Genomic DNA, 56,806 nt, shown 5'->3' on the forward strand with positions numbered 1-56,806 from the left:
CCGAGCAGATCGCTCTGGAACTGCATCAGAAACCCGTTCATGACCGCGCCGCCGTCGACGCCGAGCGTCGTAAGACGCATGCCCGAATCTTCTTCCATCGCCGTCAGCACGTCTCTCGTCTGATACGCGAGCGACTCCAACGTCGCCCTCACGAGATGCGCCTTCGTCGTGCCGCGCGTTAGCCCGAATACCGAGCCGCGAGCTTCGCTGTCCCAATGCGGCGTCCCCAGTCCGACGAATGCCGGCACTACGTATACGCCGTCGCTGGAATCGACTTGCAACGCCAACGCTTCCGATTCCGCCGCGGTAGTTAGGATGCCTAGTCCATCGCGCAGCCACTGGATCGCCGAACCGCCCACGAATACGCTGCCTTCGAGCGCGTACTCTACCCGGTCTTCGAGCTGCCATGCGATCGTCGTTAACAATCCGTGCGCCGAAGCTTTGGCCTCCTCGCCGGTATTCATGAGCATGAAGCAGCCCGTGCCATACGTGTTTTTAGCTTCGCCCGGCCTATGGCAGCCTTGCCCGAATAGCGCGGCCTGTTGGTCGCCGACGACCGCCGCGATCGGGATCTCTCCGCCGAACAGCCCGGCATCGGTAACGCCGTATACTTCCGACGTCGAACGTACTTCAGGCAGCATCAAGCGCGGTATGCCTAGCAGCGCTAGCAAGCTTTCATCCCAACGCCGCTCGTGAATGTCGTAGAGCAAAGTCCGCGAAGCGTTCGTCGCATCGGTTACGTGTACTTTGCCGCCCGTCAGCTTCCATACGAGCCAGCTATCGATCGTCCCGAATAGCAGCTCCCCGTTCGCCGCCCTATTCGCCGCGCCCTCTGTGTGCCGCAGCATCCAGGCGATCTTCGTGCCGGAGAAGTAAGGGTCCAAGAGCAACCCCGTTTTCTCCCGGAACAACGGCTCATGCCCGGCCCGCTTCAGCTCGTCGCACAGCTCCGCCGTCTGCCGGGATTGCCAGACGATCGCGGGCCGGATGGGCTTCCCGGTAGCGCGATCCCATACGACCGCCGTCTCCCGCTGATTCGTGATCCCGATCGCCGATAGCGTATCCGCCGTCAACCCTGAGCTGCGAAGCGTCTCCTCGATCACGTTAACCGCCGATCGCCAGACGGCCTCCGCATCCACCTCTACCCAGCCCGGATGCTCGTATTGCAGCACCAGCTCCTCGCGAGAGAGATGCGAAATCTCTCCCGCCTTGTTAACAAGCAGCGCGCGCGTGCTCGTCGTCCCTTGATCGAGCGCCAAAATGTGCTTCCCCATCATGCGCCTCCTCTTTGCGTGCAACCGTTAATCGTAAAAACCTATTTCCTTCGCATAACGGCCCCAGTGCGGCCGGCCGCCGTCCACGTCGACGATCCCGTAATCGTCGGACAGCCCCCAGGAAGTAAACACTTTGCCCGATTTGCTCATCAGGTCGGGATCAGCCGCGAGGGCAGCGATGCCTTTGGCGACGAAGAACGGCGTTTCCGACTGAAGAAAATGCGGTTCCTGAGCAGCCGCGTCCCTCCAGTTGTCTTCCGTCACCTTAAAGTAATCGAGCATCTCCTCCGAACGGAGAAATCCCGGTGTTACGGCCACCGCCGCGACGCCATGCGGGCGAAGCTCCGCCGCTTGCGCTTCCGCGAGGTGAATGACCGATATTTTCGCCAGACTATACGGGAGGTTCCCTCTGTACCTGTAGTCAAAGCCGTCGGTTATTTCCATAATCACGCCTTTGCCGCGAGCAACTAGCAAAGGCGCCGCATAATAGCTTGTAATCATGTGGGTGTGAACCGCCCTTTGCTGCATCCGCAGCGCCTTTTCCAGCGAGCCTTCCCAGAACGGCGTCCCCCACTCGGACAGCTTCTCTCCGCCCCATATGTCGTTGACGACGATGTCGAGCCTGCCGTTTTGCTCCGCGGCAACCCGCTTGAACAACGCCTCTACCTGCTCAGGCACCGTATGATCGACCTGCACCGCGATGCCATACCCGCCTTGCGCGGTCACGAGCGACGCCGTCTCCTCGATCGTCTCCTTCCTTCCGATATCGGAAGGACTTTCTTGCACGCTGCGCCCCGTACCGTAGACGGTCGCGCCCGCCGCGCCCAGCATCATCGCGATCGCGCGACCCGCGCCTCGCGTCGCTCCGGCCACGACCGCGACTTGCCCCGCCAATGGCTTCATTCGTTATCCCGCCTCTACTCGCAATAGTTCCAACTCGAGCCTTTTAGTCGTCTCCAACTGACGGACTTCTCCCGCTGCGACGGCTACCGGTTGCTTGAACAACGGACCGTCGTAGACGAACGTGTGATATTCGCCGCCTTCGCCCATCGGACATACGCCTTCAAGCCAAGACAACGCTACTCTTTTACCCATATTTAATAACCCCACCCGCCAAATCGAATCCAAATACGTCGAACAGTCGGACAGGATTCCCGCCTGCCCCCGTCGAACAATTCCATATCCCAAACCTTGCCAGGAGGAACTCCAATGTCCGTCAACCCGATCGCTATAAGAGGCATCACCCAAATTTCCATCCCCGTGCACGACGTGCCGAGGGCCGTTCGTTTCTATGCCGAGACGTTAGGTTTGCCCTTGCTATTCTCGCAGTCCAATATGGCGTTGCTCGACTGCAACGGCATCCGCTTACTGCTAAGTATACCGGAAAAGCCAGAGTACGATCACCCCGGCTCAGTCGTATATTTCAAAGTGGAACGGATCGAAGAAGCTTATCAAGCGTTAATCGCCGCCGAAGTAGAATGCATGGGCAAACCCCATAAAGTTGCCGAGTTCGGCGGCTTCGCGGTGTGGATGGCGTTCTTCTACGATCCCGACCGCAACCAGCACGCGCTGACTAGCGAAGTGCCGATTTAAGTGCCCCATCTCGAAGTGCCGGAAACCGTCTGTTGGAAATACCCGATGAACTGCTCCGAAGACATCGGACGCCCCGTGTAATAGCCTTGGATGCGGTCGCAACCGAGCTGCTGCAAGTGGAAAATCTGTTCCTCGGTCTCGACCCCTTCCGCCGTGACGGATAAGCCGAGACCGTGGGACATGTCGATAATGCCTTTGGCGATCGCGGCGTCGGCGGCATCGTCGGTCATGTGGAAGATGAAGGACGGATCGATCTTCACCGTGTGCACCGGCAATCGCTTGAGCAGAATGAGCGACGATTGCCCGATACCGAAATCGTCGATCGCGATTTTAACCCCGATCTCGACCAGCTCGTTCAACACCTGAATGCTATGCTCCATATTCATGACCGCCATATGCTCGGTAATCTCCAGGCATAAATTATAAGGCTGTATGCCGGTATTCCGAAGCACTTGCCGGACCAACTCGGGGAAATCTCCGCGTTGGAATTGCTGCGACGATATATTGACCGAGATAACCGCCAAAAGCATGCCGTCGGCGATCCATTGCTTGCAGGCCACGCATGCTTGCTCGAGCACCCATTGGCCGATCGGAATAATGAGCCCCGACTCTTCGGCAAACGGGATAAACTCGTTCGGCTGCACGAGCCTTCCGCCCGGCATTTGCCAGCGGATGAGCGCCTCCGCTCCGAGTATTTTCCCGGTCGCCAGCGAGATTTGGGGTTGATAGTGCAAGACGAACTCGCCACGTTCCAACGCGTGCCGAAGGCCGTTCTCCAAGCTTACCCGCTCGACCTGCTGCGAGCTGAGGTTCTCCGTATAATACCCCAGGCGATTGCCGCCGTTTTTCTTCGATTGATACATCGCCAAATCCGCGAATTTAATGAGCGTCTCCGAGTCAACGCCTTGCGACGGATACATGCTCACGCCGATGCTTGCCGACAAGAAGAACCTTGTCCCTTCCAGCACGACCGGCTCCGATAGCTTCTCCAGCATAAGGTCTGCCACGCGCGCGACCTCTTCTTCGCTCTCGATCGACGAGAGCATCACGATGAATTCATCGCCCCCGAGGCGAGCTATTAAATCTTTGTCGCTTACGCACTCTTTCAGCAAGTTCGCGACTCTGACGAGCAGCGAATCCCCGACTTGATGGCCTAACGTGTCGTTCACGATTTTGAACCGGTCCAGGTCGATCATGAACACCGCCATCGTCCCGCCGCCAAGCTCCCGGTCGACCATCGTCTTGCGCAGCCTTTCTTGGAAAAACGTGCGGTTCGGCAGACCCGTTAACGCGTCGTGATAAGCCATTTGAATAATGCGCGCCTCGTTCGTCTTCTTCTCCGTGATGTCCGTAAGCGATCCGATAATGCGCACGGCCCCGGTCATCGTATCCCGGATGCAATCTCCGGCCAAGTACACCCAAATTTGCTGCCCGCCTGCGCCTACGACCCGGAATTCGCTTTGGATCGGCGCCTTTTGGGTTAACGTCTTGCGGAACGCCTCCCTCACCGCCGCCTGATCCTCCGGATGGATGTGGGCGAGGAACGATCGCGGAGCATCCGTGACCGTAACGGACGCGGCGCTCAGCAGCTTGTGTGCCCGGGCGTTCCACTCGATCTTGTTTGTCGCGAGATTCCAGTCCCAAATCCCGTCGTTCGTCGTTCGCGCCACCAGCTCCAGCTTCTCTGCGAAGGAGCGGATTTGGTGAACTAGCATATCACGTTCCATGGCGACCGCCAATATCGAGAAGCTGTGGCGCGTCAAGTCGTTCGCGACGAAGTTGTTGAGCGGGTCCAGCGGCGTGCATAACGCGATATAGCCCCAATCTTGCATTTCGGACATAACCCGATGAAGGATTACCATATCCTCGCCTCCGGGCTGCGCGGTAGGCGGCAAATAAGAGAGCGAAGGGAATTCCTCGAGCCGGTACGCTTCGCCGATCGGCGGAAGCGTATCCCCCCTCTTGCTGAACGTCTGCTTGACCACGAGACGCCTGCCTCCGCGCTTGTCCGTCTCCCATAACGCCAGACAGCCCCAATGGGCTAAGTTCCAGAACAGATTGGATATATGTATTTTCTCGGCCTTCGTAGCCATGATCAATGCGCGAGTCATCTGATAATTGTTCGTCGTGATTTGATGAAGGGACGTGCGCAGCTGAGATAGGCTTTGCGAGATTTTCCCGATTTCCTCGGGCGTAGTGGCCAAAGCCGGATCGACGCAACCGCACGAGGCGCGAGGCTTGAAGTGCGCCGGAACGTACGTCAAGTTGCTCTCATACGGCCTGCCTTCGAGCAGCGTGAACACCCGCTTGACGACTTCCTTCGCGAGCGCGTCGAACGACTGCAGCACGGTCGTAAGCGACGGATAATTGGTCGCGGCCTGCGGGATGTCATCGAACCCGATGATTGCCGCGTCGCCCGGAACAGAATACCCGCTCTCCCGCAGCGCGTTGATAGCGCCGATCGCGTTCAAGTCCGTTCCCCCCACGAGCGCGGTGAAGCCTAGTCCTCCGTGGCGCGAGAGCAGTAGCTCGGTAGCGCGCGCGCCTCCTTCGAGGAGGTTGTCGTCCGTCTTGATGACGAGCCGCTCGTCGAAGGAAATCCCGCGCTCCGACAGGGCGGCGCGATAGCCTAAATAGCGTTCATACAAATCGTACTGATCGAGGTTGCCGATAAACGCGATGCGCTCGTGCCCATGGGCATCGATCAGGTGGAGCACCGCTTGGCGCATGCTGTCATGGTTGCTGACGACGACCGAATGCGCATGCAGCGTCGGCGGCTGAAAGCCGACGCCCACGACGGGTTTGCCGCTTTTGTTGAGCAACTCCTGGAAAGACGAGCTCGCCGCGGGCAGCACGAGAATCCAAGCGTCGATTAGATGGAAAGCGACGGGGTCTTCAAGCCTCGTGATCCCCAAATTCTCGTCGGAGGATTGAATGGCGAATAGCCGCGAATTTTTCGAACGGACGTGCTGATGGATGTCGGGAATAATTCTTCCGTAATATTCGCCATCCAGATGAGTCGCGATAAGGCCGATTCGATACTCGGTAGCCATCATACTCCCTGCCTTCTATGGTAGTAAAAAATTCTCGGTTGCTATGCAAAGGATCAAATTCATCCAGTTAATGGATCAGCAAATATCGTTATTGTCAAATTTCAACATGGTACGTCAAAATCCTCTATTCTCGCAGCGAAAACGTTATAAAAAAGAAGCCCCTCCCTTAGTCCCCCGGACTTGCCATCGGGGATACTAAAGCAGGAGCTCTTTGGCGATGTCCGCATTGTCAGCGCAGCTTCATGCCGGGGTGGAACATTTTCTCTTCTACCGGCGCGTTTTCTTTGGCGGACATCCCGCTAGGCTCGATTCGGATAATCGCCGTCTTGCCGCCCAGCGAAGATCTATACTTCTCGACATGGCTGCTAGCGAGAGGTTGATCGTAGAAGCCGGGAACGTATTTGTCCAGCATATACTGCATCGCGCCTGTCGCTTCGTCCAAATCGGTTACGAACGAAGCGCGGCCGTAGACGATCACGCTCATATATGCTGTATCCGTATGGGCGGGAACCGGCGAAGTCATCGTTCCGTAGTGCTCGCTGACCGTGAAGCACGCTTGACCGTTAGTCCGCAAATAGTGCGCCCGCTTCCCTTCCTCCGCTCCGTGCAAGTAGATCGCGCCATTCCACCACGCGAAATTCATCGGGACGACGTACGGTTGATTGTCCGCGGACAATCCGAGATACCCGACCTGTGCCTGTTTAAGAAACCGCTCTATTTTGTCCTGATCCGTGCATTCCCTCTTAGCCAATCGAACCGTGAACATAGAAAATCTCCCCTCAACTTGACCTTCACCTTGTGTTACACTCAATATATTCGTATATTGACCCCGCCAAAAGTGACAGAAAATAAGTTTTTATTGAGGTCAGTTACATACATGCGCCTGATAAAGCGATGGAAACCGAGGAACCGACATGATCGCGTTAACCCCCATACTAGATAAAGCCGGCGAGTCACCGCTTTATTGGCAGCTCTATGCATTCATCCGAGGCGAGATCGAATCCGGCACGATCCAAGCCGGAACGAAGCTGCCTGCCATCCGCGAGCTATCCTTGCACCTGAAGGTGAGCAAGAACACGGTAGAGACGGCGTACCAGCAGCTCATTGCCGAAGGCTACGCGGAGAGCAGAAGCCGCAGCGGGCTATTTGCGTTAGCCGTCGAGGAACCCGTCGCCGTGCCGCCCCGCGACCCGCAGGATCTCACGCGCGAAACCCGCTCTCCCGCGCAACGGCAAACGGCAGCGACCCGGACGCGGGAGAACGCCGCCGAGGTTGCTTTCGATTTTCGCTACGGGGACGTGGAAATACGCCGCTTCCCTATGGCGGTTTGGAAAAAATGCCTGCTGGACGCCTTAAGCGAACCGAATCCACGTAAAACGCTCGACTATGGACATCCGCAAGGGGACGAGGAGCTGCGTTCCGAGATCGCAAGCTACTTATTCCAATCGCGCGGCGTACGCTGCAACGCGGAACAGATCGTGATGAGCGCGGGAACGCAGCATTCCGTCGGGATGCTCTGCCAGTTGCTACCGCTTCGGGACAAGCTTATCGCCATGGAGGATCCGGGTTATTCCGGCGTAAGGGCAGCCTTGGAGAGCCACGGATGCGAGATCGCGCCGATCCCTCTCGATGCGGACGGCCTTCAAGTCGACCTTCTGCCCGGGGTGCGCGCCGCGGCGGTGTACGTTACCCCCTCGCATCAGTTTCCGCTCGGCATGGTGCTCCCCATTCAGCGGCGGAACAAACTGCTGCAATGGGCGACCGAGCACGACGGCCTCATTATCGAAGACGATTACGATAGCGAATATCGGTACGTCGGCCAACCGATCCCCTCGCTGAAGGCGCTCGATTACCGAGATCGGGTCATCTATCTCGGAACGCTGTCGAAGTCGTTCCTTCCGGCCGCCAGACTGAGTTACGCCGTGCTGCCGGAGCCGCTCGCGGCACCGATGCGCGAGAAGCTCGGGATGTTCAGCCAATCCGCTTCCCCGCTTATTCAGCAGGCGATGCTTCGATTTATGCGGGAAGGCCACTTCGGCCGTCACGTCCGCAAGATGAAGCGGCTATACCAGATTAAACACCGGGCGTTGCTAGCCGCCTTGCAGCGGCATATGGGAGACAGAGTCGATATTATCGGACAAAAAGCAGGCCTCCACTTGTTGATCGACGTGAAGACCGGCGCCGGACAAGCCGACCTAATCGAACGAGCGCTTGCCGCGGGAATTCGCGTCTATTCGCCCGCTCAGCAATGGTTCAAGCCGGAGCGGTGTCCGCCGACGTACATTATGCTGGGTTTCGGCGGATTGGACGAGCATAGGATAGACGAAGCCATCCGAAGATTGGCAGCGGCATGGTTCTAGGGCTATGATGAATGTAAAATAACGTAACGGATTATTCCAGCGAAGGAGTTTTGGGAGGATGAAAATTTTAATCGTAGGCGCGGGGGCCGTTGGGGGGTTCATCGCGTCTCGCATGTTGGAGGACGGACTGGACGTAACTTTGCTCGTACGCGAAGGCAGAAGACGACAATTATTGAAGGACGGACTCGTCGTACATAGTCCGTTAGGGGAGTTTACGGGGCATCCGAAGCTTTTAGTAGCGGGAGAACCCAGCGAGCCCTTCGATCTTGTCCTTATCGCTTGCAAAGCTTACGGCTTACCGGAGGTGCTCGAGCAAATCAAACCTTACCTTCATCCGGACACGGCTCTGCTGCCGTTCTTGAACGGGTATAAGCATATGCACGACATTGCCGCCGCCTATCCGGGCCAACCGCTGCTTGGCGGCGTCGCCCGCATCGAATCGACGCTGGATGAGTCCGGGGCTATCGTACACTTGCGGCCTTATTTCTCTTTCGTATACGGCAATTTCGATAACATGACGGACGAAGCGTACGAGCGCATCAAGCTAACGCTTGCCGCTACACGGGTGTTGGCGGAGAGCCCGGATATAAGACGCGCCTTGTGGGAGAAGTATTCGCTAATTAGCGGTTTATCCGGATTGACGACATTATTCCAAGCGACCGTAGGTGAAATTCGCGACGCCGGCATCGGCATGGAGACGTTCAGACGCCTATTCGGGGAAATCGCGGATATTATCCGCGCATCGGGAGGCTCTATCCCCAGCGATATGGCGGACAACAACGCCAAGATCGTCGAGGGATTGTCGCACGGCAGCACCTCTTCGATGTTGCGCGATCTACAGAGCGGAACGCACACGGAGGCCGCGCATCTTCACAGCTATTTGCTTGCGCTCGCGAGGGAAAACGACGTATCCGCGCCGTTGCTCGAAATCGTCTATCAGCGCCTGGCCATCTACGAGAACAGACGAAGCTAGCGCTTATTTCGCGAGAGGAAGCTTGATCATCGCCTCCGTGCCCACGTTGAGCTTGCTTTCATAGTAAATCGTGCCGTTCAAATTGCGAATAATTTGCCACGATACCGTCGTGCCAAGGCCGGTACCTTTGTCTTTCGTCGAATAGAATAGCGTGCCGAGCCGATCGAGATGCTCCTTGCTCATCCCTCGGCCCGTATCCGATATTTTCACGTTAACCCACTCTTCGTCGTTCGTGAGCTGCAGCGTTACTTTTCCACCTCGGGGCGTCGCTTCTATCGCGTTCTTGGTAACGTTCATCAACGCCTGCTGCAATTGATTCCGGTCGCCGGTTATGGCGGGTTTCACGGAAAGACGACTGTCCAATTGCACGCCTTGTATGAGCGATAACGGCTCCAGCAAGACGACGATGTTCTCGATTACGGCGGCAACGTTGACGCGTTCCATAGACGCGAGATGGGGCTTCGCATAGCTCAAATATTCGTTCAGTATCCTCTCCGCACGGTCGAGCTCGCTAAGAACGAGAGGCAAGTATTGGCTATCCTGGCCCTTATTTCGCTCCTTCATCAGTTGCAAAAACCCTTTGACTACCGTTAGCGGGTTGCGTATTTCGTGGGCGATCGACGCCGCGATTTCCCCTAGCGCGTTCAATTTCTCAGAACGGGCGAATTCCAGCTTCATCTTCCTGCGCTCGATCATTCCCTCGTTGAGCAAATACACCACAAAGAATACTGCGCCATAGATCAACGGAGTGAAGATATAATTCTGTTTCTCTCCGGTATCGTACACCCCGGTAATGTCGGGAAAATACGTAAAAGCAATCAACACCAGAAGCTTGATCAAGCCTACCCAGACCGCAATCGCGATGATCCCCGTCAACCGTCGCTCTCTCTCTCTTTTGCGATTGTTAATAAAGCTGATCGCCAATGGCACCGCTGCAATAATGGCTCCGCTCACGAGATCGAATAGTAGCGCGTCTCCCCCTTGATAGATACGCGTAGCCGCAATAACCGCCCATACGAACCCCCCCGCATAAGGACCCCCATAGTGGCACGCGACGATGAAGGGCATAAAGCGCAAATCCCAATGAAGCCCGTAGGTCATGTAAGGGTACAGCACGCATAACGCGGAAGCCGCGCCATTAAGCCCGGCAATGAGGTACGGCGAAGCTCCCAGTTTGTCGTAAATAAGGCTGCATATAAGCGTTGGAGAGATGACAATTAGAACATGCAATAGAACGGTATCTAGCGACATGGCGATCCTCCGCGTGGCAGCCTTGTATTAGGTTTTGTTAATATATACGACGCTTCTTCGTAATCCCCTCCAATAATCGCCGTATTTTTACAAATTAATCTCAATTTAATGTAGTGTATTATGACATATAAATCGTAAAGATCGTTGATTCCTTAAAATCATTCCCATAAACCCCGTCTTTATGTTAACTTACATTACTTAATGGAAATTGGAGGGGCAAACCCATGATTACGATTAGGCGTTATTCCATTCGTTTAACGCAAGCAAAGGCCGCCATGCGAAAGTTCGCGCGGCGGCCTTATATTAACGTGCGGTTATGGCATAATGCCTAAGTCGTCGAGCATCACGCTTCCCGGTCCCCCGTCGAACGCGAGCGTCATCTCCGCCCATTCCGACGGAGTAAAATCCGGATCCGCGTCTTCGAAATCGCTAAGAGGTATTTCCACCGTCTGGTACACGTATTCCGATGCGTTCGCGAACTTGCCATCCGAAAGCTCGGATTCCATCCCCGGCAGCCACGTAAAGTCCGTCTTCGGCGGCGGCAACACATCCGCGAACCGATCAAGCGGCAACCGGACGACAACGCCGTTGCGATCCTTGACTTCCACTTGAATCCGACCGTTCATCGGGGAGGTGGACATATCCACGATGGAGAACATCAATTCTGCATTTTCGCTTAACACATAATCGAACGAAGGGACTTTAACGGAATAGGTTCCCGCGTTGTTCCATGCGAGCAGAACCCCTTTGTCCGCCTTGCTTGCATGCTCGCGATTTTGCGCTTCCACGTTCCGCCAATCCTTCATATCGAACGCTTCCGCCGTCACGCCTTGCGACGGCTTCGCGCGATCCGTTCCTTCGAACCCCGTAATCAATCGGAAGCCGCCCTCTTGATACTGGCTGTAGTAGTCGGACTCGGGAAGCAAATTCAGGCCTATCCGGTAATCCCGGAACAATGGGCGGTACTCCACAGCATCATGGAACACGTTCTCCAAAAACGCCGAGACGTACGTTTTGGCGATTTGCCGCTGCTCTTCCGCCGACAGCTTATCCTTCGGGCGTATGAATAATTGGCCCGGGTACGCGTTATCGAATTGTCCCCAAGTCGTGTTGAACTGACTATGGTTGGCGCCCCCGATATACAGCGAGGCTTTGAAAGCATCCGATGTCGCATCGAAATTCGTACGATCGTACTGACCGTCGCCGTTGAAGTTCACGAGATCAGCGTCCTTCGCGCCCTGCAGCGTCAAATACGAAATATTGCTCAAACGAGCCTGCTTGCCGTCGACGCTCGTGTCCGTCGGAGCGATCGCGACGACCGCGCGGACGGAATAAGACGTACGTCCCGGAAGCCCCTCGACCGCCTGAAACCATTCGTCCCTATCCGCCGCCATCGCGACGGCTTGCCCGCCCCGGGAGTGCCCGAGCAAGGCGACGTTGCGGAAATCGATTCTCCCGTAAAGACGCGAAGAAGCGTCCGCATTGAATTGCTCCAACTGGCCGATATGCTTAAGCAGCAGCCATGCGCGCAACTTCATGTCTTGATCGGGAATGCCGGACCACGCGGAGTAATTCAAAAAGTTCTCGTCCACGGATACCGCGATAATGCCTCTGCTCGCGAGCAATTCCCCGAGGTAGCCATACCCCTCGTCGGAGAAATCCTCCATCAGATGGTTGCCATGCACCATAAGGACGAGCGGGAACGGCCCCGCCCCTTCCGGCATCCATACGCGACCGTTAAGAGGCAATCGCGTTTGGTCGAAGCCCCAGAACTTTTCTCGCAGCCAAATCCAATCGTCGTCCTCGATATATGGGCTCGCGTCCGCCGCTTCGGATTTAATGCCTACCTCTTTGCCGAATTCGGCCCGGTGCAAATCTTCCCCGCTGCCGTACGTGAAAGCGTCGACCGCATAACCGCCCGGCACGGAAGGATCTTGCATGCCCGAACCCAAAGCGTTGACCTCGCCGCGCGCCATGCCGCGACCGTCTCCGGAATCGGCGAACGGCCCGATCGTCCATAGAACGAGGGACGCAAGGACGGCGCCGCCGCCGATCATAATCGCCGATCTTCGGGACCTGAACGCCGTATCAACCAAGATGCCGATAGTAGCGGACAGCAACGTAAACACCGCCGCGTAGATGCTTGACCCGACGATTCCGAAATCGGTGAAATAGAGCACGAAATAGAGGACAATGCCCGTATATAACGCGCTGCCGATCGTGAATCTAGGGACTCGCAGTCCGATCAACGCAAGCAGCGCCGCGCCTACCCATGAAGCCAGCGGCAACGCGATCGTATTCAAACAAACGCCGGCCACGACGTCGAACATCGTTCCGAAGCCGGTCGGCATGCCTAATGCGGATGCCGCCAGCGCCGCGCAATCGATGAGCCACATCGCGGCGACGGCCGCGCGCCAGCGCCGCGTATCGTAAGCGAACAGGCCGGATAGCCGTTGCTTGAGCCATTGTCCGGGCCGTTGCCTTCTGCGGAGTACGACTTGGACTTCCGTAGCTTCAATCACTGGCTGATCCCTCCGTTCGCAATCTATTTAACTCTCTATCGATCGCGCTCTCTTAATTCGATTATATACGGTTCGCGACACAAAAACCCCCGCCAATGTCTAGTAGCGCAGGGGATGAATGTCGGGCCATTACTCGTCCGCTTCGTATCGCGTTCTTCCTTCTATCCGCCGCAGCAACTCCCCGAGCTCTTCCGGCTGCAGCAGCTCGATCGGGGATACGCCCTTGTCGAATTGGAACATGTCTCCTTCGATTAGCACGACATAACGCCCGTTCATGCGCGCGACGTGAATGCGTTCGCCGTAATCCGCCATTTGCGCTTTGACCGTAATATCGTCCAGCTTAAACTTCAGCTCGAGCTCCGGCTGCTGCTCGACGATCCGCGACGTCGCTTCCAACACGTGCTCGTGCGACCACTTCTCCTGCAGCTCGCGTTTTTCCGAAGCGGCCCATACGTCGAATTGTTGTTTCTCTTGGAGCAAGCCTTCCGGATGCTGATGCGCATTCGGATAAGGCTCGTCCGCCGGCACTTCCGCGAAGGCGGCATCGTCGAACGGGATGTCCCATTTCGAAGCCATATACTCTTGCACCATGCCCATCACTTGCTCGTTAACGATTTCCGGCTTCGACTTCTCGTAAGACACGTATTTTAGGAAATCCTCGAAGTAACGGGCGTGGGAAGCTTGGTGAATTTTGAGCTCCCACTCCTCCAGCATGCCTTCCTCCGGCATGTGCGGATATTGGATCGACTTGATATTGCGCGCGTTGATTGCCATCTCCACGCGGGCGATCAAGCTCTTCTCGTCCGAAATCCGCGCGATCTTCGACTCGAAGTCGCACTTTAGCAGGAACAAGAACGGTTCGTCGAACAGCTCGTTCAGCTTGGCGAGCGCCAGCACGAACGCGCCGCCGCGCACCGAGTTCGTGTCCATGTAAATGCGGAGCAGATCGTCGCCGCTATTGTGAAAGGACTGCTTGTCCGTCGCCGTCCGCAGCCTTTGGAACAAGTTGTAGTTCGGATTGCTGGTCAGCTCGTGCCCTGGCTCCACGATGAACCTGCCGATCTTAGTCGGCACTTGCTCGGAGATCGGGTTAATTTCCGCCTTGCGTTTCGCGATTCGCTTGAACTCGCTGTCCAAGAAGCCCTTCAGCTCGCTGTCCTGGTATTCCTCGTGCGATAGCGTCTGGTAGTGCTTGTAGCGCTTAGCTTCCGCGCCTTCCCCTTCGGTCTGGATGACGAAGAAAGATAAATATTGAATGGCGAATTTCATATGGGTCTCCCTGTCGGATGCTGTTCTAAACTCTCTATGCGAATATTAAGGATTTTGCGCTCGGGTTTCAAGGTCATTCCCGCAAATATTGTGCGGCGTGCATGGAAACAGTAAGTGAAGCCGCTTGCGGGAGGAGGTTGAACGCACAGATGAGCGATACCCATGAGTTCGTCGAGAAGCTTCATGACAATCAAAGGAAGACCGCGCGCAGCAAAAGAGGCAATGGCGGGGAGAAAGCCGGCTCAAAGCTGCCCGGCAAGCAGCATAGCACGAATAAGTAATGAAAAAACCGTCAGGGAGTTACTCGTTCCCTGACGGTTCTCACGCTTATTTGATTGCCAAGACGAAGATGAGGACGATCACAATGATCGTCACTACGTAAAGCAGCGTCAGCCGAAGTAATTTAGTCCCGGTCTTTTGCATATAGCGTGGATTTTCCTCTTGGTTGCTCTTCGACTTGCCCACCATAACCGTAGCTACGAATCCGATGAGCATGACCACGAAGACGATAATCAGCATAATCGTTACGTCCATCTCGACCTACCACCCTCGGTATATTAGTTGGAATGCGATAACTTCATGACATCGAGCAACTTAATGCGTTGATGCGTCTTCTCTTGGTAGAGCCAAGGCTCTAGGACGTGGTCGATGAACAGCTCGCCGTGCAGATGATCGACTTCATGCTGGATGCACCGGGCCAAGAACCCTTCGCCCTCCAGCTCGAACGTCTCGCCTTGTCTATTCATGCTGCGAACGACGACCCGTTGCGCCCGCTTCACGAAGCCGTAATAGCCGGGAAAAGACAAGCACGCCTCCGTGCCGTCCTGTTCTCCGCTTGCCTCGATAATTTCCGGGTTGATCAGCTCGATGAGGCCGTCCCCGCAATCCATGACGATCACTTGGCGCAGCATGCCTACTTGGGGTGCAGCGAGTCCTGCTCGCCCTTCTGTCGCATATAGTGTCTCCTTCATGTCGTCCAACAATTTAACTATTTTAGGCGTGATCGCCTCGACGGGCTTCGCGCGCTTGCGTAATACGGATTCTCCGAACGGTAAAATGCCGAGTACTGACATGTTTATTATGCCCCTTTATACTAGGTGTGACCTAATATAGCATGCGTGCGGAGCGAAAACAATCCGGGTTTCGGGTAGAAATTATGACTTAAAGAACGCCGGCAAATACGGTTTGTTCTTCTCCAGCATTTCGCTCAAAAGACGCTTGGCTGCGCCGACCGACGGCACGAGCGGATGGCTGACCATCGCTTGCAGCGCGATATCCCGGTCTCCGGTAATCGCTGCTTCGATCGTGAGGCGCTCGTACGTCTTCACCGCGTGGATCAATCCTTTGGTTTGCTCCGGCACTCGCGTGACGGGAAGCGCCAGCGGTCCTTGGCCGGTGACGACGCAGTTTACTTCGATGCTAGCATCTTCCGGCAAGAAATCGAGCGTCCGGCCGTTGCGAACGTTCAGCGTCTGGATGTCGCGACGGTCGTTATAGAGAGAATCCATCAGGTTGACGGCCGCTTCCGAATAATAGGCGCCTCCGCGCAGCTCCAGCTGCTTCGGCTTCTCTTGAAGCTCCGGATTCGCGTACAGCTCGAACAGCTCATCCTCCACGCGCTTAACGACTTCCGCTCTCGTTCCGCTTGCCTTAAGCGATTCCAGTTGCTCCGCCAGCATCGCGTCCGTCATATAGAAGTATTTCAAGTAGTAAGACGGCAACCCGCCGAGCGAGCGTAAGAAATCGGCGTCCCACTCCGTCGCGGGAACGTTTTTGCCCGAATATTCTTCCCGTTTATCGAGCAGCTCCGGCAACCGGTTCACGCCGTCCACTTCTATTCGCGTGACCCAGTGCAGGTGATTCAGTCCGACGAACTCGCTATAGATACGGCTGGCCGGCGTATCGTACTTCTTGCTCAGCCACTTTTGCAGCCCGATCGGCGCGTTGCACAGACCGATGCTTTTAACGTTGGAATAACGATCGAGCGCCTCGGTGACCATCCCTGCCGGATTCGTGAAGTTGAGCAGCCAGGCGTTCGGGCTCAGTTCTTCGATATCCTTGGCGATGTCCAGCAACACCGGAATCGTCCGCATCGCCTTCATCATGCCGCCGGGACCCGTAGTCTCTTGGCCGATAATACCGTGCAGGTTCGGAAGATGCTCATCCCATTTTCTCGCTTCCATCAACCCTACCCGCATCTGCGTCGAGATAAAGTCGGCGCCTTCGATCGCTTGGCGGCGGTCCAGCGTCAGGTGAACGGAGATCGGAAGTCCGGACTTCGCGACCATGCGCCGAGCGAGCTCGCCGACGATCTCCAGCTTATGCTTGCCTGCCTCGATATCGACGAGCCATAGCTCTCTTACCGGCAACTGTTCATATCTAAGAATAAAGCCTTCTACGATTTCAGGCGTATAAGAAGATCCTCCGCCGATGACCGCGATTTTGAGTCCGTCTTTGTGTGCCATGTGCCACATCTCCCTTGGTCGGTTTATAGATGCCAGGCTACAACGCAATCTCGTTGTAGTCCGTAATGTCCTTCAGCTTGTCGTACACGGTCTGAGGAAGCATACCTTTGGCCGCCTCGTGAGCCATCCATACCGCGCCGACGACCGGTTCGATTCGTAGCTTCGCGATCGAAGCGCGTGGCGCAACGGCTGCAACGGCTTGCGCGACGTACGCCGAGACGAATTCGCCTTCGCCGCGCGTTACGATGCTCCCCGCCAGCACGACATCGAACGTCTCTTCCGTCATGCCGAGCCTTCTTATGACCGCTTGCGCCGACTTGCCGAGCTCCTCGCCTTGCTTGCGCAAGATCGCTTGGGCGACCGCGTCACCCTTGGCTGCAGCCGTGAACAATAGCTTAGCCACCCGAATCGGCGGCGTGCGATCGTGATCCAAGTAGTCATCGAACATTGCCTGTACGTTATCGTAGCCAAGCTCCTCGAGCAACAATGGCGTGAGCAGCGTCGGCTCCTCGCGCCCGTCCCACGCCCGGATTACCGAACGGAATACTTCTACGTTAAGCGCTCCCCCGCCGCCGAAGTCCCCGTGAAGGTACGAGAATCCGCCGCACTGAAGGCTCTCGCCCTGCCGGTTAATGCCGGCGCTGTTCGTTCCCGTGCCACATATAAGCACGACGCCGTAAGGCTTGTCGGTACCCGCGCGCAGCGCGATCATCGTATCGCAGACGATCTCGTGGCGCGCGAAGCCCATCTCCGCGATCATCGGACGCAAAATCCGAAAATCCGCTTCGCGGTCCGCTCCGGCCATGCCGAAGAAGGCGAAAGCGATATCCTCCCGCGTAAGCGCCGCTTGCTTGAGCGCCAAGCCGACCGCTTCCCAGATGTTGCGCCGCGCTTCGGCCTTGTTTAACTGATGGTTCCCGTTCCCGCTCTGACCTTTGCCCACGATCGTCCCGCAGTCGTCGGTAACGAGCGCGTAAGTCTTGCTCCCGCCGGCGTCCACGCCTAAGTAATAGTTCAACGGTCGCCCTCCTGTTCATGGTGGTTTGTTCTAGGCGCCGCCGTCGACGCCCTTACGATAAGCTCGGGCGACAGCAGCACCGACTCGCCGCTGGCAGGCGCGCCATCGATATAGCCGAGCAGCAGCTCCGCGCCGGTTTGCCCTAACGCGCGCGCAGGCTGGCGCACCGTCGTTAGATACGGCCTAAGCTGCGAGGCAAGCAACTGGTCGTCGAAGCCGACGACGGACAGATCGACCGGCACCTTCAGCCCCGCGTTCTTGCAGGCGTCCATGACGCCGATCGCGATGTAATCGTCTGCCGCGAACACCGCCGTCGGAAGCCGCCCGTCTTCGATCCATCTGCTAGCAACCTCGTACCCCGAGGCGATGTCGAACTCTCCATCCTCGATGCAATAAGGCTCCAATCCCGATTCCGCCATGGCCGTCATAAATCCCCGTTCGCGATTGCGGCTGCTTAGGAACGAGGCCGAACCGCGTATGTGCGCGATTTTGTTGTGGCCGAGCTCGATCAAATGCTTCGTCGCCTCGTAACCGCCCCTGAAGTTATCCACGAGGATGGAGGTTACGGACGGATCCTGATGTTGGTTATCGAGCATGACGAACGGAATCCTCTTCTGCTTAAGCTCTCTAACGTACGCATCTTCCTCGACCGGCGATAGCAGAATGACCCCGTCCACGCGGTCGTGCTGGAACAGCGACTGGTGAGACGCTTCGAAGCTCGGCGCCACCGACAGGGCGAGGAAATACCCCTGCTCCGCCAAACAATCCGTTATTTCCTTCACGACCGTATCGAGGAACGCATCGTGCAACGTCGTCAGCGTCAAGCCGATAACGCCCGTTCTGCCCTTGGCGAGACTTCGCGCCGATGCGTTCGGGCGATAGTCGAGCTCCTCCATCGCCTTGAGCACCTTGTCCCTGTTACTCTGCCGCACCGATGCGGCGTTATTCAGCACCCGGGACACCGTCACGACGGACAGCCCGGACTTTTTCGCGACATCGAATATGTTAGCCTTCATCCGTCGGTTCACCTCTGTTTTATCGTATGCATGATTTCACCGAAAGTTTAAGCGCTTTAACTTTTGTGTTTAGTATACTCCCGGACCGTGCGTTTGACAACTACGCGCCGATAACAAAGCCGGTTCAACGGTCTCTCACACCGCTAAACCTCAACAACCCCACCATCTCGCTTGCTCAACGGTCTCCCAGACCGTTGAACCTCATCAAACCCGCCAACTCACTCGCTCAACGGTCTCCCACACCGTTGAACCTCAACAAACCCGCCATCTCGCTTGCTCAACGGCCTCTCACACCGTTGAACCTCATCAAACTAGCCCATTACAGCCGCGCGGGTGCAGGGTTCGGCGCCCTAACGGTATACAAAAAAACCGCCAAGGGAGCATAGATGCTCGCCCTGACGGTTCGTAAAGAAGATTAGAACTGCGACTCTTGCAAAGCGCGAATCCGCTCGCCGAGATCCGGGTGCGTGGAGAACCAGGAAGTTTTGCCCGGCTTGCCGCTGATTTTCAGCGTTGCTACCGAAGCTTGCTTCTCGGAGACGACGCGGTCTTTGTAATTTTGCAGTGTCTGCAACGCGTGAATCATCTTATCCTTGCCCGCGAGGTACGCGCCGCCGCGGTCCGCGTGGAACTCGCGATGACGGGAGTATGCGAAGACGACCAAGCTTCCGAGAATCGAGAAGACGATCTGGAACACGATAACCGCGATAAAATGAACGATCGGCGCCACGTCTTCTTTCACAAAACGGGAAGCCGCCCATGCCGCGATGCGCGACAGGAAGACGACGAACGTATTCACGACGCCTTGCAGCAGCGTCATCGTTACCATGTCGCCGTTAACGATATGCGCGACTTCATGGCCGACGATGCCTTCGACCGCGTCGCGATCCATCTCCTCGAGCAAGCCCGTGGAAATCGCGACGAGCGAGCGCCGCTTGGAAGGACCCGTAGCGAACGCGTTTACTTCCTTCGATTCGTAGATGCCGACTTCCGGCATAACCGACATGCCCGCGTTGCGCGCGATCCGGTGAACCATGTCCACGAGCTCGCGCTCGCTACCGGTCAAGTTAGCTTGCGGATTAAGCACTTGCACGCCCATCATCATCTTGGCCATCCAACGGGACATCGCGAGCGAGATGAACGCTCCGGTGAAGCCGACGATCGCGCTGAATACGAGCAATTGCTGGAAGTTAATGCCGCCTTGCTCGTTCATGTACGAGCCGACGCCGAATACCGACAAAATAATGCCGATCGTAATCATGACCAACAAGTTCGTTAAAATAAATAGAAAAATCCGTTTCATTGCATTCTCTCCCCATGCGCAAAATAGTGGATTTCTGGTGAATTCAGGAAAAGCGTAAGCTTATTCTACCATGACTATCTAATGACTATCTATATGTGAAAAAGAGACAACCTTATGCGTTGCCTCCAGGTCATACCTCTATATACGGATCTCCGGGATTAACGTTTCGCGAATCCTTCATCGATTAAATATTCGCGCGCTTCCTCGTACGTCTCGAACGCCCCGTCCAAGTTCATCCCCGCGAACACATACCACATGTCGTCCTCGAACTTCAGCGTTAAAGTCGATTTGTTCGGATCCTCCCAAGTTTCAACAAGTCCCTCTTCGGGCTCGGGCGCCTTCTCCCTCGTCAAAGAATGGATAGACCTTGCGATCAGCTCCCGCAGCTCTTCCGCACCGTAGTCGCGGATGTTCACGTATCCCCGGTCGTCCGTATCCACGTCTTGCAATCGGCCCGCGAACGCGAAACCGTTGCCGTTAGGGTGCAAGTGAAAACCGATCAGCTTTTTATCGAACGCGCTGCCCTCGTAGTGAAAGTTGACGCGCCCCATCGACACGTCTTTGCGCTCCAGCTCCGGGAACGATGCGAAAATCTCGATTTTTTGCTCAAAGCTTAACATGTAACCGTCTCCCTATTTATCTATATTCGCGCTAGCGTGGACGACGGCGTCTTCGACGTCCGTCTCCCGCGTGAACCGCGCTTCAATCCGTTTGCTGATCCAGAGCGATACCCCGACGAACGCCACGACGTAGAGCAGCTCCGCCGGATGCCGGACGAACCGGGTTACGTCATGGCCGACGATCGATACCGACATGACCATGATCGCCTTGCCGAACACGATCGCGATGAAAAACGACTTCAGCCGCATGCGCGCGACAGCCGCCGCCATATTAATGACGACGAACGGACCTACGGGAAACAGACTGAGCAAGAACACGTAGCTGAACGCATTGCGCCGCACCCATTGCAAGCTTGACTGCACCCGGGGCTTGCGAGCCCAACGATCCAAATACGGATGACCCGCGATCCGGCGCACGAGGAGGAACGTCGTCAAGCATCCGCACACGATTCCGAGCCACGAATAGAGAAAACCTAGCCATAACCCGTACACCGTCGCGTTAACGCCGATAATGACGATCGTCGGCAGCGGAGGAATGAACGATTTGAGGAACGTCAAGGCGATGCCGGGAAGCGGCCCTAACGCCCGGTATTGCTCCAATAAGTCCTTAAGCTTGTCTTCCGTTACGTTGGACATGATGTCCGAGAGCGCCATCTGTCTGCATGCACCCGCTTCATGGTCTTTGTTAGCTATAGTCGACATCCGGTATCGTGATCATAACACATCGTCCGAAAATAGTATTTGAAATCTGCGGGACAATCCATTAGAATGGGTTCTGTGAGATTGATAATCGTTCTCAAACGATGATCGATTATCCATCCAGCAGCTACATATACAGAGGAGAGACTACAGTTGAAGACGACCAAAATTATGATGCTTGTCCTGCTTGCCGCCATGCTCGCAGTATTCACCGCCGCGTGCGGCAAAAATAACAATAACGGCAACAACGCCAGCCCGGCTGCCAGCGAACCGGCTGCAACCGCAAGCGCAAGCAGCTCCCCGAGCGCGCCGGCTTCCGAGCCTGCCGTAGCTACGACTAAGACGATCAAAGACGGCCTCGACCGCGACGTGGAAATTCCGACGAACCCGCAACGCATCATCGTCCTCGGCAACTACGGCGAGATTGCTTCCCTTGGCATTAAGCCAATCGGCACGATCGGTTACTACTTGGACAAATACGGCGCCGAGAAAACGGCCGGCGTGGAAAACGTAGGCCAAGACGAAGCGGATCTGGAGAAAGTGCTTGCCCTGAAACCGGATCTTATCATTATCCCAAGCTACTTTAAGCCTGAAGTACTCGAAGGCTTGTCGAAGATCGCTCCGACGATCGCTACGAAGTGGGGCTTGCTGCCGCTCGAGCATCTACACATTCTAGCCGGATGGCTGGGCAAAGAAGCGGAAGAGCAAGCTTGGCTCGCGCAATACAACGAGAAAGCCGCTCAAGCGAAAGAACAACTGAAGCCGTTCAACCTTGAAGGCCAGAAAGCCGTCGTCATCCAGTTCTGGAGCAAGAAGATTTATCAGCATGCAACAGGCGTATTCACGCCGCTATTCAAAGACATCGGCTTCGCGCCTACCGAGAAGGAAGCCGCTGTAACCGTAACGACCGAAATTTCCGAAGAAGCCGTCGTCGATTATGTCGCCGACGCGGACAAGCTGTTCATCCTCGTAGACGGACAAGCGGATATCGACACGTACAACACGCTTAAAGCATCTGCATGGAAGAACATCCCGGCCGTTAAGAACGATCAAGTATACCTCGTCAACAGCGCGCGCTGGAACGATTACAGCACGGCAGCGATGGAATGGATGCTTGAAGACCTCGTGAAAATCATTAAGTAACATAACGAAAGCGGGGCCCGTCGCCATAACGACGAGCCCCGCTTTTTTCATGCTTATTCATCCGCTTCCACGTAACGCTTCAGCGCGTTCAGCTTATTATCCCAATAACGTTCATAGTAAGCGAGCCATCTCTTGAGCTCCAGCAGCGGCTCGGCATCGAGCCGGTACCTCGTCTCCCGGCCGACTTTCCGCTCGCGAACGAGTCCCGCGCCCTGCAAAATTCGCAAATGCTTGGAGACGGCCGTCCGGCTAATCGGAAAGTGTCCGCTGAGCGCGGTTACGGGCTGCTCGCCCTCGTCCAACAAGCGAAGCAATCCTCGGCGCGTAGGATCCGCGATCGCTTGAAAGACGTCCTGCTTCGGCTCCGGCATTCCGGCCACCTTAGCCTTCGACCTTCGTAGCCAGCTTCTTCACGATGCCGATCCATCCGCCATTCATCGTCTCGCGCACCACGGCATGCGGTTGTCCGAATTCCGTATCCATGCCTTCATACCAGCCGGAATGGATAAGCGTGAACTCTGTCGCGCCGTCTTGCTCGACCAATTCGAAAGTGAGCGACCAGTCTTTGCCCCAGTCGAACGATAACTTATGCGGGGGATCGATTACGGTTACTTTGCACGGCGACTTGCCGAAAGGGCCGGCATCCAGATGGAACTCGTGGCCGACTTTCGGCTCGAAGTTATTAGGCATGAACCATTCCCCGATCGCCTCCGCCGTGGAAACCGCGTCCCATACTTTTTGAATCGGCGCTTTAATTACGACGGTCTGGCGAATATCCGGCAATGCTTTAGTCGCGTTACTCATGATGAAACTCCTCCAATAATAGGGTTTTATTTGCTTTTCACGTGATCCTGATGACGTAAGCGCAGCGCCGACTAAGTATCGTCTACGGCTACGTTACTGACGGGCCGATAGCCTGATAGGCTATGCACGAGCGGCCAGAGCGTGTCCCGGTTAATATCCGTCTTCACTTTGGCGCTCGCCTTCGGATACGTGATCCAGAACACGGTCGATTCCTTCAAATGGGGGATCGTCTGCGGTAGCCATTCGCGCACTTGCTCGGAATTATGTACTCCATCGACAATATGAAACCATAAGGTTTCGCAATTTCATTATATGAAACCATCAGGTTTCGTGTCAACACCCCTTACCCGCTAAAATCTAACAACGCGCCGATTCCTCGAAGTAGTTGCCTACCCGATAGAATGACGCGTTGCGCATAGATTATTTGACGAATAGAAGAGCATTAGCAGGGTTGTTGCGTCCCGGTTGGACGACTCGCGCCGCTCGCGTCCGGGTACGCCTTATCGTTTTCTTGATTTTGATTTTAGTTTTCGATTTCGACTTTGTGCGAATGCCAGGGGATGCCCATAGGCTGCCTCTCATGATCAGAGGTTTAGTCTTGCGCGTCTTCTTGACCGTTGTGCGCTTGCCGGTTTTCCAGATCCGGCGCGGTTTGCGGAACAGCTTCCGGTGACGGTGGCGATGATGACGACGGCGGCGTCTGAACCTGAACGCTTCGTTCGGAGGATCTATCGCCTCCGGAAAATGAAGCACGGGCGTGACGATAGGCGCCGACGGCGGCGAAACGGTCTGCGGAGCGAGCTCGACCGGAGGATGGACGGCGTTCGCTTCTTCTTCGCGTCTGGTTTCCAGAATCGGTTCCGAAATCGTGTCGGGCAGCTCAATCCCGGTAGGCGGATCCTCGGCGAGCACGGCAACGATCTCGGTTGTCGGTTCCTCGACCGGTTCCTCCGCTACTTCCTTCGTGCCGGACTTTTTATTTTTGCGCGGCTTGTATTCGAGATCGATCTCTTCTTTATATCCGTCGACGTACTCGATCTCCACCTCTTCGACTTTCTCCCACCTGACCGCTTCCAACAGACGATCGATCTGGGATTGACGGGTTGAGGAGTTGCCTGGCACCAAGTTATACTTCGCTTTGCTTCCTTTGCGGTATTCGACTTCGACTTCTACGATGTTGGAATCGCCCTCCAGCGTTTGCCTAACCACGTCCTGTCCGCTCAAAGTCATTCACCCTTCCGTTAATAATGGACGTAATTCCTTCTCCATATACTATTGACCAGCCCTGATTAGGTATGGGCCAATCATACGGTCGATTCGCCCCAAATGCTAGAGCAAGCGCCCTGATTCGCGCCACGGAGTCGGCGCGTTCGTCATGGCTTGCGTCGAGATGGGGGGGGTGCTGGTTGCGGGCGGGTGAGCGGCATAGGGAGCCGTGCAGTTGCAAAGCCGCGGCGGCTGAATCAATAACGGAAGAGAGTTCCGCTATACTCTAACCAGCACAGTAAACGGCGGTACGGGGATCCCTTCCTCCGTACAACATCCCCTTCTTTTGCCTAAAACGTTGTTTACTCCTCTACCGATTAGGAAAAACTTGAGCGGAATAACTCAGTCCCTACAAAGGCGGCGATTGCGGCAATGGCCAACGATAAAGACAAGAAAGCTTCGACTTCAGCCGATGACATGACGCTCACGACGCGGCAAGGACACCCCGTCACCGACAATCAGAACCTTCGCACCGTCGGGGACCGGGGACCGAGCACGCTGGAAAACTATCATTTTTTCGAGAAAATTACGCACTTCGACCGGGAACGCGTGCCCGAGCGCGTCGTTCATGCCCGCGGGGCAGGCGCGCACGGGGTGTTCGAAGCCTACGGCAAAGTCGGCGACGAGCAGGTGTCCAAGTATACGCGCGCGAAGCTGTTCCAAGAATCCGGCAAACAGACGCCCGTCTTCGCCCGGTTCTCGACCGTTATCCATGGCGGCCATTCTCCGGAGACGCTCCGCGACCCGCGCGGATTCGCGGTTAAGTTCTACACCGAGGACGGCAACTGGGACCTCGTCGGCAACAATCTCAAAATTTTCTTCATTCGCGACGCGATGAAATTCCCCGATATGGTGCACGCGTTCAAGCCGGATCCGCTTACGAACGTGCAGGATATGCAGCGCTTCTTCGACTTCGTTTCCTTGACCCCCGAGGCGACGCACATGATCACGTTTCTGTTCTCGCCATGGGGCATTCCGGCAAACTATCGTCAAATGCAAGGCTCCGGAGTGAACACCTACAAGTGGGTTAACCAATCCGGCGAAGCGGTGCTCGTAAAGTACCATTGGGAGCCGATCAAGCAAGGCATTCGCAACTTGAAGCAAGCGGAAGCGAACGCGATCCAGTCGATGGCGTTCAACCACGCCACGCTCGATTTGTATCAAGCGATCGATAGCGGAGATTTTCCGGAGTGGGAGTTAGCCGTACAGATCATGAGCGACGACGCGCATGACGAGCTCGACTTCGACCCGCTCGATCCAACGAAGCTGTGGCCGCAAGACCAATTCCCTTTCCTCCCTGTCGGCAAAATGACGCTGAACCGCAACCCGGCCGACTACTTCGTCGAGGTGGAGCAAGCGGCGTTCGGTACGGGGGTACTGGTGGACGGGCTGGACTTCTCGGACGACAAACTGCTGCAAGGCCGCACTTTCTCTTACTCGGATACGCAGCGTTACCGGGTCGGCACGAACTATTTGCAATTGCCGATCAATGCCGCCAAGACGCACGTCGCGACGAACCAGACCGGCGGTCAAATGCAAGCGCGGCCGGAGCGCGGTCGCGGGCAAAATCCGCACGTCAACTACGAGCCGTCCTCGCTCGGCGGGCTGCATGAAGCTCCCGCTGACGGCCCGGCTCACGAGCCCCATTACGATGCGAATCTCGTGCGCAAGAAGATCGAGCGGACGAACGACTTCAAGCAAGCGGGCGACACGTATCGCGCGCTCGAAGGCTGGGAGCAAGACGAGCTGGTCGGCAACTTGTCCGACGCGCTCGCCCAATGCACCGAAGGCATCCGGAACCGGATGATCGGCTACTTTACGGAAGCCGACGCCGAGTACGGCAAGCGAGTGGCGGACGGCGTCCAGGCGGCGACGAAAGCGAAAGCCGAGAGCGGTCAGATCGACCCGTACCAAGGCGTCGATATCGCGCGCAAAGCCGGACATGAGGCGGATCCTTACTGAGATGACTTATGTGGAGCCAGTGCCTCCTCTCCATATCGGAGAGGGGGGGCTTTTGTTGCTGGTTTAGTGGTGCGTGACACCGTTGGAGCGGTGGTTTTGCCTGGTTTTTGCGATTTAGCGGTGCGTGACACCGTTGGAGCCGCGGTTTGCCCGGGTTGTTGCGATTTAGCGGTGCGTGGCACCGTTGGAGCGGCGGTTTGCCCGGTTTTTGCGATTTAGCGGTGCGTGACACCGTTGGAGCGGCGGTTTGCCCGGGTTGTTGCGATTTAGCGGTGCATGGCACCGTTGGAGCGGCAGTTTATCCTATAAAACACAAAAAGCCGCGAGTCCCTTTTGGGCCCGCGGCTTTGTTCATTGGGCTTTCATCCCGCAACCTTGGCCGTACGTGACTTCGAAGCTGGCGCCTAGCGGCACCATCTCGTACAAATAGCGATAAATGAGCTCCCTCTCGATATCCGTGACCGCGCAGGTCGTACGAACGTCGAAGTAGATCGTCCCTTTAATCGGATCATATCGGCTATACGTCAACACGCCGGACAGAAACAAGCCGTTGATAACGTTCACGATACCGTTAATATCAAGCGTACGATTCAGCGCCGCTTGCAGGATACGATCCGGCAGCTCGAACACTTCGGGCACGTTGTCGGCCTTGACCATCGGGTAATCTTTGATCTGAAAACATACATAAGAAGTCAAATAGCCGGATGCGAATCGCTTCAGCTCGGCCTTATCCTGCTCGGACAGCTGCAGATCCTCGTTCCAGGCGTAGATCGTCGCCGCATTCCTTCCGCGTGTGTGAATGCGCACATACCGCATGTGCGGGTATCTGGACTTGATCAACTGCTCGGATAACAACCGGGTACCCACATCAATCACTCCAATCACAGAAAAGTACATGATTGCGCTTTCATAGGTGTGGTATCTTTATCATACTATGCGGCATTCCGCCCAGATAGAGCAGTCTTGCCTATAAAGTTAGCGATTTCTTTGTCTGATTTTGTTGTAAAATAGCATAAGGACGCGACTCAACATGGGGGACGATAAAGTGAAAAAGTTCGGACTGCCGGCGCTAATCGTTACGATGGGATTATTGTATATTTTCGCGATTCCTTCCGAGCCGGAAGCGGTAAAGATGTTGTTCAAGCTTATCCCGATGGGGCTAATGCTATTATATACGTACGAAGGGATCCGGCAGCAAAATCACAAAGAGCGTTCCCACTGGATCATTTTCGCCGGACTATTGTTCTGCATGCTGGGGGACGGGCTGCTCGGGTGGTTCGTAGTCGGGCTGTCGATGTTCCTCATCGGACACCTCTGTTATATGAACGCCTTTTTCCGTCATTGGCAGTATTCTCGGGTACGGGCGGCATCGATCGTTCCGATCGCGCTCTACGGAGCCTACTTCGGCTGGCAAATCGTTGACGCGCTGCTGCAGGATGGAGACAACGCATTGATCGCGCCGGTGCTCCTATACGTCACGGTCATCGGCGTTATGGCTTGGTCGGCGATCATGTCGGGCAACCGTCTGGCTATCGCAGGAAGCTTGCTGTTCCTCGCCTCGGATACGATCCTATCGTGGAACATGTTCGTGGCAGACGTTGCGCATTCGGGCATATGGATTATGACGACGTACTATGCGGCGCAGTTCCTTATCGCGAGCAGCGTGAGGTCGTTGAGGACGAAGCCGAAACTAACGATACACCGGGGCGCCAAGGGGCCGAAGTTGAAGTCCGTATAAGTAAGAACATCAAACAACTTAGTCCGGCACCCCCGGTCTAAGTCTAAGGTTGTTACTTTTCTCACTGGCATCGCAAGCCTCAATCCCTTAGAATTATCTGATAATACGTTGCGAGGAGTGGTTCCGTATGTCCAATCGACCATCGAACGAGGAGTACAGTCCGTTTGCCGAGAGTTACGTGAAGTTGGTGCCTGAGGGAGATATTCAACAGATTCTGAATGGGTCGTTAGCGGATACGACGGGGTTATTCTCTTCCCTCACGGAAGACCAGGCGGCGTACCGCTACGCGCCAGGCAAGTGGAGCCTCAAGCAAGTGCTCGGCCATATCGCGGATAACGAGCGGATCATGAGTTATCGGTTGCTTAGAATCGCCAGAGGAGATCAGACGCCTCTCGCCGGCTACGACGAAAATCAATTGATGAGCGGCGCTACGTTCGACGACCTCCCGCTTGCCGTCATAGTGGAAGACTACGCGGCCGCGCGCCGATCGACTCTCGCGTTGCTGCGAGGACTTTCCGAAGAAGCATGGACGAGAATCGGCATCGTTAACGACCGCAAGTCCAGCGCGAGAGCGTGGGCTTACATTATCGCCGGTCACGAGATTCACCACCTGAACGTCGTTAAAGAGAGATATTTGAGCTAATAGACGCCGATCCGTGACATCTAGCAAATACCTCATTGCGTGAAAATAACGGCCGTGACAGCCGTTACGTCACCGGACCAAAGCCACAAAGAGAAGTGCAAAGACGCCAAAAGCCATCCCACCCGGGATGGCTTTCTCATGCTTGCTTCACGTTAACTCGGCCGCACGATCTCGAACTGCTCGCCTAGCTTCGCGTACGTGTTGCCCGCCAGCCGGCTCACCGGCTTCAGCGCATCGGCGTCGATATACCCGTTATTGTACACCGCTTGGTCAAAGTGGTAGTGGACGACCCTCGCGATGAGCAGATCGGTCGAAGGATGCCCATCGTCCTTGCCTCCTAGCGGAATCACCTGCTCCAGCACGCACTCCATCCGGATGCGAGCTTCCGCGATACCCGGCACGGCGACTTTCTCGCTCGCTGCCAGCTTGAGTCCCGCTAACGTAACCTCGCTTTCGTCCGGCGGCAAGTTGGCCGCGGTCTCGTTAATCTGCGCGATGTAGGTCTCGTCGGAAATATGGATGACGAGCTGTCCCGTGGCGATCGCGTTGCGTGCCGTGTCCTTCTGCACGCCGTTCTTCCGCTGTACGGCGATCGAGAGCAGCGGCGGATTCGACGACACGATATTGAAGTAGCTGAACGGCGCCGCGTTGACAACACCGTCGGACGACAAGGTCGTCACGAAGGCAATCGGTCTTGGGATGACGCTTCCGATCAACAATTTATAGTTATCCCGGTCACTCAGGTTCGCCGGATCAATGGACTGCATGCTTTGCTCCTCCTTACGCCTTGAACATATGCGCGTACCAGACCGCAGCCGCGTCCGCCTCGGTGCCGGTTAACCGATGCCCTTGCCGCTCCCAATGGACGTCGACCTCCGAACCCGCTTCCCGCAGCAGTCCCGCCAATTCCTCCGTCTCGCTTGCCGCGCAAATCGGATCGTTCTCGCCCGCCGCGATGAATACCGGAATGCCGGTGAGATCCGGAAGCTGGAGTCCCCGTAGAGGAACCATCGGATGGTGAAGAATGGCGCCCTTCAGCGCGTCCGCATAGTGGAACAGCAAGCTTCCCGCGATATTGGCGCCGTTGGAGTACCCTACCGCCACGAGATTCCCCCGATCGAAGCCGTGCTCGGCCGCCGCCGAGTCTAAGAAGTCGTACAATTCCTTCGTCCGGAAGATGAGGTCCGCTTCATCGAATACACCCTCTGCGAGCCGCCGGAAAAACCGCGGCATGCCGTTCTCAAGCACGTTACCTCTCACGCTCAATAGCGACGATTCCTTGGAAATATGATGCCCTAACGGAAGCAAATCGTTCTCCGTTCCGCCCGTTCCGTGGAAGAGAACGAGCGTCGGCGCGTTCGGATTCGTACCTTGCACGAATTTATGCTTCATTGTTTATCCGCCTCCAATACGCGAACCTCGATCGGATCCAAACCCGCTACGATCGCTTCGCGGTGTTCTTCGAACCATGCAGGCAGCATCAGCTTCTCGCCCATCGTCTCCGCCGGCTCGTCGCGGGCGAATCCCGGAGGATCGGTCGCGATCTCGAACAATATGCCGCCCGGCTCGCGGAAGTAGATGGCGTTAAAGTACTGGCGGTCGATGACCGGCGTCGGATGATACCCGCTCGCTTCGACCCTGTTGCGATAGGCGACATGGTCGATGTCGTCTTTGGCTCGCCATGCGATATGATGCACGGTGCCGGAGCCTCCGACGCCCAATCCCGCGGACTCGAGCAAAATATCGATTTTGTCGCCGAGATTGCCTGTCGCTTTGTAACGTCTATACTGGCCGTCGTTCCGTTCGAGCTCGAATCCGAGCACTTTTTCCAATACTTGACCTGTCTTCTCAGGAGCCCCGCTGAATAGTACCGCTCCACCGAATCCTTTAATCGCTTTATCCGCCGGTACGCCGCCGAATGTCCATTGGCTCCGCTCGCCTTCCTCACGAGCGACGATCTCGGCCCGCAAACCGTCCGGATCTTCGAATTGCAAGTATTGTTCGCCGAATCGGGACGTTTGTTCGAAAGCGACACCGAACTTATTTAACCGTTCCTGCCAAAACGCGAATGCGTCCACCGGCACTACGTAAGTCGTAATGCCGACTTGCCCACTGCCTACGCGGCCGTGACGGGAGCCCTTCCAAGGGAAGAACGTGATGATCGTGCCCGGGCTTCCGCCTTCATTGCCGAAATACAAGTGGTACACTTCCGGCGCGTCGAAGTTGATCGTCTTTTTCACCAACCGAAGTCCCATGAATCCCGAATAAAAATCTACCGTCCGCTGCGCGTCCTGTACGAATGCGGTGACGTGGTGAATGCCTGCGGTACGTTGTTCCGTTGTCATTTGGACCACTCCTCTTGGGCGAATTTGCCCGCTTTTTTTAGTAGTGCGCTCATCGTTGCTTTCTCCTCCGGCGTCAACGCGCCCAATACGGTATCAATGACTTCCGCATGATTTGGGAAAGCTTGAGACATGAATTGTTTGCCTTGGTCGGTGATCTCGGCATAGATGAGCCTGCGATCTTCCGTCGATGCGTTCCGTCTTACGAGTTGCTTCTGCTCTAGCTTATCGATGACGTAAGTGATATTGCCGCTGCTCATCAGCACCTTGCCGCCGATCTGTTGAAGGGGCTGCGGACCTTTGTGGTGGAGCAACTCCAGCACTCCGAATTCGGTGCGATTAAGACCATATTGCTTAATATCGCGATCCGCGTGCGCATTAATCCACTGACTGGCTCGGTTAAGCGCGATGTATAGGTCAAGCGATGCTGCGTGATTATCTTTCAATGGCATCAGCTCCTTTGGTGGCGATCGGTGTTTGTTTGGCCTCGAGTTATCTTTATATTGAATATCTTAAATTAAAGATAAATGAAAACCACAGGAATGTCAACACCCGCTTTGGCGAAAATGTCGTTGAACGGGGCATCCTTATCTATGTTGCCGCCTACTCAAGTCTCCGATTCCACCGTCCGAGAAGAACCTTCCCGATCCAGATACCTCCGCGGACACAGATGTCGTTATTCAACGCATCAAATTACGCCCGTGGTGTCCGACATAGCAAACTTGCTATGCGGCACCCGATTGTTCGATAATAATGAATATAGGAAGTTGGATTCCTCATTATAGGCACTCAATCGGAGGTTGACTCATTTTGTCCGAACATACATCCAAGCGTCTAAGCGATACCCCGCTCTCTGTATTGGATCTCGCGCCGATCGTCACGGGCAGCACGGCGGCGGACGCCCTCCGCAACTCGCTCGATCTGGCGCAGCACGCCGAAGCATGGGGCTACAAGCGCTACTGGCTCGCCGAGCACCACAACATGCCGGGCATCGCGAGCTCCGCGACTTCGCTCGTCATCGGCCACGTCGCCGCCGGCACCAAATCCATCCGCGTCGGCTCCGGCGGCATTATGCTGCCTAACCACGCGCCGCTAGTCATCGCCGAGCAATTCGGCACGCTCGAATCGCTCTTCCCGGGGCGTATCGACCTCGGGCTCGGCCGCGCGCCCGGCTCCGACCAACCCGCCGCCCGCGCTTTGCGCCGCGGCCTCACGAGCGACGGACAGAACTTCCCCGAGCAGCTCGCCGAGCTGCGCGAATATTTCCATCCGTCGCAGGAGCCGAACTTCTCGCCGCCTATCGTTCGCGCGATTCCGGGCGAAGGACTCGACATCCCGATCTGGCTGCTCGGCTCCAGCGGATTCAGCGCCCAGCTCGCGTCTCAGCTCGGTTTGCCTTTTGCGTTCGCCAGCCACTTTGCCCCGGACTACTTACTGCCTGCGCTTGACGCTTACCGTAGCGAATTCCGCCCATCCGCAGCGCTGCAGAAGCCGCACGTCATGGTCGGCATGAACGCGATCGTCGCCGATACGGACGAAGAAGCCCATTATCTGGCCACATCGCTATACCAGACGTTCCTGAATATCGTCCGCGGTCGCACCGGTCAGCTTCTTCCGCCTGTCGCGTCGATGGACGGACTATGGAACGCGCAGGAACAATTTTATATTCGCAACATGCTTCGCTACTCGGCCATCGGAAGTCCCGAGACGGTTAAAGCCCGATTGGAGAACATCCTGGAAGAGACGCAAGCCGACGAATTGATCGTCGCCGCGCAAATTTTCGATCATCCGACGCGTTTGAAATCCTACCGACTACTAGCCGAGCTAGTCCAATAAACGGAGATGAAACCGCCCATGTCCACGCTACAAGACGAACTCATTCAAAGACTGACGACTTACGTTAAAGTCGATACCCAATCCGACGATAGCCAAGAGACGTGCCCGACTACGCCCGGTCAGCTCGTGCTGGGCCGCATGCTCGTCGAAGAGCTCAAAGCGATCGGCATGTCGGAAGTCACGATCGACGACAACGGTTACGTCATGGCAACGCTGCCCGCCAACACCGACAAAGCGGACGTTACGACGATCGGCTTCCTCGCGCACGTCGATACCGCGACCGATATGACCGGAGCGAACGTGAACCCGCAAATCGTCCGCGACTACGACGGCCAAGATATCGTTCTCAACGCAAGCCAGAATATCGTTCTCTCGCCGAAAGACTTTCCCGCGCTATCCGGTTACGTCGGGCATACGCTCATGACGACGGACGGCACGACGCTGCTCGGCGCGGATAACAAAGCCGGCATTGCCGAAATTATGACCGCCATGGCTTACCTGATCCGCAACCCGGATATCAAACACGGTAAAATCCGCGTCGCCTTCACTCCCGACGAAGAAATTGGTCGCGGGCCGCACCGCTTCGACGTCGCCGCCTTCGGTGCCAAGTACGCGTACACCGTCGACGGCGGTCCGCTCGGCGAGCTCGAATACGAAAGCTTCAATGCCGCCGCTGCCAAGATCACGATTCGCGGAAAAAACGTTCACCCCGGCACCGCCAAAGGCAAAATGATCAACGCCGCCAAAATCGGCATGGCGCTGAACGCCAAGCTGCCCGCCGCCGAAGCGCCGGAGCTGACAGAAGGCTACGAAGGCTTCTTCCACCTTATTTCGTTCAACGCCACCGTAGAGGAAGCGAAGCTTGCCTACATTATTCGCGACCATAACCGGGAGTTGTTCAACGCCCGCAAGGAGCTTATGACAGCGATCGTGGAAGAGCTGCAGCAACAATACGGCGCGGACCGCATCACCCTCGAGCTGAAGGATCAGTACTACAACATGCGCGAGAAAATCGAGCCCGTGCGCGAAGTCGTCGACATCGCCCATCAAGCGATGACGAGCCTCGGCATTACGCCGATCGTCAAGCCGATTCGCGGCGGTACCGACGGCTCGCAGCTGTCGTACATGGGCTTGCCGACGCCGAACATCTTTACCGGCGGTGAAAACTATCATGGCCGATACGAGTTCGCTTCCGTGGACAATATGGAGAAGTCCGTGCAAGTTATCGTCGAGATCGCCCGCCTGTTCGAGCAACAAGCCTAATGCAAGCAAAAGCCCGACCTTCCTGCCTACCAAGCAGCGAGAGTCGGGCTTTATTTTATTCCTGCGGCACGTAAAGATATCGCTCGAGCGGAACCCGTCCACCTTCGACGACAACGCCTTCTTGCTCCAAGTATAACTGCTGCATATAGCGCCCTTCCCCGTCCGGAATCGCGATCTCGCCCTTCGAGTTGATGACGCGATGCCACGGCAGCCCGTGCGATGCGCTCAGCGAATGCAATATTCTCACCACTTGCCTGGCGCCGCGCGGACTTCCCGCTTCCGCAGCGATTTGGCCGTATGTCATAACGTAACCTTCGGGAATCCCTTTAATAATGCCGAGTACCCGTTCCGTAAAAGGCTGCACCCGTCCGCCCCTCCTCCCCACATTCGGCAACTCTTCTCCAAGTCTAGCAAATACATGTCTTTTTCTTCTCGCCAAGCTTCCCCATCGATGCGACCTTCTCGATGTATTCGTCCGCGAGCGGCACCTTGCAGGCCGTCTGCCCCATATTCACGTGTACTTTGCCGATCTCTCGCGCGACGCGAACGGCTTCCTCGTGCAACGCCATGACGGAAGCGCCGACCATAATGACGAAAGCGTTCATCGTATAACGAACCCGGTTCCGCTCCTCGTGAATCTTACCCTCTACCCTTGTCAGCAAATCGCGAATCTCTTGCAAATCCAACGCATCGTCCGGCGTGATCGAGAGGTAATTCGCATAAGTGCTCCAACCGCACGCAGCGACCATTTCCTCCGGAGAGCGAATCCACTCCCTGGCGAGCTCTAGCGCGTATGGACTTTCCGCCGCGACGCCCGCCACCGTGTATTCGGCGAGCGAGTACCAATACGCCTCCTTCGCCCATGCTTGCAACGTCGACTTAGCGATCGTCTTCGGATTGACCGACAAGCCCGCCAAGTACATCGCGTCGCTGTTGCCCGTCTCGTAGAGCGAGAGCGCAAGCGCCTGGTCCTTCTTCACGTCTTTGACGAGCTTCTTAAGATCGCCGATCTTCACGCCGAACAACGGCTCCATCGCCCCGTGACGCAGGAACGTCATTTTCGTCTGCTCGGTTCCGAGCGCCTCAAGCTTGTCCATCACTTCAGCCAACGTTGTCATGATCGCTCTCCCTTCCACATTTATTTTCCAAGTAAATCCCGCCCTACCGGCGTCAATAACGGCCCCAATTCCGCGATAGGAATCTCGTATTCCACGTGGTCGCCGAGCGCATGCGGAACGCCAAGGCTGACGCCTAGCGAATCGTTCATTACATAGCTATACGCGTTCGCGATATTGTCCGTTCCAGGCAGATCCGCCGCGCGCAACGCGCCGATCCAATCTTCTTCCGCATAGCCATCGTTCAGATGCGTCCTGGCTGCTTGCTCCACGGATTCGGGATCGCCGTCCTTCGGCTTGGACGCTTTGAGCTTATTGACGAAATCGGCGTCGATGTCGATCAAGTCCGATAATCTCAACGGTTTGCCCGTCTTCAAATCCATGTTCGCCGTATAAAAGTGATTGTTCGGATATGCGGCACCCTCTACGTTACCCATCCCTTTGAAAATAACGCTAATCAGATGCTCGCGTCGCATTTCAGAACTTTGATCGATAGTCAGAGACAACTCCCCTTCGGACCCCTCGTAGTAACGGACCGCCTCCAGCGCTTTGTCTTTCAAGGCTTCGTTGATTTTATTCTGCTTGGCCGCGTCCGATAGGTTCGCAAGCTGCGGGTAAGCGATCGAAATTTTATCTTTCATGTACGTCTCGACGCGGATCGCCGGCTGTTCCTTCACGGGCTCGGACGCCATGCTTGGCGCCGCGGACGCGCTCGTCCGTGCGACATCGGAATGATTCCCGCAAGCGGATAATAGCATCGCGATCGATAGGATCATCATGCCGGATGCAACAAACTTGATCAAGATTGAACCCTCCTCGGACGAATGATTCGGTTTATCGACAAATCCAACCCTTTTTCTCACCTAAACACTCGGAATTGTTTGTTTTTACTCGAAAATTTATGGTACTATCTTCCTGTATAAAATGGAGAAAGGTGGGCTATTAATGGATGCTTTGGAAACTTTGCATCGCAGGAACAAGCTGCTCGTTAACATCATCTGGGGCATGCTCGTTCTTGGAATTATCGTAGATTCGCTTACCGGCGCTCCGGCTAGCTCGATCATCGTGTTACTCATCGTCGGCACGTTCGCGTGCGGCATTACAACCTATTTGTCAGTCAAAAGAATATGGCCTTCCTACATAATGTACATCATTTCTTCGATCGTCACCGTACTGACTTTGCTTCTCATCATGACCGGCCCGGTTATCACGACGTACTCCCTCGTGTATGTTAACTTGGCGATCATGACTTTATATTGCAGCGCCAGAGCGATCGCGTTCTCCGGCGGGCTCGGATTGCTCCTGACCGTCGTCTTGTTCTTGAGTTCTTACAACGACGAGTTGTTCGGCGACAACGATCCGTTCACGATGGTGCTGTACTTGCTCATGATCGCCGTCCCGCTCTATGCCTCGGCCAAGTTCAGCGAACGTCTGCAGAACGACGTCGTCTCTGAGCGGGAGCAAGCGATCTCGGAGAAAAACCGCGCGCATGCGATCGTCGAGAAAGTATCCGCTTCGCTATCCGTGCTGAACGAATTCAGCGAAAATTTGAAGTCGAACATTACGTCCACGGGCTCGATCTCCAAAGAGGTCACGGTAGCGTTCACCGAAATTACGGCGAGTATCGAGACGCAAACGTCGAGCATTACCGAAATTAGCGGTTCCGTCCAGCTTATCGAGCAAGAAGTCACTTCGCTGGCCGGTCGCTCCACGGAAATGCGGACGCTGTCCGAGAACTCTGTCGAGCATTCCCGCATCGGAAGCGAGCACGCGCTGCGGCTTGAACAACAGATGCGCCAGGTCAACACGGCGATCGATGCATCCGCCGCCCTCATGACTCAGTTGAACGAACAGAACTCGCGGATCGGAGACATCGTCGCTACGATTAAGCACATCTCTACCCAGACGAACTTGTTAGCGCTCAACGCGGCAATCGAAGCGGCCCGCGCCGGCGAGCACGGCAAAGGGTTCTCCGTCGTCTCCCACGAAATCCGCAAGCTGGCGGAGACGTCCCAGCAATCGACCGAGCAAATCGAGCGTATTCTCGGCACGATCCGTACGAAGACGTCGGAAGCGGCCGAGCAGATCGTGCAAGGTCAGCGGACCGTCGCGGTAAGCAGCCAAGCCGCCCATCAAGTCAGCGAAGCGATGCGTTCGATCGCGAGCGATTCGAGCCAAGTCGAGCGGCAATCCGCGCACGTCGATCGCTCCGCCGACGATTTGCAAAACCAATACACGAAGATGGCCGATCAGATCGTGACAATCGCGGGCATTACGGAGCAGAACATGGCGTCGATTCAAGAGATGTCCGCTAGCATGACAACGCAGGACGCGCGAATCCGGCAAATCGTGGACAGCTTCCTCCAATTGGACAAGCTGACCGCCGATCTGAAGCGCATGACACAAGAGTAACAAGGAAAGGCAACCAGGAGGGTCGGTAGACCTTCTCGGTTGCCTTTTTTAATTGAATCATCCCAGCTGCAAAATATCGCGGATTTCTTGCTCGGACAACGTCGAAAGCGCCTCTTGTCCCGGCTGGATCACTTCGTCGACGAGCTGCTTCTTCCGTTGCTGCAGCGCGTGCATTTTCTCCTCCACCGTGTCGCGGGTAACCAGCTTGATCACTTGCACGACGTTCTTCTGCCCGATGCGGTGCGCACGGTCCGCGGCTTGCTGCTCGACCGCCGGATTCCACCATAAGTCGTACAAAATGACCGTATCCGCGCCCGTCAAATTCAGCCCCGTACCTCCGGCTTTCAGCGAGATGAGGAACAATTCGCGCTCCCCGTTATTAAACCGGTTGCACAGCTCCACCCTCTCGGACGAAGGCGTGCTCCCGTCCAAGTAGAAATGCGGGACGCCTTGGTCGCTAAGCTCCTTGCCGATAATGCCGAGCATTTGCGTGAATTGGGAGAAGATGAGCGCGCGCTTGCCCGCGCCGCGGCATTCTTCCACGATCTCCATCAATTGATCGAACTTCGCCGACCCTCCGTCGTAATCTTGAACGAATAAGGCCGGATGGCAGCAGAGCTGGCGCAGCCTCGTGAGCCCCGCCAGAATCTCGATGCGGTGCTTCTGGAATCCGTCCGTGCTGAGATGCTTGAGCGTCTCCTTCTGCAGCTTCGCCAAGTAGGCCAGGTACAGCTTCTTCTGCTCCGGCAACAGGTCGGACGCCTGCAGCGTCTCGATTTTCTCCGGCAGCTCCGTCAGCACGTCCTTCTTCAGCCTGCGAAGCAAGAAAGGCTTAATGCGCTTCGCCACCGCGGCGCGCGACAGCTCGCCGAACGCCTTTTTCCCTTGGAACAGCTCCGGGAACACCGCATCGTAGATCGACCATAACTCCTCGATGCCGTTCTCGACCGGCGTACCGGTGAGCGCGAATCGGTGCTTCGCCTGGATTTCCTTCACCGCTTGTGCCGTCTGCGTCGCGTAGTTTTTGAAAGCTTGCGCTTCGTCGAGAATGAGCGTATGGAACGGCCGCCCGGCGTACTCTTCGACATCGCGCCGCAACAGCGGATAAGAAGTAATGATGACGTCGACTTCAGCGGTCTCTTGGAGCACGCCCGTTCGTTCGGACTTACTGCCGTCGGCGATGATCGCCCGGACGTCCGGCGCAAACTTGTTAAGCTCGCTGTGCCAGTTGTAGAGCAGGGATGCCGGACAGACGATGATCGCCGGGAGCCCTTGCGCTCGGATATCCGGAAGTACGGATACGAGATACGTGATACTCTGGAGCGTCTTTCCTAGCCCCATATCGTCCGCGAGAATGCCGCCGAATCGATAGTGGGCGAGCGTCTTCAGCCATTGATAGCCGAACTTCTGGTATTCGCGCAGCACGGGCGCGAGGCGCTCCGGCACTTGGAAATCGAGGTTGTCCGGATTTTTCAGGTTTTCGAGCAGCTGCCGGAACTTCTTCCCTAGCTTAACGGCATCGCCTGGCTGCTCGGCATCGAGCAAATGCAAGCCTCGAACCGCGGGCAGCTTGAAGGCGGCGCCGTCCAAATCGAGCTTGCGAACGCGAACGCCCATCTCGTCGATGAAGCTCCCGATCTCGCGGAATTCGCTTGTCTCTAGCGGAACTAGCGCGCCGCTCGACAGCCGGTGATATTTGCGTTTCTCTTCGAGAGAACGCAGCACCTCGCGAAGCTCCGCTTCGGGAAACCCGTCCAGCTCGAACCGACAATCCAGCCAATCCGTCCGTTCATCGAACTCTACGCGAATTCTCGGCGGAGCGTGCGAGACGTGAAGCCGCGCCTTGACCGCCGACGTCGCGTAAACCTGAAGCATTAGCTCCAACTGAGGAACGACGTTGTAGAGGAAGTCGTACTCCGCTTCTTCCTCGTCCATGAAATAGCCGCTCTCGGTTTTCAAGAACGGGCAGGAATCCATTAGCGCGAGAATGTGCCCTTCCTTCTCCAAGTCGCGGATGAGGATTCGGCCTTGCATCGGCCTTCGGCTATTGTCTTCGAGCGGATTGAGCGTCACGTCGTCGTACTGGAACTCCAGCCCTGCCAGCAATCTATCGCGCACGCGGTCCAGGTATAGCCGCGCTTTAAGCGGCGTTCGCACGATCCGCTCGGCTACCGAAGGAGCAACGTTAACTTCGCCTAGCTTCGCCAGTCCGGGGATAACCCGCTCCATGAACGGTTCCATCTGGGACTTCGGAATGCGTACCCGTTGCCTGCGGGACGAGTCGATCATCTGCTTCAGCTCGCCGAGCCGCCTGCTCTGTTCCGCGGGCAGCTTGATTAGCTTGCCGTCGTACAGGGCGACGCCGTACGCTTCCATCACCGTAATCGCGCCCAAGCCTTGCACGTCGAGCTGATAGTTCTCCTCGCCGTCCGCCCCCGCTTCCGCCTCGTCGAACGCAAACCGCAACGGCAACGGTTCATCGGAGACGCGGATCCCTTCGTACGTTTCTTCACCTAGCTCTAGCTGAACCGACGGCGCTGCCGACAATAACGGCAACAGCGGCTCCCACGAGGTAGGCGGCAAGAGCAGCATCCGGTCTCCGCTCATCCCGCTCGCGGAAGAGTTGAAGGCGTTGAGCGTCTCTCGGACCATTTTTTCGTTGCGATAGATTTGAATAAGCTGTCCGAGAATGGCGTCATTGTCGCGTCCGAAGGCGTGAAGATCCGGCTCGTAAGTGAAGTTCTTGGAGAACGCGTACGCTTCCCGCCGGTCGATGCGGTCCAGAAACTCTCTTATCTTCTGCACGATATAGAGTCGCTTCGGACCGACCTTCAGCTCGATGCCGAACATATATTTGCGAAAGCTATAAGGAAAAGGCTTAACGATGAAGCTTACGTCCAGCAGCGCGCGCGTCTCGATTACCGTCTGGGCCGCGCGAGGCCGCTGAGGCCGATCCTCCGCGCCGAACAAGCCGAGAATGCCGCTCATGAGCTGATGATCGGACTGCGATAAGCCGTCGGTCGGCCGCGCCCCGCCCGCCGCATAACGCGAAGCAAGCAGACTGACTTTCGCGGCCACACTTCCGCGGCTGTCCTGAAGCAGGCTCGGGGAGTAGGCGCGAACGGGTGCGCGACCCGCATGTTGAATATCGTGGATGTTCAGCAACACCGCGGCGATATGTTTGCAGTAGTTGTTGTAGTTAAGGAACGCGGGACATCCGCATTGCGCGCTTACGTCGCCGTTCGAATCGATTTCCACATTCACTTGGTAATCGAGATTGCCGTGGACGGTCGCGTCGAAGCGAGCGCCTTCCGCATCATAGGAACTAAAAGTCACTTTGCGGGAGCGGTGATACGCTTCCCCTCGCTCGTAAGCGAACGGGCCGCAGAGCAGCTTAATTACGCGCTGCGTCAATTGAAAGCTCATGAGGTCCATCCTTCCTTGCGTTAAGGCTTAGGTAACACGGTGCGATTAAGTATGGGAGAAGAGAGGATCACGGACGTATTCACGTTGCCGTAAGGCAGCAGCCGCTCGACGAGCCTGCTGAGATCGTCCATTCCCGTCACCGCGGCTTTGATCACGAAGCTGACCGTGCCCGTGACGCGGTGGCATTCCAAAATATCCTCGTCCTCCGCGATCTTGTGCTCGAATTCCTGCGGGGACACCTTCAGTTCGCTAAGCTGAATGATCAACTGGACGCCGCGACCGATCGCGGCGGGCGACACCCTCGCGTTGAACCCGAGAATAATGCCTCTCTCTTGCAGCCTCAGCAATCGCTCCGAAATGCTGGGACGGCTCAGCGCCAACCTTTTCGACAGCTCGCTCACGGTCATGCGCCCGTCTTCTTGCAGCAGCTTAAGGAGCGCGACGTCTATTTTATCCATCCCATCGGACCTCCCTTTCATTATGAAGGCGAATGACGCGATTTATGTTCAATGTTACCTAATCTAACTTCAATTTGATTCGCTTTATCATATATCGGCCGCGCAGAGCGCTTTATCATTAGTATATAGGATCTCAACCTAGAATGGCACGATGGAGGTATCGAATGTGGAACCTGCAATGAAGGCAATATGGCGCAAATGGCTTCATATTGTACTCGGATGCCTCGTTACGACTGCAGGCCTGCTCCTGCTGAAGCATTCGCATATCGTAACCGGAGGAACGGCCGGACTGTCCCTTAGCTTGTCTTATCTTTTCCAGACGAAGTTCTACTCCATGTTCCTGTTGCTCAACATTCCGTTTATACTGTTCTCCTACTATAGCATCGGTCCGGCTTTCGCCTTTCGCACGATCCTATCGATCTGCTTATTGACCGCCATGACGTCACTCGATCACATGCTACCAGAGTTCGTGTTGCCGACAGCCGTCGGATCGATTTTGGGCGGCGCTTTGATCGGCGTTGGCGTAAGCTCTTTATTCAAGCATGGAGCTTCCCTCGGCGGTGCCAACATTCTCGCCTTATTTTTGCAAAAGAAGTACGGATGGGATCCCGGACGCACGAACTTCGTCTTCGATTGTATCGTCGTGCTGTCCAGCTTAACGGCTATCTCGCTAGACAAAGGCTTTTTCTCCATCGTATCTATCGCGGCTACGTCGGCCGTCATCTCCTACTATAAGGGCAGATATCAGGGAGCGCGTTCCGTTCGGACGGCTCCTATACCGGCAACCGTTACGGCTTAATGGCGCTAATGCGCCAAAAAATGGCCGGGAACCCCTCATCGGGTGTTCCCGGCCATTTGCTGTTTACGAGCGAGAAGCAGCCTGAAGGAAAGCTTTTATTAGCGGATGAACGATGCTCCTAAACGCGGAGCGTTCCGGTTGGAACAGCGCGCCTACGAAGAAAGGATGCTCCGAATGCTCCATAATCCGCGTTTCCCCATCTGCGTCCACTCCGACTACGCGCATTCCGGCTTGCTCGAGAAGCGGCTCGAACTGCGGGTTCGGCCCGTAATTGCAGGTGCCGTATTGCTCTACGACTTCCTCCTGCCCATAGGCTGCCGCTACCTTGGAGCCCTTCGTTAGCTTGAATGTGTTCGTCACTTCGCTCACCGTGCACGTTAGCGGCGTCACCATAAGAATAGAAGCGTCCGGATTCATCTCGGCGTGGTCCGCTTCGGTTAACCCGAGCGCGTTCCTCGCGATTTCGATGATCATATGCTGGAAGCCCCCGCAAGTCCCTAGCATCGGAACCCGATGTTCCCGTGCGTAACGGATACCGTTAAGCGCGCCTGTCATACTCTCGTAAGGACTCGCCGGCACGACCCAGAGTGCATCGTATTCCGCCAGCTTTCGTTCATGGTCTACTTCTAGCGCAGGCGTCGCAATCCAATCGAAACGCACGGTCGACCGCAAATCCTCCGCGGCCAATTGAAGCGCCTGTGGAATGGCAATATGCGCTTTGACCTGTTCGTTATAATCGCCTATGAGTCCGATTCGCAGCATGGGGTAACCTTCCTCTCAAACGAATTGTGGGAATATCGACCATCAAATAGTGGGAAAATAAGCCGATCGAACGACACCCTTCGGGAGGCAAAACGTATGGACACCCTGTTCAAGCTCAAAGAAAGAGGTTCCTCCGTAGCCACGGAAATCGTGGCGGGCGTAACGACTTTCCTGACCATGGTCTATATCGTCATCGTTAATCCGGGCATTCTGAGCCAAGCGGGCATGGACTTCCACGGCGTGTTCGTCGCGACGATTCTCGCCAGCATCATAGCCACGCTAATTATGGGCTTTTTCGCCAACTATCCTATTGTAATCGCTCCGGGGATGGGTCTCAACGCGTATTTCGCCTTCAGCGTCGTGGGAGGAAACTCCGGCGTCTCTTGGCAAAGCGCTCTGGGCGCCGTGTTTATTGCGGGAATATTGTTCATCGCCTTATCGATGACTTCTTTCCGCTATATGCTGCTGGATGCCATTCCCGCAAGCCTGAAGCACGCCATTACGGCAGGCATCGGACTGTTCATTACGTTCATCGGCCTGCAAAATGCCAAAATCATCGTCGCCTCGCCGGCGACCCTGCTTACGCTAGGAGATCTATCGGTTCCGATGACGTTATTAACGATCGTCGGGTTGGTCGTCTCGCTCGTCTTCATGGCCTATAAGGTCAGAGGTTTCATCTTCGTCGGAATGCTGGTCACCGCGATTCTCGCTTGGGTTACGGGACTGATGGACTTCCCGAACGATTGGGTTTCCTTGCCGAAAAAGCTGTCAGCGACGGCGCTGCAGCTTGATATCGGAGGGGTATTCTCGGACGGACTGTATGCCGTCGTGTTTACGTTCCTGCTCATTACTTTGTTCGATACGACGGGAACGATGCTTGGCGTCGCCGAACAAGCCGGCTTGATGAAAGACGACAAGTTCCCCAGATCCCGGGGCGCCCTGCTCGCCGACGCCGTCGGAACGGCTTCGGGTGCATTGCTCGGAACGAGTCCTACTTCCGCCTACATCGAGTCCAGCTCGGGCGTCGCGGTCGGAGGCCGAACGGGACTTACCGCGATAACGGTATGCGTACTCATGGCGCTGACCCTGTTCTTCTCCCCTATCGTCGAAGTGCTCGCGAACATTCCCGCGATTACGGCGCCTTCGCTGATCATCGTCGGCTTCCTCATGATGAACGTCCTAAGAAAGATCGAATGGACGGATCTCGAGGAGGCTTTTCCCGCCTTCCTCATCGTCGTCATGATGCCCCTGACCTACAGTATAGCTACGGGAATCGGCATCGGCTTCATCGTCTACCCGATTCTGAAGCTCATCCGCGGCCATCAAGCCACGGTCCATCCGATCTTCTATTTGTTCGCGGTGTTATTCTTCTGCCAAATCGCGTTTTTCAGCCATTAAGGTCATTCGGGGACGAAGGCGACGCAAGGCTCGACAAGCCACCCTCCAGGCGGGCTAGCGCCTCGTCGACCTTCTGGAAGAAATCGGCTTTCGGATGATCCATGCAATAGACTTGAACCGCCATAGTCGCTCCGAGTACCGAGCCCGCGAAGTGGAGAACCTCGAAATCGCCGCGCGGCCGACCTAGCCGATCCGCTACGAGTCCCGCTATCATCGTCAGCATCTCGTTCATATGCATCAAGGAAGCCGCGCGCAGCTCGGGAACGGTTAACGTCAGCTTCGTGCGCTCGTTTATGCCTTCCCTCTCTACTTCGGTTATCAAGGCATGAGACGAGCTTATAGCTTTTCTAAGGGCTTGAATCGGGCTCAAATTCGCGGGCTGCTCCTGGAACATTCGAATAAGTAACGGATCGTAATCGTCCTCGAGCACCAACGCTTCCTTGTTCGCGAAATAGCGGAAGAACGTGCTCGGAGAGATCTCGCTCGCTTCCGCGATCTGTTCGATCGTCGTCGCATGGTAACCCTGTTCCCTGAACAGCCGAAGCGCTTGTTGTTGCAGGGTTAGACGGGTTTTTCGCTTTTTGCGCTCGCGCAGTCCAAGCTTCTCCGGCTCTTCGCCTATCGGCATGCTTTTATCCCCTCGCTTGGGCTTCTTCGAGCGTTTCCGCTTCTGGTTCTGCGCTCGTTTCCGCTGGAGTCGACACGTTCAACACTTCCTTCTTCAGGAAGAAACAGATGAAGATAACGATTACCGCGACGACGAAGGACACCCAGTATAGATGTTGGAAAGCGTTCGAGAATACCGCTTTGATCTGCTCGACCAGACCGGAATCAAGACCCGGCGGAATGCCGCCTTTGGCCGCCTCGCCGAGGCTCTCCACGCTATCTACTGGAAGCTTGGTTGCCAGATCGCCGATTCCCGAAGTAATATTGGCGGCGAGCAAGCTGCCGAAGATACTAACGCCGATCGTCATGCCGAACGACTGGAACAACGTAACCGACGTGAGGGCGATCCCGCTATTCTCCTTGGCCACCGACTCTTGCACGATCAGGTTATTGTTGAACAGCACTCCGAAGCCTAAACCTAGAATGACGAAGTAGCCGCAAATTTCGATAATCCGTGTGTTCATGTCGACCCCCGACATCAAGAGGAAGCTGATCGCAGGCAGCGTCATAGCGACAATGAAGATGTTGCGATAGGGTATTTTGGTCATCAATCGCCCGGTGACGACGCTCGACAGAATGGCGCCGACCATAAGCGGTAAGGACAAATATCCCGATGCGATAGGAGTTAAGCCTAGAACGTTCTGAGCGAAAAAGGGGAACGAAGCAAAGGAACCCATTACGCCGGTGACCAGAGTGAATACGACCAACGACAAGACGACGAACGTTCGGTTTTTGAATAGATGCATCGGCAAAATCGGTTCTTTGGCTTTCAATTCCACGAACACGAATATCGTGAGCATGATCGCCCCGGCCAACCATAAGCCCATAATCGTCGGCGATGTCCAAGCATAACCTTCCGTCTCATGCAGCACCGGCGTCAATAGTAGCGATACGATCGATGCGACAAGCAAGAACGCGCCGGCCCAGTCGATGCTCGCTTCTTTATTCCCCTTGGACTCCGTCAATCCGGCAGATAGTAGAATGGCGGCGAGAACGCCGACCGGGATGTTGACCCAGAAGATCCAATGCCAGGAGATGTGTTCCGTTAAATAACCGCCGATCAACGGCCCGAGCAATTGCGGTACGAACATGACGGCCCCGAACATCCCTTGCGCCTTCGCGCGCTGCTCCACCGTGAAGATGTCCCCGAAAATGACCATCGCCAGCGGCATAAGCCCGCCCGCTCCGATCCCTTGAATTCCGCGCCCGAGCAGCAAGATCGGCATATTGGTGGCAAACCCGCTGATGACGGACCCCGCTATAAATAAGCTCATGCTGAGAATATAGATTTTTTTGCGCCCGTAGAGATCGGCAAGCTTCCCTAGAATCGGCATGAACGACGTCATCGTCAGCATGTAAATTCCCACTACCCAGCCCAATAGCGAAAGTCCGTTCAGATCGCGAATGATCGTGGGCATTGCCGTGCTGACGACCGTTTCGTCCAGCTCCGCGAAAACAAATCCGATAAGCAGGCCTGTTACGATTAGTGCTTTGTTGTTCTTCTTACTCACTTTTCAGCCTCCATATTGCAAACTTGATAATGACATTCTATTTAAAATGATAGTAACTGTCAAATTGCATGTCGTGTCATTATGTCACATGTGCCAATATAGGGGGCTAAGGCTGCTGCTTCGTATAGCCGGGATAGCTATAAGGACCGGCCTCGTAGGCGTTCGCGATTCGATCCGCCCATTCCGGCTTCGTCTCGCCGGCAAACCACTTGCACATAATGATTGTCTCTCTCGCCTTCAGCTTCAACGTCCAGATAGGCTTGCCGATCGACGCATCGTCAATGTAGGCATACAAGAGCAGTTCTGTGTCCGTCTGCATGAGGATGTAATTGCGGTCGCCCGATAAGAACGTATCGGTCACGTTCGGCTGCTTGAGCATAACCGGCGTCCAATTCGGCGTCTCTTCGATCGGTTGGACGGTCGACAAGAGCGGGGCTGGCAAGGCAACCTTCGCATAGAGCGAGCCCGGATAGTCGAACAGTCCGGCGATGAACGGCGTCCACCTATGACCATCCCTCTCGATGATCCAATGATCCCCTAGAGGCTGGGCCAACTTCAGTCCGCCTTGTTCCGCCTCCATTGCCTTAACCGTTTCCTCGTTCCTATAAGCTGCCGTCTGCTTCTTGCCCAACGTATCTTGTATCCGCAAATGCGCGTTATCGCTCCAACGTGTTGCGAAGCCGTCATATTTATCGGTGTCCGCATTTATTTGATCGAATGTCTTCACCCATGCCGACTGGCTATAGGCATTACCGTTGCCTGCCCAATACGAGGCGCCGACTTGCAGGCTGACCATGTCGTCCCCGACGTAGGTTAACCGTTCGGACAGCACGATACTCTCGTCCAATTGGTCCGCATTCGTTCTTGACCGTGCCGGATCTTCCAACGGATGCGCGACTATGTATTGAATCGTATCCGTCGGGGTTTGCTGAAGAACGGGCTCTAACGACCATATTTCATTCGAGTCCGCGGACTTCGGCGTAATAATGACTCGATCGAATTGTCGTTCGCGCAACCCTTCTCCGTCATCGGACACGAGAATCGTTCGGTAATCGCTAGTCGACGTAAGCGTATCTTCGGTCGTCTCGGCGCGGAGACCGATAAGCACGCCTTGGTTCATCCCCAGCTCAGATGCGAGAATCGCAGTGCCTGCCGTTCCAGGATCCGCATGCGCGGGGAGAGTTGGCACAGGCGTCTGTGGGGCCGGCGTAGGCTTCGGGATTGCTGCTTGCACAGGCGTCGCTTCCTCAGCCACGACCGCACTCTCCGTCCCAACAAACGTCTGCGATGGATTACCTTTATCGCATGCGCATAGCGAAGCGACTAAAGCAACCGTGATCCAACCTTTTCCGTGACGCATCGCGCTTCGAATCACGCCTATTCCCCCATTGTCCATCGTCCGGATAACCTTTCATGAATTAGACGTTTGCGGATAGCTAGAGGTTCACCTCTATCGATAAACCGGGAGAGACGCAAATCGCCCTCCGGGCCGTGGCAGCGATGCACCGGCTTGGAGGGCGATTCGAATGGGCTTATAACACAGGACAATTCACGGCTTATAGACTGCTCTGCAAAATCGCCTTAACGTCGTCCTTATTCAGCTTCTTGAACGAGCCGATCGGTCCGAAGCGGACGGCTTCTTCCGCCATGCGGTCGAGCTGGTCACCGCCGATGCCGAGTTCGCCGAGCGTCGCCGGCGCGCCGATTCGCGTGAAGTACGCGCGAGTCGCTTCAATTCCCGCCAGCGCGATTTCGTCGTCGGTTTTGCCGGTCGGATCGATGCCCCATACGCGAGTAGCGAACTGGACGAACCGCTCTACGCCTTCCTTATAGACGTGCTTCATCCAGTTCGGGAAAATAATCGCCAGCCCCGCGCCGTGAGCGATATCGTAAATCGCGCTCACCTCGTGCTCGATTCCGTGCGTCGCCCAGTCGGACACGATACCGATAGGCAAAGTGCCGTTCAAAGCGTACGTTCCCGCCAGCAACAGGTTAGCGCGCGCTTCGTAGTCCGAGCCGTTCGCCAACGCTTTTTCGCCATTATCGATTACGGTCAACAGAACAGATTCAGCGAATCGGGATTGCAGCGGAATGTCCTGCGTATGGGTGAAGTACTGCTCGAACACGTGCGACATAATGTCGACAATGCCGTTCACCGTCTGGTCTTGCGGCACCGTGAACGTCAGCTTCGGATCGAGGATGGAAAACTTCGGATACACGAGCTTGCTGCCGAGCCCGCGCTTGAGTTTGTTGTCCCAATCGGAAATAACGGCGTTACCGTTCATCTCCGACCCGGTCGCCGCCAGCGTCAGCACCGTTCCGATCGGAAGCGCCGCTTGGATGACCGCCTTTTGCACCGTGAAGTCCCATACGTCCCCTTCGTACAACGCGCCTGCGGCAATCGCTTTAGCCGCATCGAGCACGCTGCCTCCGCCTACGGCCAGCACGAATTCGATTTTTGCCTCGCGGCAGATCGCGATGCCTTTGTTAACCGTAGACAATCGAGGGTTCGGCTCGATTCCGGACAGCTCATGGACGGTAGCGCCGATCGTCTGAAGCTGAGCCATCACCTCGTCGTATAAACCGGAACGTTTGATGCTTCCGCCTCCATATACAAGCAGAATGCGCGTGCCATATGGCTTCACAAGCTGGCCCAGTTGCTGCACTTTGCCGGCGCCGAACACGAGTTTAGTTGGGTTATACAATTCAAAAGCGTTCATAGGTTGAAACCTCCTAAGGAATTTGGATAGATATATTGTACCATTTTCGGTTGGGGGACACGTAATCCGGTGCTGGAAAACGATTTCCAAAAGGGGTGCGCAAATTGTCGACTTCTTGTATGATAGGTAAAATAACATTCGACTACTATTATTCGGACTAGAGAGGGATGCAGTTTGAACGCCGTAATCGCATTTTTCGAAGGATTTCTGTTTTCGCTATCGTTATGCTTTGATCTAGGAATGGTTAACGTCGCTATTATGAAAACCGGTATGGAGCGCGGTTTTAAGCCTTCGTTCATGATTGGGTTCGGCTCTTGCTTCGGGGATTTGTTCTACTTGTCGCTCGCCTTGCTTGGCGTCAGCGTCATCTTCGATTACGACGTCGTGAAGTGGACGTTGTGGATCGCAGGTTCAATTATGTTATCTTACCTCACTTATAAAATGCTCCGCGAGAGCTTCCAATCGAAAAATCTCGACGCAGATAACGCCGTCGTCGTCACTCGCTCCTCGCTGCGCGACTTTGTCGCCGGCGCAGGACTTGCCGTAGCGTCTCCTACGGTCATCGCGTGGTTCGCGTTCGCGGCGGGGCCGATTCTCGCGGGTACGCACATGAAGCACGAGGGCGGGCTGCCTTATTTCATCGCCGGATTTTTCGTCGCGGGACTTGTCTGGTCGCTGGCGGTGGCGATGATCAGCAGCTTGACGGGGCATATTTTCCAGAAATCGATGGTACGGGTGCTTAACTTCGCCTCCGGCATACTGTTCCTCTACTTCGCGGTCCGAGTGTTCTATAATGGGCTAATGGATGTACTTAGATAGTCTGACGATAGAGCGGGGTGCGCGAGGTGAATAACGGGTCGTTCGAGTGGGCAAAAGGAATGATCGTGCTCGACCGCACGCAAGCGGAGATCGCCCCGGTAGGCGATTCATTCGCGCGGGATGAACTATTATGCCAGCGCGTCGGCGAAGGCAGGCCGCCGGTCTGTCATCTATGGAGGCATCCGCGCGCTTTCGTGCTCGGCGCGAAAGATAGCCGGTTACCCGGAGCGCCGGAGGCGGTCCGATGGCTGGAGCGCGAAGGTTATGAACCGATCGTGCGCGGCTCGGGCGGAGCTGCCGTTCCTCTCGACGACGGCGTGGTTAACGTGTCGCTTATTATGCCGTTGTCGGGGACGTACGCGTACGGTTTTCGGGATGATTTTACGCGCATGGTCGAGTTGATCAAGCGCACGATGGCGGGATACGGACTCGTCGTTCGTCATGGCGAAGTCGAAGGCTCCTACTGTCCAGGCGATTACGACCTGCACATCGACGGCTTCAAGTTTTGTGGCATCGCCCAGCGGCGGCAAGTGAAGGCGATGATCGTCTCGGCGTTCGTTAACGTCGCCGGCTCCGGCGATGCGCGCGCCGCATTGGTGCGTCGCTTCTACGATGTGGCGGGCATTGGCGCTGAGGCTGGCGATTATCCCGACGTGATCGCCGGACGTACGACCAGCCTGGAGGAGCGCGGGTTTGCCTGGGGCGAGGGCGGTCTGGATGCTAGCGAGGGCAGTGACGGTCTAGTTTCGAGCTTCGTTGGCGCAATTGTCCGAACATTGAGCTATGGTGACCCGGTTACTGCACTCGCAGTTTCCCCGCCGCACGAATTACCTGATGCGTCGGCAATTGCCGAAATGCGCGAAAGATTGGCGATCCGCTACCCTATTCCTCGTTAATTCACGCTCATGAGTAGTCCGGTACATACACTAGTTGTAAAACCTACAACTAATTCCGATTAATCGCCTGCATTTCACGTATTAATTGCAAAACATACACCTAATTTCACTCTAAGATGCCTTCAAGGCGAGTTCGCCTGGAATTAACTGCACGAAATGCAACTAACACGCCTCAAACCTTCGAAATTCACGAAATAGCTGTACGAAATGCAACTACTATGCCTGATGCCCCTAAATACGCTGTATAGATGCACCAAATGCAACTAATATGCCTGTTGTCCTGGAAATGCACAGAATAGATGCACCCAATGCAACTAACGCGCCATCAGCCTTCGCCAAGCACACAATAGCTGCTCGAAATGCAACTAGTCTGGAAGAGCGCAATCCATCCGCGAAGCCGACAAAGGGCACTATCTCCATTGCCAAAGCAATGAGGATAGTGCCCCTCTCTTTACCCGTAACTTTACCCGAGCATAATCCGATCGTCCGACAGTTGCTGGCCGCTGATCCGCTCGAACTCGCCGAGCAGCTGCGCCACGGTCAAACCGGCTTTGCGCTCTTGCGGAATGTCGAGGATGATGCGCCCCTTGTCCATCATGATGAGCCGGTTGCCGAGACGGATCGCCTGCTCCATGTTATGGGTGACCATCAGCGTCGTCAACTTCATCTCGCGGACGATCTCGTCCGTGATCTTCGTGATGAGCTCCGCGCGGGCCGGATCAAGCGCGGCCGTGTGCTCGTCGAGCAGTAAAATTTGCGGCTTCGTGAACGTCGCCATGAGCAAGCTCAGCGCTTGGCGCTCGCCTCCGGAGAGCAAGCCGACTTTGGCGCTCATCCGGTTCTCTAGCCCGATGCCAAGGCGTCGCAGTTGCTCTTTGAAGATCACGCGGCGCTTAGCCGTCGCGCCCCAACTGAGTCCGCGCCTTTGTCCGCGTTTGAAAGCCATCGTCAAATTTTCCTCGATCGTCATGCGCGGCGCCGTTCCTGCCATCGGATCTTGGAACACGCGGCCGATCCAGCGGCTACGCGTATGTTCGGGATGATGGTGGATCGTCTCGCTGTTGATGCGAACTTCGCCGATGTCCGGCTTCATGACGCCAGAGATTATGTTCATAAGCGTGGACTTCCCCGCGCCGTTACTTCCGATAACCGTTACGAAGTCGCCGGGGTTAAGCTGCAAGTTGATGTCCATGAGCGCGATTTTCTCGTCCGGCGTGCCGGGGTTGAACAGCTTGGATACTTTCGTCAGCTCCAACATGTTACGCTTTTCCCCCTTTGCCCTGACCGGTAAGCGCCAATGTCCGTTTGCGGGCGACGCTCTTCTGCTTCAGCGTGCGCCGGATTTGCGGGACGACGAGCGCAACGATAACGATCATCGCTGTAATGAGCTTAAGATCCGATGCCTCGAACAGTTCGACGCGCAGCGCAAACGCCACGACGACGCGGTACACGACGGAACCGACGATGACGGCGAGCGTCGCCACCCACACCGATCTAGCGCCGAAGATCGCCTCGCCGATAATAACGGAAGCTAGACCGATAACGATCATACCGACGCCCATGTTCACGTCGGCGGAGCCGCCATGCTGGGCGATCAGCGCGCCGGATAAGGCGACAAGACCGTTCGAGATGCTGATGCCGAGAATGGTCGTGCGATCCGTATTCGCGCCGAAACTGCGGATCATGCGCGCGTTATCACCCGTCGCTCTAAGCGCGAGCCCGAGATCCGTATGCAGGAAAGCATCCAGCAACAGCTTGACGATTATAACGACCGCGAACACGATGGCAATATAAACCCCGATCGGCTTCGAGAAGAACGGCGACAGCACCGTTTTGATATTTAGCAACGAAAGATAAGGACTTCCCATAATGCGAATGTTGATGGAGTAGAGCGCGATCATCATTAGAATACCCGCGAGCAACCCGTTCACTTTCCCTTTCGTATGAAGAAGTCCCGTGCATGCGCCCGCGAGCATCCCTCCCGCGCAAGCGGCAAGCGTCGCGATTAAGGGGTTATAGCCGTGCGTGATCATGGTGGCGCAGATCGCGCCGCCCGTAACGAAGCTGCCGTCCACGGTCAGATCGGGGAAATCGAGAATACGGAACGTGATGTAAACCCCTAACGCCATCAATGCATAGAGAAGGCCTAGCACGATCGCTCCGTAAATAGACGTAAGCATGGAATTGCCTCCTATATAGACAAAATGGAGCGGACGGCAAGCGCCGTCCACCCCAGCTGCTTTACTGGATAATATTGTTGTCCTTATCCTGTACTTTATCCTTCATGGCATCCGTAACCGTGATGCCTTGAGCTGCGGCAGCCTTCAAGTTAAGAATGAAGTCCAGCTTGTTCGGAACGGTAACCGGCATGTCCGCAGGACTCTTGCCGTTCTTCAGAATATCGACGGCCATCTGGCCGACTTGGTAGCCATGGTCGTAATATTTGAAGCCGACCGTCGCGAATGCGCCTTTTTCCACCGTATCTCTGTCGCTCGAGAAGAATGGAATTTTGTTGTCGTTCGCCACTTGGATGATCGCGTCTACCGCGCTTACGACCGTGTTGTCGAGCGTAATGTAGATCGCGTCAGCGCGGCCTACGAGAGACTCCGCCGCTTGCTTAACTTCGGACGAGTTCGATGCGGCTGCTTTGACGAGCTTGATGCCGTGAGCGGTTAAGGCTTCTTCGGCTTTCTTCGACATAATGACGGCGTTCGGCTCGCCTTCGTTAATGACGACGCCTACCGACTTCACGTTCGGGAAGTTAGCGGCGATGAAATCCATCAATTGCGTGATCGCTTCTGGGTTCGTGTCGGATGCCCCGGAGATGTTGCCGCCCGGCTTGTCCAAGTTCGTAACGATATTCGCCGCGAGCGGGTCCGTTACCGCCGCGAACAGTACTGGCGTGTCTTTCACGTTCTGTGCAATCGCTAGCGCTGATGGCGTTGCGATGCCGAGCACGAGATCGTTCTTGTCCGCCGCGATCTTCTGCGCGATGGACAGGTTATTCGCCGAATCGCCCTGCGCGATGTTGACGTCTACGGTCAGGTTTTTGCCTTCTTCGATTCCCGCGTCTTTAAGCGCCGCGAGGAAGCCTTCGCGCGTCGCGTCCAGCGACGGATGCTCGACGATCTGGGAGATCGCGATTCTGTAGCTGACGTTCACCGCTTCATCTTGCGATGCGGCCGGAGACGAAGCAACCGCCGACGGGGACGCTCCCGCGTTCGAATTGTTCGCGTTGTTGTCCTTGCTGCCGCAACCGGCGATGGCAAGCAGCGCTGCGGTGGACAGCGCTAGTGTAGCTAGCAATTTTTTCTTCATAATGGCTTAACCCCTTTTTCGATGTGGTTTCCCAAGTTAGCGTTGCAGTTGCAATGCGTTGTCCTTGTAAAGCGTAAAATTATACTCAGTGTAAGCGTGTTCGTCACATTTCGTCAACTATTCAGAATTCAGCAAATTCACAAGATAAACCGTCTATGTTACAATTCATGATAAAACTTACGAACGAACAAGGGGATAGCCATGGAATACATTAGCACTCGCGGTAAAATCGACTCCGTCGGCTTCATCGATGCCATCTTGATGGGATTGGCCGACGACGGCGGATTGCTCGTGCCTCGCCATATTCCCGCCCTGTCGGCGGATACGCTCAAAAAGTGGGAAACCCTCTCCTATTCGGAGCTTGCGCTCGAAATTTTCTCCTTATATATCGATGGAGAAATTCCGCGCGAGGATTTGAAGAAGCTTGTCGACGACAGCTACGCGACGTTCCGCGATCCGGAAGTGACGCCGGTGCGCCGAATCAACGACCGCTTGCACGTGCTGGAGCTGTTCCATGGGCCGACGTTCGCCTTCAAGGATATCGCGCTTCAATTCCTGGGCAACCTCTATTCTTACGTATCCCGCAAAAATAATTCCATCATCCATATTCTCGGGGCTACTTCCGGAGACACGGGAGCTTCGGCGATCGAGGGCGTGCGCGGCAAAGAAGGCATCCGCATCTGCATCCTGCATCCGCACCAGAAGGTGAGCAAGGTGCAAGAGCTGCAAATGACGACCGTGGACGACGCCAACGTGCTTAACCTGTCGGTGCACGGAACGTTCGACAATTGCCAGCGCATTATTAAGGAACTGTTCGCGGACGTTTCCTTTAAGCACAAGTACCATCTGCGCGCGATCAACTCGATCAACATCGCCCGTATTTTGGCGCAGACCGTTTATTACTTCTATGCTTACTTCCAACTCGCTCGCAAGGGCGAGACGCGTACGATCAACTTCAGCGTACCTACCGGTAACTTCGGCGACATCTTCGCAGGCTATCTGGCGAAGCGCATGGGACTGCCGATCGGCAAGCTCATCCTGGCGACGAACGAGAACAACATTCTCGAGCGGTTCGTGAAGGAAGGCATCTACGAGCCGGGCGAATTCCGCGGCACGTATAGTCCGTCGATGGACATTCAAGTGGCAAGCAACTTCGAGCGTTACTTGTATTACCTGAGCGGAGAAGATGCATCGGCGGTATCAGGTCTTATGAGCGGGTTCAAAGCCGAAGGCAAAATCGTCATTCCGGCGGATAAGCTGCAACAAGTGCAAGCAGACTTCGTCGCCTACGGCGTCCACAACGACGAGTGCCTCGCCACGATCGGCACGTATTACGACGACACCAACTATTTGCTTGATCCGCACACGGCTTGCGGCGTCGCGGCGACCGACAAGCTTGCGGGCGATGGCGAAGTGACCGTCGCATTGTCCACGGCTCATCCGGCGAAGTTCGACGAATCGATCCAGCTAGTGGGCATCACGCAGACGTACCCGGCGCAAATCGAAGCATTGTTCGACAAGCCGCAGCACCAGACGATCGTCGACGGAACGAACGAAGCGATCGCCGAGCAAGTCGTTAAGTTCTACGAAGCCGAAGCTTAAGCTACCGATGAGCTTCCTATATACTTTTAATGCCCAAGAAGGCGAGCAGGCGCTGTGCCTCTTGGAAATGCGCGCCCTGTTCGGAACGGATACGACGGCAGGCATACTCCTGAGCGAGCGGGATATCGACGTTAGCCGAAGCCCCTTCGTCAAGGAGCGCGTCGAGATCGTCTACGCGGGGAGTAGCGTGGAAGAGATTCTCGGGCAGGTGCCTCAATTGGACTTGCGCGGCCGGACTTTCCTCGTTCGATTCTTAAAGCGGAACGATCTGGCGCCCGAGGACAAAATCGAATACGACGAGCAACGGATTATCGAGCGCACGATCGCCGATCGCATGCGCGGCATCGCCGATATCCGTAACCCCGATGTTACTTATGCCATCGTCCCCTTCGGGGGACGATGGTTTTTCGGTGTCCATACGCGCAACAACGCCAAATGGCTCGACCACATGCAGCGGCCGAGCCAATATTCGATTGCGTTGCCTACGCGCC

General features: G+C 55.9%; 55 protein-coding genes (2 of these 55 only partly in view). 17 read left to right on the forward strand and 38 right to left on the reverse strand.

What is annotated here, in order from left to right; genetic code table 11:
- The 3 genes in view from glpK to ACFPQ4_RS17065 are tightly spaced (at most 27 nt apart) and all read right to left on the reverse strand, a layout consistent with a single transcriptional unit that may run on beyond the window.
- Positions 1-1,274: the 5' portion of a glycerol kinase GlpK gene (glpK, locus tag ACFPQ4_RS17055; protein WP_378113159.1), read on the reverse strand. The gene continues 217 nt to the left of window position 1, outside the view; only the first 1,274 of its 1,491 coding nucleotides appear in the window; it begins with the start codon at positions 1,272-1,274; its stop codon lies off the left edge, out of view.
- A gap of 27 nt (positions 1,275-1,301) precedes the next feature.
- Entirely contained in the window at positions 1,302-2,177 is an 876-nt protein-coding gene (locus ACFPQ4_RS17060) for an SDR family oxidoreductase (protein WP_378113070.1), read from the reverse strand.
- A gap of 3 nt (positions 2,178-2,180) precedes the next feature.
- Positions 2,181-2,369, reverse strand: a complete 189-nt coding sequence (locus tag ACFPQ4_RS17065; protein WP_378113071.1) for a Dph6-related ATP pyrophosphatase — start codon at positions 2,367-2,369, stop codon at positions 2,181-2,183.
- Positions 2,370-2,483: 114 nt separating this feature from the next.
- On the opposite strand from ACFPQ4_RS17065, the gene ACFPQ4_RS17070 reads away from it, so the two are divergent.
- Positions 2,484-2,867, forward strand: coding sequence for a VOC family protein (locus tag ACFPQ4_RS17070; protein ID WP_378113072.1), 384 nt, complete (start codon positions 2,484-2,486; stop codon positions 2,865-2,867).
- Here ACFPQ4_RS17070 and ACFPQ4_RS17075 read toward each other — a convergent pair.
- Together ACFPQ4_RS17075 and ACFPQ4_RS17080 are read right to left on the reverse strand one after the other, a co-directional pair.
- Positions 2,864-5,923, reverse strand: a complete 3,060-nt coding sequence (locus ACFPQ4_RS17075; protein WP_378113073.1) for an EAL domain-containing protein — start codon at positions 5,921-5,923, stop codon at positions 2,864-2,866. The two genes, ACFPQ4_RS17070 and ACFPQ4_RS17075, sit on opposite strands and share 4 nt — an antisense overlap.
- Positions 5,924-6,149: 226 nt before the next feature.
- Positions 6,150-6,686, reverse strand: a complete 537-nt coding sequence (locus ACFPQ4_RS17080; protein WP_378113074.1) for a pyridoxamine 5'-phosphate oxidase family protein — start codon at positions 6,684-6,686, stop codon at positions 6,150-6,152.
- Positions 6,687-6,834: 148 nt separating this feature from the next.
- On the opposite strand from ACFPQ4_RS17080, the gene pdxR reads away from it, so the two are divergent.
- Both pdxR and ACFPQ4_RS17090 read left to right on the forward strand, forming a co-directional pair.
- Positions 6,835-8,280, forward strand: a complete 1,446-nt coding sequence (gene pdxR / locus ACFPQ4_RS17085) for a MocR-like pyridoxine biosynthesis transcription factor PdxR (RefSeq protein WP_378113075.1) — start codon at positions 6,835-6,837, stop codon at positions 8,278-8,280.
- Positions 8,281-8,338: 58 nt separating this feature from the next.
- Complete coding sequence (locus ACFPQ4_RS17090) at positions 8,339-9,253, forward strand: ketopantoate reductase family protein (RefSeq protein ID WP_378113076.1); 915 nt, start codon at positions 8,339-8,341, stop codon at positions 9,251-9,253.
- Between the two features lie 3 nt (positions 9,254-9,256).
- Here ACFPQ4_RS17090 and ACFPQ4_RS17095 read toward each other — a convergent pair whose 3' ends face one another.
- The 3 genes from ACFPQ4_RS17095 to ACFPQ4_RS17105 form a co-directional block, all read right to left on the reverse strand.
- Positions 9,257-10,504, reverse strand: a complete 1,248-nt coding sequence (locus tag ACFPQ4_RS17095) for an ATP-binding protein (protein WP_378113077.1) — start codon at positions 10,502-10,504, stop codon at positions 9,257-9,259.
- Positions 10,505-10,818: 314 nt separating this feature from the next.
- The gene (locus ACFPQ4_RS17100) at positions 10,819-13,026 is read right to left on the reverse strand and encodes an alpha/beta hydrolase (RefSeq protein ID WP_378113078.1); all 2,208 of its coding nucleotides are present in this window, start codon (positions 13,024-13,026) and stop codon (positions 10,819-10,821) included.
- Between the two features lie 129 nt (positions 13,027-13,155).
- Positions 13,156-14,295 (reverse strand): DUF3900 domain-containing protein, encoded by a 1,140-nt coding sequence (locus tag ACFPQ4_RS17105; RefSeq protein WP_378113079.1) that lies wholly within the window; start codon positions 14,293-14,295, stop codon positions 13,156-13,158.
- A gap of 149 nt (positions 14,296-14,444) precedes the next feature.
- Here ACFPQ4_RS17105 and ACFPQ4_RS17110 point away from each other — a divergent pair, with 149 nt between their 5' ends.
- Positions 14,445-14,576 (forward strand): DUF4023 family protein, encoded by a 132-nt coding sequence (locus ACFPQ4_RS17110; protein WP_378113080.1) that lies wholly within the window; start codon positions 14,445-14,447, stop codon positions 14,574-14,576.
- 46 nt (positions 14,577-14,622) lie between these two features.
- Here the strand turns inward: ACFPQ4_RS17110 and ACFPQ4_RS17115 are convergent, their stop codons facing one another.
- The 8 genes from ACFPQ4_RS17115 to ACFPQ4_RS17150 form a co-directional block, all read right to left on the reverse strand.
- Positions 14,623-14,829: a hypothetical protein gene (locus ACFPQ4_RS17115; protein WP_378113081.1), complete on the reverse strand. Its 207-nt coding sequence runs from the start codon at positions 14,827-14,829 to the stop codon at positions 14,623-14,625.
- Positions 14,830-14,852: 23 nt separating this feature from the next.
- Positions 14,853-15,368, reverse strand: coding sequence for a peptide deformylase (def, locus tag ACFPQ4_RS17120; RefSeq protein WP_378113082.1), 516 nt, complete (start codon positions 15,366-15,368; stop codon positions 14,853-14,855).
- 81 nt (positions 15,369-15,449) lie between these two features.
- A complete protein-coding gene (locus tag ACFPQ4_RS17125) occupies positions 15,450-16,760 on the reverse strand; it encodes a 6-phospho-beta-glucosidase (protein ID WP_378113084.1) in 1,311 nt (436 codons plus the stop codon).
- Between the two features lie 37 nt (positions 16,761-16,797).
- Positions 16,798-17,778, reverse strand: coding sequence for an N-acetylglucosamine kinase (locus ACFPQ4_RS17130; protein WP_378113086.1), 981 nt, complete (start codon positions 17,776-17,778; stop codon positions 16,798-16,800).
- Complete coding sequence (locus ACFPQ4_RS17135; protein ID WP_378113087.1) at positions 17,775-18,794, reverse strand: LacI family DNA-binding transcriptional regulator; 1,020 nt, start codon at positions 18,792-18,794, stop codon at positions 17,775-17,777. The genes ACFPQ4_RS17130 and ACFPQ4_RS17135 overlap by 4 nt, the downstream gene beginning before the upstream one ends.
- Positions 18,795-19,209: 415 nt before the next feature.
- Positions 19,210-20,097, reverse strand: a complete 888-nt coding sequence (gene htpX, locus ACFPQ4_RS17140; protein WP_378113088.1) for a protease HtpX — start codon at positions 20,095-20,097, stop codon at positions 19,210-19,212.
- Between the two features lie 158 nt (positions 20,098-20,255).
- The gene (locus ACFPQ4_RS17145; RefSeq protein WP_378113089.1) at positions 20,256-20,717 is read right to left on the reverse strand and encodes a hypothetical protein; all 462 of its coding nucleotides are present in this window, start codon (positions 20,715-20,717) and stop codon (positions 20,256-20,258) included.
- 12 nt (positions 20,718-20,729) lie between these two features.
- On the reverse strand, positions 20,730-21,371 hold the full coding sequence (locus tag ACFPQ4_RS17150; RefSeq protein ID WP_378113160.1) for a TVP38/TMEM64 family protein: 642 nt from the start codon (positions 21,369-21,371) through the stop codon (positions 20,730-20,732).
- A 198-nt stretch (positions 21,372-21,569) separates the two neighbouring features.
- On the opposite strand from ACFPQ4_RS17150, the gene ACFPQ4_RS17155 reads away from it, so the two are divergent.
- Positions 21,570-22,559 (forward strand): ABC transporter substrate-binding protein, encoded by a 990-nt coding sequence (locus ACFPQ4_RS17155; protein WP_378113090.1) that lies wholly within the window; start codon positions 21,570-21,572, stop codon positions 22,557-22,559.
- A gap of 53 nt (positions 22,560-22,612) precedes the next feature.
- Here the strand turns inward: ACFPQ4_RS17155 and ACFPQ4_RS17160 are convergent, their stop codons facing one another.
- From ACFPQ4_RS17160 to ACFPQ4_RS17175, 4 genes are all read right to left on the reverse strand, one after another.
- Positions 22,613-22,930, reverse strand: a complete 318-nt coding sequence (locus tag ACFPQ4_RS17160) for an ArsR/SmtB family transcription factor (protein ID WP_378113091.1) — start codon at positions 22,928-22,930, stop codon at positions 22,613-22,615.
- 10 nt (positions 22,931-22,940) lie between these two features.
- Positions 22,941-23,363, reverse strand: coding sequence for an SRPBCC family protein (locus ACFPQ4_RS17165; protein WP_378113092.1), 423 nt, complete (start codon positions 23,361-23,363; stop codon positions 22,941-22,943).
- Between the two features lie 71 nt (positions 23,364-23,434).
- Positions 23,435-23,614, reverse strand: a complete 180-nt coding sequence (locus ACFPQ4_RS17170) for a hypothetical protein (protein ID WP_378113093.1) — start codon at positions 23,612-23,614, stop codon at positions 23,435-23,437.
- 169 nt (positions 23,615-23,783) lie between these two features.
- On the reverse strand, positions 23,784-24,587 hold the full coding sequence (locus tag ACFPQ4_RS17175; RefSeq protein WP_378113094.1) for a hypothetical protein: 804 nt from the start codon (positions 24,585-24,587) through the stop codon (positions 23,784-23,786).
- Between the two features lie 414 nt (positions 24,588-25,001).
- On the opposite strand from ACFPQ4_RS17175, the gene ACFPQ4_RS17180 reads away from it, so the two are divergent.
- Positions 25,002-26,591: a catalase gene (locus ACFPQ4_RS17180; protein WP_378113095.1), complete on the forward strand. Its 1,590-nt coding sequence runs from the start codon at positions 25,002-25,004 to the stop codon at positions 26,589-26,591.
- Between the two features lie 351 nt (positions 26,592-26,942).
- Here ACFPQ4_RS17180 and ACFPQ4_RS17185 read toward each other — a convergent pair whose 3' ends face one another.
- A complete protein-coding gene (locus ACFPQ4_RS17185) occupies positions 26,943-27,458 on the reverse strand; it encodes a hypothetical protein (RefSeq protein WP_378113096.1) in 516 nt (171 codons plus the stop codon).
- A 163-nt stretch (positions 27,459-27,621) separates the two neighbouring features.
- On the opposite strand from ACFPQ4_RS17185, the gene ACFPQ4_RS17190 reads away from it, so the two are divergent.
- Together ACFPQ4_RS17190 and ACFPQ4_RS17195 are read left to right on the forward strand one after the other, a co-directional pair.
- The gene (locus ACFPQ4_RS17190) at positions 27,622-28,329 is read left to right on the forward strand and encodes a lysoplasmalogenase (protein WP_378113097.1); all 708 of its coding nucleotides are present in this window, start codon (positions 27,622-27,624) and stop codon (positions 28,327-28,329) included.
- Between the two features lie 127 nt (positions 28,330-28,456).
- Complete coding sequence (locus tag ACFPQ4_RS17195; RefSeq protein ID WP_378113098.1) at positions 28,457-28,972, forward strand: DinB family protein; 516 nt, start codon at positions 28,457-28,459, stop codon at positions 28,970-28,972.
- A gap of 152 nt (positions 28,973-29,124) precedes the next feature.
- Here the strand turns inward: ACFPQ4_RS17195 and ACFPQ4_RS17200 are convergent, their stop codons facing one another.
- The 4 genes from ACFPQ4_RS17200 to ACFPQ4_RS17215 are packed head-to-tail and all read right to left on the reverse strand — an operon-like array spanning position 29,125 to position 31,766.
- A complete protein-coding gene (locus ACFPQ4_RS17200) occupies positions 29,125-29,739 on the reverse strand; it encodes a flavin reductase family protein (protein ID WP_378113099.1) in 615 nt (204 codons plus the stop codon).
- Positions 29,740-29,752: 13 nt separating this feature from the next.
- On the reverse strand, positions 29,753-30,364 hold the full coding sequence (locus ACFPQ4_RS17205) for an alpha/beta hydrolase (protein WP_378113100.1): 612 nt from the start codon (positions 30,362-30,364) through the stop codon (positions 29,753-29,755).
- Positions 30,361-31,317, reverse strand: coding sequence for a ring-cleaving dioxygenase (locus ACFPQ4_RS17210; RefSeq protein WP_378113101.1), 957 nt, complete (start codon positions 31,315-31,317; stop codon positions 30,361-30,363). Before ACFPQ4_RS17210 ends, ACFPQ4_RS17205 begins: the two co-directional genes overlap by 4 nt.
- Positions 31,314-31,766 (reverse strand): MarR family winged helix-turn-helix transcriptional regulator, encoded by a 453-nt coding sequence (locus ACFPQ4_RS17215; protein WP_378113102.1) that lies wholly within the window; start codon positions 31,764-31,766, stop codon positions 31,314-31,316. Before ACFPQ4_RS17215 ends, ACFPQ4_RS17210 begins: the two co-directional genes overlap by 4 nt.
- Before the next feature lie 358 nt (positions 31,767-32,124).
- Between ACFPQ4_RS17215 and ACFPQ4_RS17220 the strand changes: the two genes are divergently transcribed.
- Together ACFPQ4_RS17220 and pepT are read left to right on the forward strand one after the other, a co-directional pair.
- The gene (locus ACFPQ4_RS17220; RefSeq protein ID WP_378113103.1) at positions 32,125-33,150 is read left to right on the forward strand and encodes an LLM class flavin-dependent oxidoreductase; all 1,026 of its coding nucleotides are present in this window, start codon (positions 32,125-32,127) and stop codon (positions 33,148-33,150) included.
- Positions 33,151-33,168: 18 nt separating this feature from the next.
- A complete protein-coding gene (gene pepT, locus ACFPQ4_RS17225) occupies positions 33,169-34,413 on the forward strand; it encodes a peptidase T (RefSeq protein WP_378113104.1) in 1,245 nt (414 codons plus the stop codon).
- Between the two features lie 55 nt (positions 34,414-34,468).
- Here the strand turns inward: pepT and ACFPQ4_RS17230 are convergent, their stop codons facing one another.
- From ACFPQ4_RS17230 to ACFPQ4_RS17240, 3 genes are read right to left on the reverse strand one after another with little or no spacing between them, the layout of a single operon-like run.
- Positions 34,469-34,777: an MGMT family protein gene (locus ACFPQ4_RS17230; protein ID WP_378113105.1), complete on the reverse strand. Its 309-nt coding sequence runs from the start codon at positions 34,775-34,777 to the stop codon at positions 34,469-34,471.
- Between the two features lie 43 nt (positions 34,778-34,820).
- Positions 34,821-35,531 carry a DNA alkylation repair protein gene (locus ACFPQ4_RS17235; RefSeq protein ID WP_378113106.1) on the reverse strand — a complete coding sequence of 237 codons (711 nt, stop codon included), beginning with the start codon at positions 35,529-35,531 and terminating at the stop codon, positions 34,821-34,823.
- 20 nt (positions 35,532-35,551) lie between these two features.
- Positions 35,552-36,331, reverse strand: a complete 780-nt coding sequence (locus tag ACFPQ4_RS17240; protein ID WP_378113107.1) for a polysaccharide deacetylase family protein — start codon at positions 36,329-36,331, stop codon at positions 35,552-35,554.
- A gap of 142 nt (positions 36,332-36,473) precedes the next feature.
- On the opposite strand from ACFPQ4_RS17240, the gene ACFPQ4_RS17245 reads away from it, so the two are divergent.
- Positions 36,474-37,940, forward strand: coding sequence for a methyl-accepting chemotaxis protein (locus tag ACFPQ4_RS17245; protein ID WP_378113108.1), 1,467 nt, complete (start codon positions 36,474-36,476; stop codon positions 37,938-37,940).
- Positions 37,941-37,997: 57 nt separating this feature from the next.
- On the opposite strand, the gene ACFPQ4_RS17250 is transcribed toward ACFPQ4_RS17245, so the two are convergent.
- Positions 37,998-41,366: a DEAD/DEAH box helicase gene (locus ACFPQ4_RS17250; protein WP_378113109.1), complete on the reverse strand. Its 3,369-nt coding sequence runs from the start codon at positions 41,364-41,366 to the stop codon at positions 37,998-38,000.
- A gap of 20 nt (positions 41,367-41,386) precedes the next feature.
- A complete protein-coding gene (locus ACFPQ4_RS17255) occupies positions 41,387-41,824 on the reverse strand; it encodes an Lrp/AsnC family transcriptional regulator (protein ID WP_378113110.1) in 438 nt (145 codons plus the stop codon).
- Positions 41,825-41,990: 166 nt separating this feature from the next.
- Between ACFPQ4_RS17255 and ACFPQ4_RS17260 the strand changes: the two genes are divergently transcribed.
- Positions 41,991-42,623, forward strand: a complete 633-nt coding sequence (locus tag ACFPQ4_RS17260; protein ID WP_378113111.1) for a YitT family protein — start codon at positions 41,991-41,993, stop codon at positions 42,621-42,623.
- A gap of 63 nt (positions 42,624-42,686) precedes the next feature.
- Here the strand turns inward: ACFPQ4_RS17260 and ACFPQ4_RS17265 are convergent, their stop codons facing one another.
- Positions 42,687-43,385 (reverse strand): CTP synthase C-terminal region-related (seleno)protein, encoded by a 699-nt coding sequence (locus ACFPQ4_RS17265; protein WP_378113112.1) that lies wholly within the window; start codon positions 43,383-43,385, stop codon positions 42,687-42,689.
- Positions 43,386-43,481: 96 nt separating this feature from the next.
- Between ACFPQ4_RS17265 and ACFPQ4_RS17270 the strand changes: the two genes are divergently transcribed.
- Positions 43,482-44,783, forward strand: coding sequence for an NCS2 family permease (locus ACFPQ4_RS17270; protein ID WP_378113114.1), 1,302 nt, complete (start codon positions 43,482-43,484; stop codon positions 44,781-44,783).
- Here the strand turns inward: ACFPQ4_RS17270 and ACFPQ4_RS17275 are convergent.
- From ACFPQ4_RS17275 to ACFPQ4_RS17290, 4 genes are all read right to left on the reverse strand, one after another.
- A complete protein-coding gene (locus tag ACFPQ4_RS17275; protein ID WP_378113115.1) occupies positions 44,773-45,411 on the reverse strand; it encodes an acyl-CoA-like ligand-binding transcription factor in 639 nt (212 codons plus the stop codon). The two genes, ACFPQ4_RS17270 and ACFPQ4_RS17275, sit on opposite strands and share 11 nt — an antisense overlap.
- 4 nt (positions 45,412-45,415) lie before the next feature.
- Positions 45,416-46,960, reverse strand: a complete 1,545-nt coding sequence (locus ACFPQ4_RS17280) for an MDR family MFS transporter (protein WP_378113116.1) — start codon at positions 46,958-46,960, stop codon at positions 45,416-45,418.
- 106 nt (positions 46,961-47,066) lie between these two features.
- Positions 47,067-48,335, reverse strand: a complete 1,269-nt coding sequence (locus ACFPQ4_RS17285) for a hypothetical protein (RefSeq protein ID WP_378113118.1) — start codon at positions 48,333-48,335, stop codon at positions 47,067-47,069.
- A gap of 181 nt (positions 48,336-48,516) precedes the next feature.
- Positions 48,517-49,680: an iron-containing alcohol dehydrogenase gene (locus ACFPQ4_RS17290; protein ID WP_378113120.1), complete on the reverse strand. Its 1,164-nt coding sequence runs from the start codon at positions 49,678-49,680 to the stop codon at positions 48,517-48,519.
- A 174-nt stretch (positions 49,681-49,854) separates the two neighbouring features.
- On the opposite strand from ACFPQ4_RS17290, the gene ACFPQ4_RS17295 reads away from it, so the two are divergent.
- Positions 49,855-50,499, forward strand: coding sequence for a LysE family translocator (locus ACFPQ4_RS17295; RefSeq protein ID WP_378113121.1), 645 nt, complete (start codon positions 49,855-49,857; stop codon positions 50,497-50,499).
- Positions 50,500-50,525: 26 nt separating this feature from the next.
- Complete coding sequence (locus ACFPQ4_RS17300; RefSeq protein WP_378113122.1) at positions 50,526-51,395, forward strand: lipoate--protein ligase family protein; 870 nt, start codon at positions 50,526-50,528, stop codon at positions 51,393-51,395.
- Between the two features lie 463 nt (positions 51,396-51,858).
- Here the strand turns inward: ACFPQ4_RS17300 and ACFPQ4_RS17305 are convergent, their stop codons facing one another.
- The 3 genes from ACFPQ4_RS17305 to ACFPQ4_RS17315 all read right to left on the reverse strand — a co-directional run bounded on the left by ACFPQ4_RS17305 (position 51,859) and on the right by ACFPQ4_RS17315 (position 54,713).
- Positions 51,859-52,653 (reverse strand): ABC transporter ATP-binding protein, encoded by a 795-nt coding sequence (locus ACFPQ4_RS17305; protein WP_378113123.1) that lies wholly within the window; start codon positions 52,651-52,653, stop codon positions 51,859-51,861.
- A gap of 1 nt (position 52,654) precedes the next feature.
- Entirely contained in the window at positions 52,655-53,575 is a 921-nt protein-coding gene (locus ACFPQ4_RS17310) for an ABC transporter permease (RefSeq protein WP_378113124.1), read from the reverse strand.
- Positions 53,576-53,636: 61 nt separating this feature from the next.
- Entirely contained in the window at positions 53,637-54,713 is a 1,077-nt protein-coding gene (locus ACFPQ4_RS17315; protein ID WP_378113125.1) for an ABC transporter substrate-binding protein, read from the reverse strand.
- A 201-nt stretch (positions 54,714-54,914) separates the two neighbouring features.
- On the opposite strand from ACFPQ4_RS17315, the gene thrC reads away from it, so the two are divergent.
- Together thrC and ACFPQ4_RS17325 are read left to right on the forward strand one after the other, a co-directional pair.
- Positions 54,915-56,315 carry a threonine synthase gene (gene thrC / locus ACFPQ4_RS17320; protein WP_378113126.1) on the forward strand — a complete coding sequence of 467 codons (1,401 nt, stop codon included), beginning with the start codon at positions 54,915-54,917 and terminating at the stop codon, positions 56,313-56,315.
- 7 nt (positions 56,316-56,322) lie between these two features.
- Positions 56,323-56,806 carry the 5' portion of a TRM11 family SAM-dependent methyltransferase gene (locus tag ACFPQ4_RS17325; protein ID WP_378113127.1) on the forward strand. It continues 455 nt past the right edge of the window, so only the first 484 of its 939 coding nucleotides appear in the window; it begins with the start codon at positions 56,323-56,325; the stop codon falls past the right edge of the window.

The organism is Cohnella yongneupensis (genome assembly GCF_042655785.1).
Taxonomy (GTDB): domain Bacteria; phylum Bacillota; class Bacilli; order Paenibacillales; family Paenibacillaceae; genus Cohnella; species Cohnella yongneupensis.

What these genes read in the sequence shown, in the direction of transcription:
- ACFPQ4_RS17060 (WP_378113070.1), bottom strand. Translation starts at nt 2,177, where the DNA reads ATGAAGCCATTGGCGGGGCAAGTCGCGGTCGTGGCCGGAGCGACGCGA.
- ACFPQ4_RS17065 (WP_378113071.1), bottom strand. Translation starts at nt 2,369, where the DNA reads ATGGGTAAAAGAGTAGCGTTGTCTTGGCTTGAAGGCGTATGTCCGATG.
- ACFPQ4_RS17070 (WP_378113072.1), top strand. Translation starts at nt 2,484, where the DNA reads ATGTCCGTCAACCCGATCGCTATAAGAGGCATCACCCAAATTTCCATC.
- ACFPQ4_RS17075 (WP_378113073.1), bottom strand. Translation starts at nt 5,923, where the DNA reads ATGATGGCTACCGAGTATCGAATCGGCCTTATCGCGACTCATCTGGAT.
- ACFPQ4_RS17080 (WP_378113074.1), bottom strand. Translation starts at nt 6,686, where the DNA reads ATGTTCACGGTTCGATTGGCTAAGAGGGAATGCACGGATCAGGACAAA.
- pdxR (WP_378113075.1), top strand. Translation starts at nt 6,835, where the DNA reads ATGATCGCGTTAACCCCCATACTAGATAAAGCCGGCGAGTCACCGCTT.
- ACFPQ4_RS17090 (WP_378113076.1), top strand. Translation starts at nt 8,339, where the DNA reads ATGAAAATTTTAATCGTAGGCGCGGGGGCCGTTGGGGGGTTCATCGCG.
- ACFPQ4_RS17095 (WP_378113077.1), bottom strand. Translation starts at nt 10,504, where the DNA reads ATGTCGCTAGATACCGTTCTATTGCATGTTCTAATTGTCATCTCTCCA.
- ACFPQ4_RS17105 (WP_378113079.1), bottom strand. Translation starts at nt 14,295, where the DNA reads ATGAAATTCGCCATTCAATATTTATCTTTCTTCGTCATCCAGACCGAA.
- ACFPQ4_RS17110 (WP_378113080.1), top strand. Translation starts at nt 14,445, where the DNA reads ATGAGCGATACCCATGAGTTCGTCGAGAAGCTTCATGACAATCAAAGG.
- ACFPQ4_RS17115 (WP_378113081.1), bottom strand. Translation starts at nt 14,829, where the DNA reads ATGGACGTAACGATTATGCTGATTATCGTCTTCGTGGTCATGCTCATC.
- def (WP_378113082.1), bottom strand. Translation starts at nt 15,368, where the DNA reads ATGTCAGTACTCGGCATTTTACCGTTCGGAGAATCCGTATTACGCAAG.
- ACFPQ4_RS17125 (WP_378113084.1), bottom strand. Translation starts at nt 16,760, where the DNA reads ATGGCACACAAAGACGGACTCAAAATCGCGGTCATCGGCGGAGGATCT.
- ACFPQ4_RS17135 (WP_378113087.1), bottom strand. Translation starts at nt 18,794, where the DNA reads ATGAAGGCTAACATATTCGATGTCGCGAAAAAGTCCGGGCTGTCCGTC.
- htpX (WP_378113088.1), bottom strand. Translation starts at nt 20,097, where the DNA reads ATGAAACGGATTTTTCTATTTATTTTAACGAACTTGTTGGTCATGATT.
- ACFPQ4_RS17145 (WP_378113089.1), bottom strand. Translation starts at nt 20,717, where the DNA reads ATGTTAAGCTTTGAGCAAAAAATCGAGATTTTCGCATCGTTCCCGGAG.
- ACFPQ4_RS17150 (WP_378113160.1), bottom strand. Translation starts at nt 21,371, where the DNA reads ATGGCGCTCTCGGACATCATGTCCAACGTAACGGAAGACAAGCTTAAG.
- ACFPQ4_RS17160 (WP_378113091.1), bottom strand. Translation starts at nt 22,930, where the DNA reads ATGCCGGAGCCGAAGCAGGACGTCTTTCAAGCGATCGCGGATCCTACG.
- ACFPQ4_RS17165 (WP_378113092.1), bottom strand. Translation starts at nt 23,363, where the DNA reads ATGAGTAACGCGACTAAAGCATTGCCGGATATTCGCCAGACCGTCGTA.
- ACFPQ4_RS17180 (WP_378113095.1), top strand. Translation starts at nt 25,002, where the DNA reads ATGGCCAACGATAAAGACAAGAAAGCTTCGACTTCAGCCGATGACATG.
- ACFPQ4_RS17190 (WP_378113097.1), top strand. Translation starts at nt 27,622, where the DNA reads ATGGGGGACGATAAAGTGAAAAAGTTCGGACTGCCGGCGCTAATCGTT.
- ACFPQ4_RS17195 (WP_378113098.1), top strand. Translation starts at nt 28,457, where the DNA reads ATGTCCAATCGACCATCGAACGAGGAGTACAGTCCGTTTGCCGAGAGT.
- ACFPQ4_RS17200 (WP_378113099.1), bottom strand. Translation starts at nt 29,739, where the DNA reads ATGCAGTCCATTGATCCGGCGAACCTGAGTGACCGGGATAACTATAAA.
- ACFPQ4_RS17205 (WP_378113100.1), bottom strand. Translation starts at nt 30,364, where the DNA reads ATGAAGCATAAATTCGTGCAAGGTACGAATCCGAACGCGCCGACGCTC.
- ACFPQ4_RS17210 (WP_378113101.1), bottom strand. Translation starts at nt 31,317, where the DNA reads ATGACAACGGAACAACGTACCGCAGGCATTCACCACGTCACCGCATTC.
- ACFPQ4_RS17215 (WP_378113102.1), bottom strand. Translation starts at nt 31,766, where the DNA reads ATGCCATTGAAAGATAATCACGCAGCATCGCTTGACCTATACATCGCG.
- pepT (WP_378113104.1), top strand. Translation starts at nt 33,169, where the DNA reads ATGTCCACGCTACAAGACGAACTCATTCAAAGACTGACGACTTACGTT.
- ACFPQ4_RS17235 (WP_378113106.1), bottom strand. Translation starts at nt 35,531, where the DNA reads ATGACAACGTTGGCTGAAGTGATGGACAAGCTTGAGGCGCTCGGAACC.
- ACFPQ4_RS17245 (WP_378113108.1), top strand. Translation starts at nt 36,474, where the DNA reads ATGGATGCTTTGGAAACTTTGCATCGCAGGAACAAGCTGCTCGTTAAC.
- ACFPQ4_RS17250 (WP_378113109.1), bottom strand. Translation starts at nt 41,366, where the DNA reads ATGAGCTTTCAATTGACGCAGCGCGTAATTAAGCTGCTCTGCGGCCCG.
- ACFPQ4_RS17255 (WP_378113110.1), bottom strand. Translation starts at nt 41,824, where the DNA reads ATGGATAAAATAGACGTCGCGCTCCTTAAGCTGCTGCAAGAAGACGGG.
- ACFPQ4_RS17265 (WP_378113112.1), bottom strand. Translation starts at nt 43,385, where the DNA reads ATGCTGCGAATCGGACTCATAGGCGATTATAACGAACAGGTCAAAGCG.
- ACFPQ4_RS17270 (WP_378113114.1), top strand. Translation starts at nt 43,482, where the DNA reads ATGGACACCCTGTTCAAGCTCAAAGAAAGAGGTTCCTCCGTAGCCACG.
- ACFPQ4_RS17275 (WP_378113115.1), bottom strand. Translation starts at nt 45,411, where the DNA reads ATGCCGATAGGCGAAGAGCCGGAGAAGCTTGGACTGCGCGAGCGCAAA.
- ACFPQ4_RS17290 (WP_378113120.1), bottom strand. Translation starts at nt 49,680, where the DNA reads ATGAACGCTTTTGAATTGTATAACCCAACTAAACTCGTGTTCGGCGCC.
- ACFPQ4_RS17305 (WP_378113123.1), bottom strand. Translation starts at nt 52,653, where the DNA reads ATGTTGGAGCTGACGAAAGTATCCAAGCTGTTCAACCCCGGCACGCCG.
- ACFPQ4_RS17310 (WP_378113124.1), bottom strand. Translation starts at nt 53,575, where the DNA reads ATGCTTACGTCTATTTACGGAGCGATCGTGCTAGGCCTTCTCTATGCA.
- ACFPQ4_RS17315 (WP_378113125.1), bottom strand. Translation starts at nt 54,713, where the DNA reads ATGAAGAAAAAATTGCTAGCTACACTAGCGCTGTCCACCGCAGCGCTG.
- thrC (WP_378113126.1), top strand. Translation starts at nt 54,915, where the DNA reads ATGGAATACATTAGCACTCGCGGTAAAATCGACTCCGTCGGCTTCATC.